At 46.7% G+C, this 57,671-nt stretch carries 43 protein-coding genes, 9 pseudogenes and 1 riboswitch (1 of these 53 running past the window's edge); of the genes and pseudogenes, 43 read left to right on the forward strand and 9 right to left on the reverse strand.

What is annotated here, in order from left to right:
• From tssK to pyrF, 27 genes and pseudogenes are all read left to right on the forward strand, one after another.
• Window positions 1-1,317 (forward strand): type VI secretion system baseplate subunit TssK (tssK, locus tag TZ48_RS02450; RefSeq protein WP_239670675.1); only part of this gene is annotated, 1,317 nt, incomplete at its 5' end.
• Window positions 1,318-1,525: 208 nt separating this feature from the next.
• Window positions 1,526-2,139, forward strand: a pseudogene (gene icmH, locus TZ48_RS24660) (type IVB secretion system protein IcmH/DotU); the annotation flags it as partial.
• The gene (tssL, locus tag TZ48_RS24665) at window positions 2,125-2,625 is read left to right on the forward strand and encodes a type VI secretion system protein TssL, long form (RefSeq protein WP_275426401.1); all 501 of its coding nucleotides are present in this window, start codon (window positions 2,125-2,127) and stop codon (window positions 2,623-2,625) included. The pseudogene icmH and the gene tssL, both read left to right, overlap by 15 nt.
• Window positions 2,626-2,644: 19 nt before the next feature.
• Window positions 2,645-5,490, forward strand: a pseudogene (gene tssM, locus TZ48_RS02460) (type VI secretion system membrane subunit TssM).
• Window positions 5,487-6,170 carry a type VI secretion IcmF C-terminal domain-containing protein gene (locus TZ48_RS24670; protein ID WP_239670676.1) on the forward strand — a complete coding sequence of 228 codons (684 nt, stop codon included), beginning with the start codon at window positions 5,487-5,489 and terminating at the stop codon, window positions 6,168-6,170. The pseudogene tssM and the gene TZ48_RS24670 overlap by 4 nt, the downstream one beginning before the upstream one ends.
• A complete protein-coding gene (tagF, locus tag TZ48_RS02465; RefSeq protein ID WP_112478140.1) occupies window positions 6,152-6,838 on the forward strand; it encodes a type VI secretion system-associated protein TagF in 687 nt (228 codons plus the stop codon). Before TZ48_RS24670 ends, tagF begins: the two co-directional genes overlap by 19 nt.
• Window positions 6,838-7,641, forward strand: coding sequence for a PP2C family protein-serine/threonine phosphatase (locus tag TZ48_RS02470; protein WP_112478141.1), 804 nt, complete (start codon window positions 6,838-6,840; stop codon window positions 7,639-7,641). The genes tagF and TZ48_RS02470 overlap by 1 nt, the downstream gene beginning before the upstream one ends.
• A gap of 11 nt (window positions 7,642-7,652) precedes the next feature.
• Complete coding sequence (gene tssA, locus TZ48_RS02475) at window positions 7,653-8,771, forward strand: type VI secretion system protein TssA (RefSeq protein WP_112478142.1); 1,119 nt, start codon at window positions 7,653-7,655, stop codon at window positions 8,769-8,771.
• Window positions 8,772-8,818: 47 nt separating this feature from the next.
• On the forward strand, window positions 8,819-9,334 hold the full coding sequence (tssB, locus tag TZ48_RS02480) for a type VI secretion system contractile sheath small subunit (RefSeq protein ID WP_112478143.1): 516 nt from the start codon (window positions 8,819-8,821) through the stop codon (window positions 9,332-9,334).
• A pseudogene (gene tssC / locus TZ48_RS02485) lies at window positions 9,331-10,823 on the forward strand (type VI secretion system contractile sheath large subunit). Before tssB ends, tssC (TZ48_RS02485) begins: the two are co-directional and overlap by 4 nt.
• A gap of 31 nt (window positions 10,824-10,854) precedes the next feature.
• Entirely contained in the window at window positions 10,855-12,255 is a 1,401-nt protein-coding gene (gene tssC / locus TZ48_RS02490; protein ID WP_112478144.1) for a type VI secretion system contractile sheath large subunit, read from the forward strand.
• A 3-nt stretch (window positions 12,256-12,258) separates the two neighbouring features.
• The gene (locus TZ48_RS02495) at window positions 12,259-13,068 is read left to right on the forward strand and encodes a type VI secretion system accessory protein TagJ (protein WP_112478145.1); all 810 of its coding nucleotides are present in this window, start codon (window positions 12,259-12,261) and stop codon (window positions 13,066-13,068) included.
• Window positions 13,068-13,520, forward strand: coding sequence for a type VI secretion system baseplate subunit TssE (gene tssE, locus TZ48_RS02500; RefSeq protein WP_112478146.1), 453 nt, complete (start codon window positions 13,068-13,070; stop codon window positions 13,518-13,520). The genes TZ48_RS02495 and tssE overlap by 1 nt, the downstream gene beginning before the upstream one ends.
• 2 nt (window positions 13,521-13,522) lie before the next feature.
• A complete protein-coding gene (tssF, locus tag TZ48_RS02505) occupies window positions 13,523-15,337 on the forward strand; it encodes a type VI secretion system baseplate subunit TssF (protein ID WP_112478147.1) in 1,815 nt (604 codons plus the stop codon).
• Window positions 15,334-16,320: a type VI secretion system baseplate subunit TssG gene (gene tssG, locus TZ48_RS02510; protein WP_162674467.1), complete on the forward strand. Its 987-nt coding sequence runs from the start codon at window positions 15,334-15,336 to the stop codon at window positions 16,318-16,320. The genes tssF and tssG overlap by 4 nt, the downstream gene beginning before the upstream one ends.
• Before the next feature lie 20 nt (window positions 16,321-16,340).
• Window positions 16,341-18,931, forward strand: a pseudogene (gene tssH, locus TZ48_RS02515) (type VI secretion system ATPase TssH).
• 210 nt (window positions 18,932-19,141) lie between these two features.
• Window positions 19,142-19,621, forward strand: a complete 480-nt coding sequence (locus TZ48_RS02520) for an Hcp family type VI secretion system effector (protein WP_112478149.1) — start codon at window positions 19,142-19,144, stop codon at window positions 19,619-19,621.
• 130 nt (window positions 19,622-19,751) lie between these two features.
• Window positions 19,752-20,483: a type VI secretion system Vgr family protein gene (locus TZ48_RS25700; protein ID WP_112478225.1), complete on the forward strand. Its 732-nt coding sequence runs from the start codon at window positions 19,752-19,754 to the stop codon at window positions 20,481-20,483.
• Window positions 20,480-21,559, forward strand: a complete 1,080-nt coding sequence (gene tssI / locus TZ48_RS25705; RefSeq protein ID WP_275426399.1) for a type VI secretion system tip protein TssI/VgrG — start codon at window positions 20,480-20,482, stop codon at window positions 21,557-21,559. Before TZ48_RS25700 ends, tssI begins: the two co-directional genes overlap by 4 nt.
• Window positions 21,560-21,575: 16 nt before the next feature.
• A complete protein-coding gene (locus TZ48_RS24300) occupies window positions 21,576-21,755 on the forward strand; it encodes a hypothetical protein (protein WP_162674469.1) in 180 nt (59 codons plus the stop codon).
• Between the two features lie 62 nt (window positions 21,756-21,817).
• Window positions 21,818-22,438, forward strand: a complete 621-nt coding sequence (locus TZ48_RS02535) for a hypothetical protein (protein ID WP_112478151.1) — start codon at window positions 21,818-21,820, stop codon at window positions 22,436-22,438.
• Between the two features lie 120 nt (window positions 22,439-22,558).
• Window positions 22,559-23,239: a (d)CMP kinase gene (cmk, locus tag TZ48_RS02540; protein WP_112478152.1), complete on the forward strand. Its 681-nt coding sequence runs from the start codon at window positions 22,559-22,561 to the stop codon at window positions 23,237-23,239.
• Between the two features lie 135 nt (window positions 23,240-23,374).
• Entirely contained in the window at window positions 23,375-25,045 is a 1,671-nt protein-coding gene (gene rpsA / locus TZ48_RS02545) for a 30S ribosomal protein S1 (protein ID WP_042499254.1), read from the forward strand.
• A gap of 195 nt (window positions 25,046-25,240) precedes the next feature.
• Window positions 25,241-25,525: an integration host factor subunit beta gene (gene ihfB / locus TZ48_RS02550; protein ID WP_112478153.1), complete on the forward strand. Its 285-nt coding sequence runs from the start codon at window positions 25,241-25,243 to the stop codon at window positions 25,523-25,525.
• 206 nt (window positions 25,526-25,731) lie between these two features.
• A complete protein-coding gene (locus TZ48_RS02555; RefSeq protein WP_112478154.1) occupies window positions 25,732-26,028 on the forward strand; it encodes a LapA family protein in 297 nt (98 codons plus the stop codon).
• 14 nt (window positions 26,029-26,042) lie between these two features.
• Window positions 26,043-27,212 (forward strand): lipopolysaccharide assembly protein LapB, encoded by a 1,170-nt coding sequence (lapB, locus tag TZ48_RS02560; protein WP_112478155.1) that lies wholly within the window; start codon window positions 26,043-26,045, stop codon window positions 27,210-27,212.
• Window positions 27,213-27,281: 69 nt separating this feature from the next.
• Complete coding sequence (pyrF, locus tag TZ48_RS02565; protein ID WP_042499261.1) at window positions 27,282-27,977, forward strand: orotidine-5'-phosphate decarboxylase; 696 nt, start codon at window positions 27,282-27,284, stop codon at window positions 27,975-27,977.
• 70 nt (window positions 27,978-28,047) lie between these two features.
• Here pyrF and miaE read toward each other — a convergent pair whose 3' ends face one another.
• Together miaE and TZ48_RS02575 are read right to left on the reverse strand one after the other, a co-directional pair.
• Window positions 28,048-28,818, reverse strand: coding sequence for a tRNA isopentenyl-2-thiomethyl-A-37 hydroxylase MiaE (miaE, locus tag TZ48_RS02570; protein ID WP_112478226.1), 771 nt, complete (start codon window positions 28,816-28,818; stop codon window positions 28,048-28,050).
• A 56-nt stretch (window positions 28,819-28,874) separates the two neighbouring features.
• On the reverse strand, window positions 28,875-29,636 hold the full coding sequence (locus TZ48_RS02575) for a DNA repair protein (protein ID WP_112478156.1): 762 nt from the start codon (window positions 29,634-29,636) through the stop codon (window positions 28,875-28,877).
• A gap of 264 nt (window positions 29,637-29,900) precedes the next feature.
• Between TZ48_RS02575 and cysB the strand changes: the two genes are divergently transcribed.
• Both cysB and TZ48_RS02585 read left to right on the forward strand, forming a co-directional pair.
• Complete coding sequence (gene cysB / locus TZ48_RS02580) at window positions 29,901-30,875, forward strand: HTH-type transcriptional regulator CysB (RefSeq protein ID WP_112461995.1); 975 nt, start codon at window positions 29,901-29,903, stop codon at window positions 30,873-30,875.
• Between the two features lie 77 nt (window positions 30,876-30,952).
• Window positions 30,953-32,148 (forward strand): annotated as a pseudogene (locus tag TZ48_RS02585) (methyltransferase).
• Window positions 32,149-32,275: 127 nt separating this feature from the next.
• On the opposite strand, the gene ald reads toward TZ48_RS02585, so the two are convergent.
• Complete coding sequence (gene ald, locus TZ48_RS02590) at window positions 32,276-33,400, reverse strand: alanine dehydrogenase (RefSeq protein ID WP_042499269.1); 1,125 nt, start codon at window positions 33,398-33,400, stop codon at window positions 32,276-32,278.
• A gap of 156 nt (window positions 33,401-33,556) precedes the next feature.
• On the opposite strand from ald, the gene lrp reads away from it, so the two are divergent.
• The 5 genes and pseudogenes from lrp to serS all read left to right on the forward strand — a co-directional run bounded on the left by lrp (window position 33,557) and on the right by serS (window position 40,769).
• Window positions 33,557-34,051, forward strand: a complete 495-nt coding sequence (gene lrp, locus TZ48_RS02595) for a leucine-responsive transcriptional regulator Lrp (protein WP_004734558.1) — start codon at window positions 33,557-33,559, stop codon at window positions 34,049-34,051.
• Between the two features lie 160 nt (window positions 34,052-34,211).
• Window positions 34,212-37,325 carry a DNA translocase FtsK gene (locus TZ48_RS02600; RefSeq protein WP_112478157.1) on the forward strand — a complete coding sequence of 1,038 codons (3,114 nt, stop codon included), beginning with the start codon at window positions 34,212-34,214 and terminating at the stop codon, window positions 37,323-37,325.
• A 34-nt stretch (window positions 37,326-37,359) separates the two neighbouring features.
• Window positions 37,360-37,991 (forward strand): annotated as a pseudogene (lolA, locus tag TZ48_RS02605) (outer membrane lipoprotein periplasmic chaperone LolA).
• 17 nt (window positions 37,992-38,008) lie between these two features.
• On the forward strand, window positions 38,009-39,358 hold the full coding sequence (locus TZ48_RS02610) for a replication-associated recombination protein A (RefSeq protein WP_112478158.1): 1,350 nt from the start codon (window positions 38,009-38,011) through the stop codon (window positions 39,356-39,358).
• Window positions 39,359-39,461: 103 nt separating this feature from the next.
• Window positions 39,462-40,769 carry a serine--tRNA ligase gene (gene serS, locus TZ48_RS02615; protein ID WP_042499271.1) on the forward strand — a complete coding sequence of 436 codons (1,308 nt, stop codon included), beginning with the start codon at window positions 39,462-39,464 and terminating at the stop codon, window positions 40,767-40,769.
• 68 nt (window positions 40,770-40,837) lie between these two features.
• On the opposite strand, the gene bioA is transcribed toward serS, so the two are convergent.
• Complete coding sequence (gene bioA, locus TZ48_RS02620) at window positions 40,838-42,121, reverse strand: adenosylmethionine--8-amino-7-oxononanoate transaminase (protein ID WP_112478159.1); 1,284 nt, start codon at window positions 42,119-42,121, stop codon at window positions 40,838-40,840.
• 120 nt (window positions 42,122-42,241) lie between these two features.
• On the opposite strand from bioA, the gene bioB reads away from it, so the two are divergent.
• The 7 genes and pseudogenes from bioB (at window position 42,242) to TZ48_RS02655 (ending at window position 50,079) form a co-directional block, all read left to right on the forward strand.
• On the forward strand, window positions 42,242-43,294 hold the full coding sequence (gene bioB / locus TZ48_RS02625) for a biotin synthase BioB (RefSeq protein ID WP_112461998.1): 1,053 nt from the start codon (window positions 42,242-42,244) through the stop codon (window positions 43,292-43,294).
• A pseudogene (locus TZ48_RS02630) lies at window positions 43,278-44,430 on the forward strand (8-amino-7-oxononanoate synthase). The gene bioB and the pseudogene TZ48_RS02630 overlap by 17 nt, the downstream one beginning before the upstream one ends.
• Window positions 44,431-45,234, forward strand: a complete 804-nt coding sequence (bioC, locus tag TZ48_RS02635) for a malonyl-ACP O-methyltransferase BioC (RefSeq protein WP_112478160.1) — start codon at window positions 44,431-44,433, stop codon at window positions 45,232-45,234.
• Window positions 45,231-45,908: a dethiobiotin synthase gene (gene bioD, locus TZ48_RS02640; RefSeq protein ID WP_112478161.1), complete on the forward strand. Its 678-nt coding sequence runs from the start codon at window positions 45,231-45,233 to the stop codon at window positions 45,906-45,908. Before bioC ends, bioD begins: the two co-directional genes overlap by 4 nt.
• A gap of 562 nt (window positions 45,909-46,470) precedes the next feature.
• On the forward strand, window positions 46,471-47,688 hold the full coding sequence (glgC, locus tag TZ48_RS02645) for a glucose-1-phosphate adenylyltransferase (RefSeq protein ID WP_112478162.1): 1,218 nt from the start codon (window positions 46,471-46,473) through the stop codon (window positions 47,686-47,688).
• Window position 47,689: 1 nt separating this feature from the next.
• Window positions 47,690-49,131: pseudogene (gene glgA, locus TZ48_RS02650) on the forward strand (glycogen synthase GlgA).
• 150 nt (window positions 49,132-49,281) lie between these two features.
• A complete protein-coding gene (locus TZ48_RS02655; RefSeq protein ID WP_112478163.1) occupies window positions 49,282-50,079 on the forward strand; it encodes an alpha/beta fold hydrolase in 798 nt (265 codons plus the stop codon).
• On the opposite strand, the gene TZ48_RS02660 is transcribed toward TZ48_RS02655, so the two are convergent.
• From TZ48_RS02660 to torD, 5 genes and pseudogenes are all read right to left on the reverse strand, one after another.
• Window positions 50,060-50,392 carry a putative signal transducing protein gene (locus TZ48_RS02660; protein WP_112478164.1) on the reverse strand — a complete coding sequence of 111 codons (333 nt, stop codon included), beginning with the start codon at window positions 50,390-50,392 and terminating at the stop codon, window positions 50,060-50,062. The genes TZ48_RS02655 and TZ48_RS02660 overlap by 20 nt on opposite strands.
• The gene (locus TZ48_RS02665) at window positions 50,393-51,076 is read right to left on the reverse strand and encodes a TVP38/TMEM64 family protein (protein WP_112478165.1); all 684 of its coding nucleotides are present in this window, start codon (window positions 51,074-51,076) and stop codon (window positions 50,393-50,395) included.
• A gap of 120 nt (window positions 51,077-51,196) precedes the next feature.
• Window positions 51,197-51,787 (reverse strand): TfoX/Sxy family DNA transformation protein, encoded by a 591-nt coding sequence (locus TZ48_RS02670; RefSeq protein WP_112478166.1) that lies wholly within the window; start codon window positions 51,785-51,787, stop codon window positions 51,197-51,199.
• A 115-nt stretch (window positions 51,788-51,902) separates the two neighbouring features.
• Window positions 51,903-51,990, reverse strand: a riboswitch (cyclic di-GMP riboswitch).
• 180 nt (window positions 51,991-52,170) lie between these two features.
• Window positions 52,171-53,174: pseudogene (gene purR / locus TZ48_RS02675) on the reverse strand (HTH-type transcriptional repressor PurR).
• A gap of 362 nt (window positions 53,175-53,536) precedes the next feature.
• Complete coding sequence (torD, locus tag TZ48_RS02680) at window positions 53,537-54,190, reverse strand: molecular chaperone TorD (protein ID WP_112478167.1); 654 nt, start codon at window positions 54,188-54,190, stop codon at window positions 53,537-53,539.
• A 280-nt stretch (window positions 54,191-54,470) separates the two neighbouring features.
• Between torD and torR the strand changes: the two genes are divergently transcribed.
• Window positions 54,471-55,181 (forward strand): two-component system response regulator TorR, encoded by a 711-nt coding sequence (gene torR / locus TZ48_RS02685; RefSeq protein WP_112462006.1) that lies wholly within the window; start codon window positions 54,471-54,473, stop codon window positions 55,179-55,181.
• A gap of 290 nt (window positions 55,182-55,471) precedes the next feature.
• A protein-coding gene (locus TZ48_RS02690; protein ID WP_112478168.1) for an Ig-like domain-containing protein crosses the window boundary here: on the forward strand, window positions 55,472-57,671 show its 5' portion. Its footprint extends 398 nt past the window's final position; 2,200 of the gene's 2,598 nt are visible here — the first part of the coding sequence; its start codon is at window positions 55,472-55,474; its stop codon lies off the right edge, out of view.

Raw genomic sequence — 57,671 nt, forward strand, 5'->3', positions numbered from 1 at the left:
TTTTGCCGCGTCGCATGGAACGAGGGTATGTTTCTGCGTCCTCAACATTTTCAGCAACAAGAGAGAAGCATTTATTCTCGCCTTTATCAAAGTCTGGCGGTTGTGAACCCTTACTTTTGGGGGATCTATGACTTGGATATCGACTATTCATTGTTGTCCAATGGCCAGTTTGCTTTGACTCGCTTTCAAGGTTATCTACCAACGGGTGCAGGCGTCCTGTCGCCAGAGCGAGACTCATTGCCAAAACCTAAGTGTCTAACAAGTGAAGTACGCGATGAAGTTATCTATTTAGCGGTGCCGTCTGCCACTGCATCAGGGCAGAACTTAGCAGAACGCGAAACAGCACAATGTCGATATTATGTTGATGAGGTGAGCATTAACGATACTAGTTTGAATGATGATACGAATGAAATCATTCAGATAGCAAGATTGAATACAGAACTTAAGTTAGAGTCTGAGCCGTTGGCAGGCTTTGATACTGTTGCCATTGCGCGAATACACTCTGTCACGGAAGAAGGGGCAGTCGTACTCGATAAACGTTACATCCCACCGTTGCTCAACTGTGCAGCTCATCAAGAAGTTATGCGCTCGCTAAAAGACTTACATGGAACATTAAAGCAGCGAGCTGACTCCCTGGCTGGTCGAATTGGTTCGAGTCAAAGTAGTGCCAGTTCTATCGTTGATTTTCTCATGTTACAGGTGCTTAACCGCTTTGATGGTGTACTGTCACACGTGCTTTCGACCAAACAGATTCATCCAGAATCTTTGTATTCTCAGTGCGCTGCGCTAGCGGGTGAGTTAGCGACTTTTTCCAATCAAAGCAAGCGTATGCCGACACTTCCACCTTATCAGCACGACAATCTTAGCCAAACTCTTGGAGAGCTCTTTACGGCGTTGAGCCAAAGCATGGGCACTGTCCTTGAACAAACCGCACATCAATTACCACTTGAGAGTTCGCACTATGGCATCAGATTCAGTCGACTAGAAGATAAGCTGTTGCTTGAGCAAGCTGAGTTCGTTATTGCGGTGAGAGCAGACGTCACTACCGACGAGCTTCGCGCTCGATTCCCAAATCAAGTCAAAGTGGGACCGGTTGAGCATATTCGTGATCTGATTAATAACCAGCTTTCTGGTGTGCCCGTGGCTTCATTGCCAGCCGCGCCAAGGCAAGTTCCTTATCATGCTGGCTTTCATTACTTCAAGTTAGACAAGACGAGCCAGTACTGGGCACGACTCAAAACAAGTGGCGGTATTGCTATTCATCTTTCAGGTTTGTATCCGGAGCTGGACATGCAGCTTTGGGCCATTCGTCAATAGTGTGAGCAGGATAACTAGTATGACAGACGCAACCATTATCAAACCGCGCCCTGGCTTGAGAACAGGTAACAACAAGGCCGCTCCCAGGCCACAAGTATCCTCTGATGCAACGGTGGTCGCGACACCGACAACCAATAAAACGACGCTGATGCCGCTTCCAATGTTGGGTACTAACCCATTACTTGAGAGCGCCAGTACCATTTTATCGATGGTGAATCAGGTTCGTTGTACACCGACTCATGCAGACACCAAGGTTCTCAAGCAAGCGTTCAATGATCGTTTGAACGAGTATGAGTCGAGCCTTAAATATGCACAGATAAACCAAGCAAGTTTGGATGCTGCAATGTTTTGCTTGTGCTGTTTGATTGACGAAACCGTGCTGAATACTCAGTGGGGGGAGAATCTGAGTGGGGACAAGAGAGTTTGCTGTCTATGTTGCATTCACAAACATCAGGTGGTGAGTACTTTTTTACGCTGCTCGATGATCATCTGTGTGCGCCTTTCCAACATGCCCAATTGCTTGAGCTTCAATATGTGTGTTTGAGCTTGGGGTTTGTCGGTAAGTATAAGTTTGAGCAAGTCGGGCAGCAAAAATTGGAGGAGTACCGACAGCATGTTTTTTCGTCTCTAGAGCAGGTAAATGGTGAAGTCGAAGAAAGTTTGTCTATCCAAACTTATCCGGTTGTTGAAATCAAAAATGAGAGTGAGATTGGCATACCCACATGGTTAGTTGTGAGTGTATTTGGGGCTTTGCTTCTGTCGTTATTTCTATTCAGTCGTTACACCATCAATCAACACTCTGATCCCGTGTTTAATCAAATCCAATCTTTAGCTCAATGGGCGCCAGCGCAGGAGACAGAGAGTCTTATTGATGAAGCAGAATTGCGATTACTGCAGCAGCGTCTTAACACGGAAGTGGAAAGAGGGCTTATTCGGATCGAGCCGATGAGAGACAGAGTGCGTTTCACTATTGCTTCACATGAACTTTTTGCCCCGGGAAGTGCGGATATTAAAGCGTCCTTTATCCCGATACTGCAGAAGTTATCCCGCGCGCTGGAGTCGACAGATGGACGGATTCTCATTACCGGTCATACCGATAGTCAGCCGATCATCACCAGTCGTTTTCCTTCAAACTGGCACCTTTCACTTGCAAGAGCAACCTCGGTCGCTGACACCATGTCGGTTGGGACATTATTGAGAGGGCGTCTGTGGCCGGAAGGCAGAGGCGAATCAGAGCCGGTTCAGGGTAATTCGACGCAGTCTGAGCGTGCTCAGAATCGTCGTGTTGAAGTTGATTTGTTGAACTAGGTAAGGGCGGACGTTGTTGATGGGATTGGTATTCAAAAAAATCGCGCTAGTGCTTCGTTCGAAGTGGACGCTTTTGTTAGTTGGCTTTCTTGCGTTTGCTTTCATCATTTGGTTTGGAGGCCCACTTGTCGCTATTGCTGGCAAAACGCCACTTGCAGATGCCGTAATGCGTTTGTTTGTTATTGCTGTATTTGCAGTACTGGTTGTTGGCTATCAATGGGGGCGCCATGCTGTAGAGAAAAAGCATCAACAAGCTGCGGTACAAACCTTACTCGAAGGGGAAGATGGAGAGACCACGGATGAAGCCAGCATCCATGAGGTAGATACGTTACGTGAGCGTATTCAAGCTGCGATAGAGGTTTTGAAAAAGTCGAAGCTGACTGGTGGGCTCGGCATATATCAACTTCCTTGGTACGTGATGATTGGCCCACCGGGCACCGGAAAAACCACGGCTCTGCAAAACTCGGGATTGGAATTTCCACTCAAAGATAAATTGGGTACTGACCCGCTATCGGGTGTTGGCGGGACTCGTTTTTGTGATTGGTGGTTTACCAACAGAGCCGTGCTCATTGATACAGCCGGTCGCTATACCACCCAAGATAGTCACAGTGTCAGAGATTCTAGAGCCTGGCTTGGATTTTTGGGGCTCCTTAAAAAATATCGAACTCGTCGACCGATTAATGGCGCGATTGTCACTATCAGTCTCGTTGACCTAATCCAGCAGACTCGCACTGAACGAAACCTCCATGCTCGGACGATAAAACAGCGCATATTAGAGCTCAAAAACCAACTAGGGCTGCAGTTTCCGGTCTATGTCATGTTAACCAAAGCGGATTTGGTTGCTGGATTTAGCGAGTACTTTGATGACCTAAGCGCAAGGGAGCGTGAGCAGTTTTGGGGGTGACATTCCCAATGGAGGCAAACAATCCAGAGGCGGGTGTGGTCGGCGAGTTTAATCGTGAATTTAGAAAGCTACTTGAGCAAATTCAGGCGCGTTTAAACCAGCGGTTACAGCAAGAGCGCGTGGTTGATAAACGCAGCCTTATTTTTGAATTTCCCAAGCAGCTTCAGTTGCTACAGCCTGTGATTGACGACTTTTTAAAAGAGATTTTCCTTCCAAATGCGTTTGAAGAGGCGCCAATGCTTCGTGGGGTGTTTTTAGTCAGTGCCGCTCAACAAGGTAAGCCGATAGATCAGGTCGCAGAAGGTACATCTAACCACCTAGGACTAGGGCAGATTGTGACGCCCCAACAAGCTACGGCTACCAAGGCCTTTTTTCTGAAGGATGCGTTTGAAAACATCATTTTTAAAGAGCAGTTTGTCGGAACGGTAAACCGCAAGCACCAGAAATTTACCTTGTTGGCGCAGCGAACGGTCATTGCTGTATGCAGCGCGCTTTTAATCATCTGCGGTGCGCTTTGGTATAACAGTTACCAATGGAACAAACGATTGGTTGATAGCTCTGCGTCAGCTATTGCCAAGTATCAACATTTGGTTGAGCCTGAACTGACGCTTCAAAGTGATATTTTTACGCTTGTTCAAGCATTGAATACGCTTCGTGATTTGCCTGCGGGATATTCTAATAAAATGCCCGAAGAGAGCGTGGTTAATATGGGGCTATACCAAGGTGACAAAATCGGTTTGCCTTCAAAGCTTGCCTACGAGCGCGCTTTATCGGTGTTCTTCTCTAAATATCTGACCGATGTGCTGGTCACAGAGATGCGACACAATGAGTCTTATCTTGAGTATCTCTACGAAACACTCAAAACCTACCTAATGCTGGTGGATACCACTCATCGCAACGAAGACGACATCATGAGTTGGTTCGAAGTGTATTTTGAAAGAGCCTACACCGGCGAAGTCAATCAAGTGTTGCGCAGCGAACTGCTTCTACACGTGCGTAGCTTGCTCGCATTGCCAACCAACACTGTGATTCGTGATGACGACGCTGTTACTCAAGCACGCAGTTTACTCACCGCCATGTCCTTATCTGAGCGTGCTTATCAACGCTTGAAGTTAGAATTCTTATCAAGTCATCTCCCTGATTTTAACTTACGAGATGTAGTAGGACGCCGTGGACGTCAAGTATTGTCACTTGATAACGATGTGCCTGAAACTATTCCTGGTTTCTACACCTATAACGGTTACCACGGAATATTTCGTCTAGAAAATAGTCGAGTGGTCAAACGCTTGATGGAGGACAGTTGGGTATATGGCGATCAATTAACGATAGATGAATCTACCCGTGAGGCAGTGATTGACTCGGTTAATGAACGTTATTTCAAAGACTATATTCATCATTGGCAACAGCTGTTAAGCGGTGTTCGCTTGGCCTCTTTTTCCAGTGTGCCGCAAGGCCTTGAAGTCACTCAAGCCCTTACTAGTTCGGAGCAACCAATCCAAAGCGTCATTACTGCGGCGCAACAAGAACTTCGCCTGACTCAAGTTTCGGTGGATGAAAACATTGAAGCGGCTGCAGAAGTCGCAGGCAATGTGGCAGATGTGGCGCTTCGAAACCAAAAGGCCCGTCTCAATCGCTTTATGCCTAGCGATACCGCCAAATTGAGATTGGCGTTACCCGGGCAAGAAGTTGAGGATGCGTTTATCGACTTGCTAAGCGTAACGGATGACGATCTCGCGTTGCTGTCTAAGTCGATTGTGTCCGTGGACAATTACTTAGAGGGTCTATCCGAATCTAGGCAGAAGGGCGCATTTGCGAGCTTGGCCGAAGGCGGCAGTATTTCTCGAGTGATGAGCGATATGCGAGGTGTCCAGCGCACCTTACCTAAGCCGTTTTCACAGTGGACAGCGCAGTTGGCGGCTCAAACGTCGGCATTGGCTAGCGAGGTGCTCAGGTACATGTGAACAAGCTTTGGCATCAGAGCATCTACCAAGAATATCAGAGTGCACTTTACGGCAAGTATCCCTTCAATCCAAAAGCAAAACAAGAAGCGAATATCAAAGACTTCGCTCGTTTCTTTGGCTATGGCGGCAAGTTTGATCAGTTCTTTGAACAGTACTTACAAGCTTCTGTCGACACCACAGGTAAGCGTTGGGTGCTGGAAAAAAACGTCGGAATTGACCAAGCATCACTCACTTTGTTTCAGCAGGCACGTCGAATTAGAAACATGTTTTTTGAGCCAGGAACCCAAAAGCTGCGTCTCGAATTTGGCCTTAAACCTCTCTACTTAGATGGGCACATCAATAATTTACGTGTCGAGCTTGGTGAGCAAGCGTTGATTTACCGACATGGTCCCCAGCGCGTCTCTCAATTTGTTTGGCCAGCACCCTCAAAATCGGATACTCGATTGTCGTTTGTTCCTCCTAAGTCAGGCCATGCAGTCTCAGAAACTTATCGTGGAGATTGGGGCTTGTTTAGGATGCTTGACCAACTTGCAGCGCAGCGTCCGGAGTCTCGCTCAGACAATGTGCTGGATATCGTTATTAAAGGTAATCGCGCCAAGCTAGTACTGATTCCAGCGACGACGCAACACCCTTTTTGGTCGTCAGATTTAACGAGGTTTGTATGTCCCAGCAAGCTTTAAAAGGCTTTGGTTATTTTGGAAAAGTGCCTACTCGTGGTGACTTTATTCAAAGTCAGCTACCGGAAGAGTTTGTCTCTGCTTGGCGAGAATGGTTGCAAGCGGTGACAGCTGTGAGTCGTGAACAATTGGCAGACAATTGGCTTGAGCTCTATTTAATCAGCCCTATCTGGCACTTTTCGCTCGCACCACAAGTGTGTGGAGAACCTGCAGTGATAGGCACCTTGATGCCAAGTGTTGATCAGGTTGGCCGCCATTTTTATATGACGATTGCCAAGCCAGTACAGGGAGATCATTTGGCGTATTGGGAAGACAGGCAGTGGAGCGAAAGCGCGGAAAGCAAAATCTTGCATCTTTTAGAAGATGATATCGATGTGGTTCGGTGGGCTGATGGACTAAAAGTGGTCGACTGGGTCGAGAGCATAGAAGAGAGCGGCTCAGTACAAGACTTTTCTTCTGCCTCAGAGCAAATGATATTGGTGGCCAATCAATCGGTAACAGTGTCCCAGCTAAATCGTCAACTGCTTAAGTCACGGTTTCAGCGTCCTTGTGTCTGGTGGACTCAAGGCTCAGAGCACATTCCGGCGTGCACGATAGTGTCTGAGAGTTTGCCTATGGTGAGCCAGTTTTCAGCCATGTTGGATGGCAATTGGTCACAGTGGGGGTGGTAGTGGGGAATCAACATCAAGGCTTCGTGTTTTCCAGTTTTGTTAAGTCGCACCCGGGTAAGGTTCGTCCACACAATGAAGACCGCGCTAGCGGATGGGATGAATCTGGTGTTTGGGTGGTCGCTGATGGTATGGGAGGCCACGAAGCGGGTGATATTGCAAGTCAAATGGTGATTGACGGGATAAAGGAATATTTAGATTTCACACCAAGTTCATTCGTTGATAGTGACGGACTGATAGCAGCGTTAGAGCGCATCAATCTTTCAATACTTGAATACTCGCAGCGATGTCACCTGGGAAAAACTGTGGGCACAACGGTGGTTGTACTGCTGATTAAAGAGGGACTGTTTCATTGTTTGTGGCTGGGTGACAGCAGAATGTATTTGATGAGGCACGGCCACTTTGCACGAAAAACGCGAGATCACAGCCAGGTCATGGAGATGGTAGATCAAGGGCTGATACAAGAGCGAGACGCAGAAAACCATCCTCTGTCAAATGTGATTACTCGTGCGCTCGGCGTATCAAGCGATTTGGTGGTGTCACAAGTGTCAGGTCAACTGCTTGTTGGCGACGTTTTTTTGCTTTGCTCAGATGGATTAACCAAAGAGCTTTCGGATAACGAAATAGCTAAGTGCTTATCGGCAAATGATATTAACGAGTCTGGGTTGGCAATGATGCACTCTGCATTGGTAAAAGGAGCCAGTGACAATGTGTCTTGTGTTGTCACTAAAGTCGAGTTTGAGCCACAGCAAAGTACAAGGAACCGCGATGACGACACGGTACCCGTGTTTGCTCACCGTAGCTAGAGGAAGACAGGATGTTTATTGAACCGCCAAGTATCGACCTTGAGCAGTTAAAAGCGCCAATTTCTAACGACTTACCGTGTGGAAGTGACCCTAGAACGGATTTATCGCCGCTGTCGGTTTATTTCTCATTGAAAGATGTGCGTAGCCAGGCTCGCAGCGCGGAGAGAGCGGCGCTGGTGGATAACGAGCCGTTACTGAGCCTCGCTCACTTATGGGATCCGATCATGGAGTCGGTACCTAATGCTCTAGTCGAGGATTGTCGAGATCTTGAACTGGCAGCTTGGTTGATTGAAGCCAGTATTCGCCGTTCAAGTTTTAAAGGCTTGGCGCTTGGATGTGACGTTGCCAGTGTCTTGATTGAAAACCATTGGCACGAGCTCTATCCAGAGCAAGACGAAGATGGACCGGTAAGTAAAGTGCTGCCGTTATTGGGGCTTAATGGTATGGACGGAGAGGGGACGCTATTGATGCCAATTGCATCGCTGCCTCTCACGGAACTTATCGAAGATCGACAGTATTCACTGTGGGAGTTTGAACAAGCCTCTGACATCGAACGTTTAGACAAAGATAAACGAGAGCAAAAACACAGTGCGGGCGCGGTCAGTCTTGAGGAAATCAAGACCAATGTTAAGGCGAGCTCTGCCCACTATTTTTCTTCGTTGCTGGAAGATATTGAGCAAGCACAGCGTGCCTATCAGCGCTTGACTATGGCCATAGATGGCGCGGTAGGCACGCCCCAACCAAGCTCTCACATCACCCGGCGGTTAACCGCTTGTAAGGATGCGGTGTTGTTCCTTGCTGAAGATAAGTTGGCGGAACACACCAAGCAAAATGATACCAGTGAGATTTCTGGTGAAGGCGCGATTGAGCCAATTCCAGACAACCAGAGTGGACAGGTTTCGGTTAATGCAGCGATCCAAAACCGCATGGACGCGATTGCGCAGCTCGAGAAAATTGCTTCGTTTTTTAAGCAAACAGAGCCTCACTCCCCCATGGCTTATGGCATCGAACAAGTCGTTCGCTGGAGTGAGATGACGCTGCCCGATCTGCTTCAAGAGTTGATTTCTGATAAGGACGCTCGCACAGGATACTTCCGATTAACGGGAATTCGTGCAGAGCAACAAGAATAGCGTGGCGCTGATAGTAAGGCGTGAAAGTGAAGATAAAGGAGAACGTAATGGATAGTATCCACGGCAAACTATCTCGGGTGCGCAAGCCGAGAGTTCATATTACTTATGATGTAGAAACCGAAGGAACAGCGGTAAAAAAGGAATTGCCCTTCGTGGTTGGCGTGATGGGAGACTTTGCTGGTGACAATCAAGCCGCTTTGAAGCCCTTAAAAGAGCGTCGCTTCATTCAAATTGATCGCGATAACTTCGATGATGTGCTCAAACGTATGAACCCAAAATTGAAATTCGCGGTGGACAATAAGCTTGCCAATGATGGTACTGAGCTTGAAGTTGATTTGGAATTTAGCGCAATGCACGATTTTGACCCTGCTGCGGTCGTTAACCAAGTCGAGCCCCTTCGTAAACTGATGGACACCCGCAATAAACTTAGAGATCTGATGACCAAAGTGGATCGTTCAGAAGATCTGGAAAATATCCTCGAACAAGTACTGAACAACACCGAATCGCTTAACGATCTTGCTAGTCAGCTAGACACTCAACCAGAGAAGGAGCCGAGCGAATGAGTACAGAAGCACAAGCCACTCTCGAACCGACAGTTGAAGCAACCAGCACCACGATATTGCAGCAGGCCATTGTAGCGACTAAGCAAACCGATACCTCTCGCTCTGAAGAGCTACTTCGCACTCTGACCGAAGAAGCGCTCAATGGCACTGTTACTTGGAACAAGAACTTAACCGTCACATTCCGTGAAGCGATTGCAGGGATTGATGAGCAGATCTCCAAACAGCTAGCAGAAGTTATGCACCACAACAGTTTTCAAAAGTTAGAAGGCTCTTGGCGTGGGTTGCAGTACTTGACGGTCAATTCGGACACCAGTCAAACACTCAAAATTCGTGTGCTAAGCATGAACAAATCTGAGCTCTATAAAGATCTTAGTAAGGCTGTTGAGTTTGACCAAAGCCAAATATTCAAAAAGGTGTACGAATCTGAGTTTGGAACGCCTGGGGGCGAGCCATATGGCGCCTTAGTCGGCGATTATGAATTTACCAATCACCCTAAAGATATTGAGTCGCTAAGCTTGATGTCCAACGTTGCCGCTGCTGGATTCACACCATTTTTGTCAGCAGCGTCGCCTGCGCTATTTGGGTTTGATAATTGGACTGAACTGTCCAAACCGCGCGACTTGGAAAAAGTGTTCGAGTCATTGGAATACACCAAGTGGCGCTCATTCAGAGAAAGCCCAGATTCACGCTTTGTTACTCTTGCCATGCCTCGCGTGCTAGCGCGTCTGCCATATGGCGAATCGACCACGCCTATCGAAGAGTTTCGATATGAAGAGTTCGATCTTGATGACAAATCGGGTATGGCGAAGAACACCGAACATGACAAATATTGCTGGATGAACGCTTCTTATGTGCTAGGTGCGCGAATGACAGAAGCATTCTCTACTTATGGATTCTGTACCGCAATTCGCGGCGCAGAGGGAGGCGGTAAGGTCAGCAATCTTCCTTCTCACGTATTTGTGTCAGATGACGGAGATCCGGATCTGAAATGTCCAACGGAAATCGGTATCACAGACAGACGAGAGGCAGAGCTGAGTAAGCTTGGTTTCTTACCACTGTGTCACTATAAAAATACCGATTACGCCGTGTTCTTTGGTGCGCAAACCTGTCAAAAACCTCAGAAATATAACAACCCTGATGTAACGGCAAACGCGGCCATTTCGGCACGACTTCCATACATCATGGCCACGTCTCGATTTGCGCATTATTTGAAAGTCATGGCTCGCGACAAGATCGGCAGCTATATGGAAGCAGAAGACGTCGAAAACTGGCTCAATCGCTGGATTTTGAGTTATGTGAATGCCTCTGAAGGCGGCGGCCAAGAGATCAGGCTAAATACCCGTTAGCTGATGCCAAAGTTCAAGTTCGAGAAATACCTGGAGCCCCGGGCTCGTACAATGCGGTCGCATGGCTTCGCCCATGGTTGCAAATGGAAGAGCTGACTACGTCGCTAAGACTGGTCGCTAAAATTCCGGAAATTGGCGGCTAAGGAGTAGGCGAACTCTAAAGAGTTCGCCGTGATGACTATGCATAAACATCGAAGCGCTAACGACTCCAACGCAGCAAAGCCTAATGTCGCCAAGGCCTTGCTGCTGCGAGCCATTGCCGATATAGATGAAGCGATCAACGAGCAAGTTAACGCAATTTTGCATCATGAGCGCTTTCAACAAATGGAAGCAAGTTGGCGCGGGTTACGTTATTTGTGTGATCAAGCTGGGACGCAAGACAATCACTCTACTTGCAAAGTTAAGCTACTCAATGTGAGCTGGCGTGATTTGTGCCGAGATTCTGCACGGGCGATAGACTTTGATCAAAGTGATCTCTTTCGTCACCTTTACACCGCTGAATTTAGTACGCCAGGTGGCGAGCCGTTTGGGCTAGTCATTGGTGATTATCAAATAACGCACCGTCCCAGAAAAGGTTATCCAGCGGGTGATTTACAAGTTTTAAGAACGATAAGTCATGTCTGCGCGGCGGCATTTGCCCCGTTTATTACCTCAGCTCAGGCGTCACTTTTTGGAGTGAATCATTTCAGTGAGCTAGCTTCTGTACAAGATATCGGAGCACAGTTCTCGCAGCCTGAATACGGTCAGTGGCAAGCGCTTCGAGCGATGGAAGATTCAAGGTTTCTTGCCATCGCTGCGCCAAATATATTGATGCGAGAGCCACACAAGCAAAGTGGCTTTGGTTTAGCCGCTTCTCAGTTTCGAGAAACCATTGTCTGCTCCGAGCGAGATTATCTTTGGGGAAATGCAGCTTATGGGGTGGCAGGCGTTGCAGTGCGAGCATTTCGAGAATCAGGGTGGTTTAGCCAAATACGAGGCATGCAACCTAGTAAGCTGAAGCATGGCTTAATGGTTGAAATCCCGAGGAGCGGCTTTGAGCACTCGAGAAGCTCACATTCGGCAAGGCCGAGTGTCAATTTACAAGTTGGCGATCGACTGGAAGCAGAACTCTCCGACAATGGCTTTATCGCCATTTCGACGTTACCCCATACGCCTCACTTGGTGCTGTACAGCAACACCACAGTTAACTTACCCGTCTCTTTCGATAAGCAAAGCGCTTCGGTCAATGCCCGCCTTTCTTCCATGTTGCAATACATGCTTTGTGTGGCGCGTTTTGCTCATTACCTCAAGGTTATGGGGCGCGACAAAGTTGGGGGTTACAACACGGCGCAGCATATCGAGAATGAAATGCAGCGCTGGCTACATCAGTACACAGCGGCATCGGATGAAGCATCGGACGAGATTCGAGCCAAGTATCCCTTAAATGAGGCCAAAATTCAGGTCAAAGAGCAGCAAGCAAAGCCCGGTCATTACTACTCTGTTATCCATCTTCGCCCCCATTTTCAGTTGGAACATATGGTCTCCAACATCCGGTTGATTACGGAGTTATCACCCATTTTTACCCAAGTAGGATAAAGGATGCAAAATACCATTAATCGGCTCATTCAAGATGGGCAGTTGAACCAAGCGCTATCAGTGGTTACGGAGCAGCTTAAACAAGAGCCCGGTAATCATGAGTTACGCAGCAGTTTTATCGAGTTGCTGTGCATTGATGGCCAACTAGAGCGCGCTGACCAGCAGCTGGATCTGATTGTCAAACAAGCTCCAGAGATGTTGCCGGGTGTGGTAAACCTCCGGCAAATTGTGCGAGCCGCGCAAGCAAGACTCGATTTTGCCAAAGGTGGAGATACAGCTGCGACTATCGGCAAGCCCGGTGAAAGCTTTTCCGCGTTATTGAAGCTTAGAGTAGCACTGCGAGAGAACAACGCTGATGAGGTGCAAAGCTGCGCTCAACGGATGGAACAAACCCGTGACAATGTTTCGCTAAAGGTGAATGGCTTGCACCGGTCTTTGATTCGGGATGTGGATGATACGTTAGCCGGTTTTGTCGAGATGTTTGGTACCAACGGCAAATATTACCTTATCCCTATTTCGCAAGTGTCGAACCTGGAGATGTTGCCCGCGAAGTCGCTTTTTGAGCTCATTTGGCGCAGAGCGAAGGTTGAGGTAAGTAGCGGCGATTGCGGAGAGGTCTTTGTTCCGTTGACTTACGTTGCGAGTGACAGTGAGGCAGAGAAGTTAGCTAGAGAGACGGACTGGCAGAAAGTACTAGATACCGATGTTTATCAGGGTAGAGGGAGAAAGCTGTGGCTGGTCGATGATGGCGCAATGGAGCTCTTTGAACTGAAATCGATGTTGAGAGCAGAAACCCTTGAGGCGATGGAATAATGGCGAGTCTGTTGAGTTCACCGTTATTTGACCGACTGGAACAAAGTCACTCCGAGAGGAGTAAACAGTCTCATCGCCAGCGACTGCGCAATGCGATTCGACGCGACCTTGAAGGGTTATTGAATGCCAAGGTGAGTTGGTTAACTTGGCCTGAATGGTATCACCAACTGGATCAATCATTACTGAACTATGGGCTGCCCGATTTCTCCTCGATGCCATTGAGTAGTCAGGATGGCCGTGAACGTCTGTGTGCCACAATCGAAGAAACGATAGCCAAGTTTGAGCCTCGCCTGACGGAGGTTTCAGTTGAAGCTGTGGATGATGAAGCATCGCTAGAGCGGGTACTAAAAATAAAAATTCATGCTCTATGTGTTGGGGAGTATGAAGCGGAACCCATTGTGTTCGACTCCCAAGTGGAGCCAGTTTGCCTTGGCATATCGGTGTCGGAGTAGTCATGAGTGATGAGCTATTGAAGTACTACAATCGAGAACTCGCCTTTCTAAGAAATATGGGAAGTGAGTTTGCCGAACGACATCCTAAGATTGCTGGCAATCTAAAGATGAGCGGTGAGCATATTGAGGATCCCCATGTATCTCGATTGCTCGAAGGTGTCGCTCTACTGACGGCTCAGATAAGGCAAAAATTGGACGACAGTTTTCCTGAGTTAACGGAGGCTTTAGTCGGAAAACTCTTTCCTGACTATCACGCACCCATTCCGTCTAGCTCGATTATTAAGCTGACGACTGAGAATATGACCGATAACGGCCTAACGATTCCATCGGATACAAAGGTCGAGTCTATAGCCGATGGCTATAAAAACTGCCTATTTAAGACTTGTTACGACACTAAGCTTTGGCCGGCTGAAATCTCGTTGGCAAAGTTCAGTGGCGCGCCTTTTGAGGCGCCTAAACCTGCGTTTGATGCTGCGGCTTTATCCGTACTCAAGCTGCGACTAAGCAGCAATTATTCCGATATTAAACTCAAAGATATTGGTATAGATAGGCTGAGGCTTTACTTAAATGGGCAGCCTCAGCTTAGCTATGAGCTCTATCAGCTGCTTAATCAATCATTGGTCGGCATCGCTTTGTCGCCAGTCAGCAGCTTAAAACCCATTACGTATCTTTCTCCGAAACATATCGCTCCAGTTGGGTTTGAAAGCAACCAGAAAGTGGTGCCTTATGGTGATAAGTCGTTTGATGGCTATCGTTTATTGGTTGAATATTTTGTTTGTCCTGAAAAGTTCTTATTTGTCGATGTAAACGAGTTGCAACCGGATTGGTTTGGCGATGAAAGTGATGTCGATATTTATCTGTATTTTGATCGCGATTCAGAATTACTAGTCAAACAGCTTACCGCTCAAAATGTGCTACTCGGCTGCGTACCCATAGTGAACACCTTCGATACTGAGCTCGAACCTATTCGGCTAAATCCGGCTTACTTCGAGCACAAGTTGGTGGCACGCAATCAAGATACCGACAGTTCGGAAATTATTTCTATAAGACATGTGGAGGCCTATGATCAACATGATAGCCAAGTTGATGTATCGCCTTTCTACGGCTCGGCTTGTCATGATGAAGCTTCAGCTTTGTATTGGACGTTGCGTCGAGAGGTAACAAATGGCAGTGAGCAGGGCACTGATTCGTTTCTTTCGATGGTGACTAGCACGGCTAAGCCTATAGAACTGGATAGACAAGAGCGTTGGTTGGTGAATGTGAGCGCAACGTGCAGCAACCGCAATCTGCCTAGCCAATTGCCGACCCGTAAAGAGCAGCTCACGCTCTTGGTTCCAAGTTACCAAGACCTTTTGAAAACCAATACACGTTGTTTGAAGTCCTTCAGTAAACCGGTGAGACCGAAGATGTTTGAGTCGTCGCGCTGGCAATTGGTCAGTCAACTATCCCTCAATCACTTTGCTAATGATCCGGATGGGAAGATGCTGAAAACAGTGCTGCAGCTTTATGATTTCACACACGCGCCGCAAACCAAAGTTCTGCTTGAATCTATTCGCAAGGTTGAGTTGCGAAGTTCTACAGCGCGAGTAAGGCAATCTGGAAGAGCTGGCATATGCCAAGGAAGCGAGATGATGATTGAGTTCTCAGGTCGTGATGTGTCTGGGAGTCAGTTGTTTTTCTTCGGGCAAGTACTGGCGCACTTTTTAGCTCAGTATGTGGTGGTAAACAGTTTTTGTCGGTTAACGATTAGATTGACCGGAGTTCATGAGCCAGTGCACTGCTGGCCAGCAATGTCGGGTACGCAGGAGTTGCTGTGAGTGCGCTTAATGGTCAAGGACTGGAAACGATTGAGCAGTTTCACCACTATGTCGCCGCACTTGAAAATGCGCTAGCGGGTAAAGAGGGACGAGTGGGTTCAGATGCATTGCCAAGCTCTGAGTTGCTGCGTTTTCGATCTTGTACCCATTTGGGTTTCCCAGGCAAAGCGGTTGAAAAAATAGTCGAACCGAATGACGAGCGAAGCCAATATACGCTCTTCGTCGGCTTCTTAGGTCTGATCGGTCCAAGTGGCGCAATGCCAAGGCACTTTAGTGAGAGAGCGTTGCGGGAAACGAAAAAGAGAGAGGCGGCCACCGCAGATTTTCTCGACATTTTTCATCACCGCTTGATCGCTTTGTATCACCGTGCCTGGGAAAAACATCACCATCCAACGCTATATCAGCATTATCTACAAACTGGCGTGCCAGATGCGATTACTCGAATGTTATTTGTTATTTCGGGGGCTCAAAGTGATCTTGAAGCACGTTATGCAGGGCTTTTGGCCCATCCTAACCGAAACACTAAAAGCCTCAAACAAATCCTTGAGCAGATGTCGGGGTGTGATGTTGATGTAGAGGAGCGAGTGGGGCGATGGTTGCACGTAGAGCCCGATCAGCAAAGTCGGCTCGCAAGTCGAGTTGAAGAACGTGGGCAGTTTGCATGTTTAGGAGAAGGAGTCTTGGTGGGGAAGCGCGTATGGGATGTGAACTCAACCATTGCCATTACATTACGTACCCATAGTCGCACTCAAGCTGAGCGTTTTATGCCTAAGTCTCCTGCCCTGAAGATTCTTAAGGGTATAACCAAAGCCTACTTGCCAACCCACATTCACTCTGTTTGGCAACTGGCGGTGAAAACGGGTGATTTGCCAGTGTCGACCGTTGGAGCGACAGACGTTGGTTTAGGGCACGGCACTTTGCTGGCTTACCCAGCAAAACGTGGACATCAAATCATTAATATTTCAATTGGAACTGGGCAGTAAAAGGAAAACAGGACGTAATTATGTCAACAATGAGCCTAACAACGTTAGTGGAAAAATTGTCACCCACCGCAACGGTGAGTCTTGAAGCGGCGGCGTCGCTTTGTAATAGTCGAAGTCATAGCTGCGTTGAAATACAGCACTGGCTTTTGGCTATGTGCCAACAACCAAGTAGTGACTTGTTGGTTGTATGTGAGCAGTATGAAGTGAATGTCGATAGACTCGTTTTCGCCCTTAATCAGGATCTTGAATCGTTAAAGTCGGGTCATGATAGCGCGCCTAGCTTGTCCAAGCAGTTGGTCTCACTGATTGAGTCCGCTTGGGTGAGCTCGACGTTGGCATTTGGCGAGATTGCCATTGAGCCTATTCACGTGATTCATGCTTTGCTTAGCGATGAAAGCTTGATTCCGTTTACCCCAGGCTACTTACAGAAACTGTCTGCGATTGATCCCGCAGGGCTGGTTAAAAACTGGCAAGGCAGTGATACAGGCTCCGATTTATCACAAAAAGATACTTCGCCGATGAGCGCGACTTCATCGTCTCCAAACCTTGAACAGTTTACTGTTGATTTGACACAGATAGCGAAACAGGGTGGCCTTGATCCGATACTTGGTCGTGATGACGAGATACGGCAAATCATCGATGTGTTAATGCGTCGACGTCAAAATAACCCTATTCTCACTGGTGAAGCTGGTGTAGGCAAAACAGCGGTTGTAGAAGGTTTGGCGCAGCGTATTGCTAAAGGTGATGTCCCAGAGAGTCTGCGTGATGTCAGAGTCTTGTCGCTGGATTTAGCTCTGCTTCAGGCCGGTGCAGGTGTGAAAGGCGAGTTTGAAAATAGGCTTAAAAACGTCATCAAAGAAGTGAAAGCGTCGGTTACGCCAATCGTCATTTTTATTGACGAAGCACACTCGTTAATTGGTAGTGGAGGTGGCGCAGGTCAAAATGATGCGGCAAATATTCTTAAGCCGGCATTGGCTCGAGGTGAGCTTCGAACCATTGCAGCAACGACCTGGGCGGAATACAAAAAATACTTTGAAAAAGACGCGGCATTGACTCGTCGTTTCCAAGTCGTAAAAGTGGAAGAGCCGAGTGAAGAGTTAGCGATTACTATGCTCAGGGGACTGCTTCCTGTTATGGAAACGCATCATAACGTCACGATTACAGACAAAGCGTTGCAAGCAGCGGTCAAACTGTCGAGTCGATATATTAACGGTCGCCAGCTTCCCGATAAAGCTGTGGCCTTGCTCGATACAGCATGCGCCAGAGTCGCGATCAGTCAAGTGGCTACCCCTGCCAGTGTTGAGTCTCTCGATAGACAGTATGATGCTCTGATTGCGCAGCGAAACTTGCTGGAGCAAGAGCAAGCCACCGGTACAAACCATCGTGGGAAGCTTGCGGAGTTAACCGAGCAACTCGATGAGGTAAGCAAGCAACGCGAGGCCGCGAATGCAAGTTGGCAGTGGCAACGAGAGCAGTTGGAGTCGGCAATTGCCCTAAAGCACCAAATTCTATCGGCTGCAGATACAGACGTAACCGATGTTTGTCAGCAACTGACAGAAGCGAAAGCATCATTGAATGAGTCCGAGCAAAGCATGGTGCATTTGGAGGTCGATGAAAACTTAGTTGCGCAAGTGATTTCAGACTGGACTGGAATACCACTTGGGCGAATGAGAGTCGATCAGTTGGCAGCACTACAAGCACTGACGCCGCGCCTTCAACAGCGCATCATAGGTCAAGATCATGCCCTGGAGCGAATTAGTCAGGTGGTGAAAACTGCCCGTATGAAACTGAGCGACGAAAATAAACCTGACGGAGTATTTTTGCTAACAGGGCCAAGTGGAACGGGTAAGACAGAAACTGCTTTAGCACTCGCTCAGCAAATTTACGGCAGTGATGATAGTATCACAGTTATTAACATGTCTGAGTTTAAAGAAGAACACAAAGTTTCTTTATTGCTTGGCTCCCCTCCAGGATATGTTGGATATGGAGAAGGAGGAGTATTAACCGAAGCGGTTAGACGTAAGCCTTATAGTGTGATACTTCTCGATGAAATGGAAAAAGCGCATCCTAGTGTACAAGATGTTTTTTACCAGATCTTCGATAAAGGTATAATAAAGGACGGCGAAGGGACGGATATAGATTTTAAAAACTGCATTATTATCATTACTTCGAATGTTGGTTCTGATACAACAGAGAATTTATTTGAAGATAGAGAAACAGCACCGGGAGCAGAAGGACTCACTGAAGCGTTGCAGAACGATCTTCTGGAAGCATTCAAACCTGCTTTTTTGGGAAGGCTGAACATTATCCTTATGTGCCTTTGAGCCAAAGTGACATAGAAGCCATTACTAAGTTGCAACTTGACAGAGTGGCGAATCGATATCGACAGCACTACCAGGCTGAGCTTACTTTTGATGAGAGTGTCATATCACATATCAATAAAACTACAAATAATGTGGGAGTTGGCGCTAGGGCGATTCAACTGCATATACAGAATGTACTATTACCATTTTTATCGGAACTATTAATGGAAAGATTAGTAGAAGAGAAAGATATGTCTGCAATTCAATTGTCAATTGAGGGTGATACTTACGTTTCTGTAAATAGCTAATTGTTAATATTGTCGAATGCTGTTCTTGAAATAGCGTAAACCTAATTTAGGTTTTGTAAATATATAAGTCGATACTAAAGATTATGTTCTAGGTCGAATGCTGATGCTATTAGTTGAAGACGTAGGGCAGCGATTAAACACGTCTGTGTTTTATGATGATATATCCATAATGGATAGTTAATTTAAATATAGCAGCTAAAGGAGATTAGCATGCAAGCTAATACTTATTTGAAGTACGGTGACATTAAAGGCGAAGCAACGGCTGAGCAATATAAAGATCTTATCACTTTGTTGTCAGTGGATTGGGCCGTAAATCGTGAAATTACGTCGTACACAGGTACAGCGCAAGATCGCGAAGCCAGCGCAACACGTTTGGGTGACATTACCATTACTAAACTACAGGACAAAGCGTCACCAGACCTGTTTAAAGAAGCAACGATTGGTAAAGGCAAGCCTGCGGTTTTTCATATCACCAAGCAGGGTGAAAAAGTAGAAGAAATCATGAAGATCGAGCTAACAGATGCAATGATTTCTAACTATTCAGTATCGATTCAAGATGATCGTCCAACAGAGAGCATCACTATTTCTTATACCGAGATGATGATGACGGTGACGCCAACAGACGATCAGAACAATGTTCAAGCGCCATTGGTTTACGGCTACAGCGGTATAAAAGGCCAGCAAATGTAAGCCATAACTGCGAGATGCTTCGATATCGTTGTTGTCTCTAAAAGTCCTCAAACTGCAGGGTGTGACTAAGCATTCTGCATTTTGAGGCGTTCTACAAAACTTTGGTTGTTTATCAGTAATAGGCTCGGCAATGCTACTTACCCAAGATGCTAATACTATCCAAATTGAAACGTCGTTAGGAAAGGATAGGCTTTACTTATCAAAGTTTGACCTTGTCGAACAAATGTCAGCACCTTTCTCAATAACGGTTTCATGCTTCACTACTGGCGCAGAGATTAACCAACGAGACATTATCGGGAAAAGCGCTCATATCACGCTCAAGTATCAGCAAGGTCATCTACCAACGGAGCGATATTTCCACGGAGTGATTCATAAAGTGCGAGGCTTAGGGCGACGCACGCCAAGTGGATCGGGAGGCGTTGAGTTTCGGGATTATGAGTTTGTTATTCAGCCTCAGATTACGTTTCTAAGACAGAGAAAAAACTGCCGTATCTACCAGAAACAATCCGTGATTGATATCGTATCCAAGCTTTTGTCTGAACATGATGTTAAATTTGCCCTAGATACCAAAGCGACGTACCCAAAGTTCGAGTACAAAGTACAGTACAATGAATCGGATTTCGATTTTGTTCAGCGTCTGCTGAGAGACGCGGGCTTATTCTATTTCTTTGAGCACAAGAAAACAGACCATATATTGGTCTTGGCTGATTCTGTTACAGCGTATCGGCAGGCAGAAGAAAGTTGCGTTGCGTATACCACAGGGACACTTGCAGAGAACCATGTCCATAGTTGGTCCGATTGCTTAACTATCCCCCGGGAAAAAACACCCACCAGGCCTACGATTTTTTTAATCCGGATGTGAAGCCAAGTGGCGATGCCAACAACGCTTCCTTGGCCTCGCAACAAACTTCGACAGAAGTGTTTAGCTATGTTGCTGAGTCTGAAAAAAAGGCTGACTTGAATCATGCCTCGGATATTGAGTTGGCAGGGTTGCGACTGGAGCATGAAATTTATGAGGGTAAGAGCAGTTGCAGTTCATTTGCGGTGGGACACCACTTTGCCTTTTCGGAGCACGAAGACCGAAGTTTGGTTGGTCGCAGCTATCTGATTACAAGCCTTAACCTGCGTGTAGAAATTGCCAATCAAGTTGGCGCTAACAAGCAAAGTAAGCAGGTGATAGAGAATCACTTTCGATGCATACCCGCAGATACTTTGTACCGCTCGACTCCAACGGGCTCTAAGCCCACGATTATGGGCGTACAAACAGCCTTAGTAACCGGAGAAGAAGGCGAAGAGGTGTGTGTCGATGAGTATGGCCGCATCAAAGTGCTGTTTCATTGGGATAGGGAAGGAAAAGCCAACAATCAGAGCTCTTGTTGGGTGCGTGTGGTTCAATCATGGGCAGGCAATGGTTATGGGAGTAGCTTCTGGCCCAGAGTGGGTCACGAAGTATTAGTGAGCTTTTTAGAAGGGGATCCTGACCAACCTGTGATCACCGGTACTTTGCATAACGGTAATCAGCATCCTCCGTACTCGCTGCCAAGCCAAAAGTTTACATCAGGGATAAAAACTCGATCGGCTGAGGGCTCTGCGAGCAATTTCAATGAACTCCGATTTGTTGATAAAAAAGGGGAGGAATTGCTTTACCTTCAGGCTGAAAAAACGATGCAAACTCAAGTAAAAGAGAGTTGTATTGAACAGATAGAGAAGGATCTTCAATCTACGGTTGGCGGCAATTGGACGTTGAACGTGGGTGATAGCTCGAAAGTAGAGACGGGATCATCAGTAGAACTGTTGGCGGGAGAGTCGATTACAATCAAGACTGGCAGTGCTTCAATTACGTTATCGAGTGGGGGCGAGATAGACATTAAAGGCTCTTCAATCAAGATTAATGGTAGTGACATCGCGTTGAGCGCAGGCTCGATTGCCTTGAATTAGCGTGTGGTGAGCTGAAATGATTTTCTCAGTTGAACCCAGCATAGTCATGCTAGGTCAGTACGGTCTGGCGCAAGGAACGCTGTCGAGTATAAAAGACTGGCCTTTACGACCTCATTCCGCCAATCATGATAAGCGAAGTTATCGTGAATACGGTTTCGATGGGGGCATGCTGAGCAGCTCAGGCATCTTCAGTTAGATGTCGATAGTATTTTCATTTTACTTCCAGAGTGCGATGAAGAGCCAAGTCTTTGTGCTGAAGTGCAATATTTACAAGATCTTGCCCCTCAAATATTTGAGCACTCTAATGTGCTTTTGTTTCCGTTTGGCAGTGCGTCGATAGCGATGGCACTGCGACACGCCAAACAACAGTTCGAGAAAGGGGTGAGTCGTATTGCTTTTGTGAGCATTCATCTCAAAGAGCAACTCGAGATAAAAAACAATGTTGAAGGTATCATTAGTGATTCTCTTATCGTCGCCACATTGAAAAAACGCGATCATGGATTGCAAGTCTATTGGAATGGTTATGAAGTACATACGAAAGACAAAACGTTAAGTGTGCCGATCGCGTCGCTATTAAATCGAGCAAACCAAAGCGGTATCGATGGCCTTGCACATTGCTACTTACCCATCGCTTTTGATGATGCGCTAAAACAAAGCATCTTGAGCAATATTGACCAGCTCTCGTCTATCATCACCTCAAAAACGGAATTTGTGTTTCTCGATATATTGCTGGGCAATCTGGGTGCTTGTGCGGGACTCTATAGTTTGTGTCATATGTCGGAGCAGTACAAAAAAGGTGACTTCAGCGGATACACTTTGCAGCTTGACGTGGCTGAGCGGCGCTACCGAAGTGTTTTGCTTATTGGTTGGTCGCAGTAATCAATGGATTGCATGAGAACATACAGCCAAACGAGTAAAGACATAGCAACTTAAGGCCATAAGGTATATAATTCTGCGCCGTAAAATTAACAACAATAATGTGACAACGTGGAGTAGAACATGTCCTTAAACACACCAGTGATTACTGTGGATGGACCAAGTGGTGCTGGTAAAGGCACGCTGTGTATGCTGTTGGCTGAAAAATTAGGCTATCACTTACTGGACTCTGGGGCGATTTACCGCGTTTTAGCATTAGCGGCGATTCACCACGGAGTAGATCTAGAGTCAGAAGATGCGTTGGTACCGCTAGCAATGCATTTAGATGTACAGTTTGTTGCTGAAGGCGAACTGGTCAAAGTGATTCTGGAAGGGGAAGATGTGTCTGGTGAGCTTCGTAAAGAAGAGACCGGTAATGCAGCTTCTAAAATAGCGGCACTGCCACGCGTACGTGAAGCATTATTACGTCGTCAACGTGCATTTAACATTGAACCTGGATTGGTTGCTGATGGCCGTGATATGGGTACGGTCGTTTTTCCTGAAGCGCCAGTCAAAATCTTCTTAGACGCAAGCGCGCAGGAAAGAGCGCAAAGGCGTTTTAAGCAGTTGCAACTAAAGGGTTTAGATGTTAGATTTGACGACCTTTTGAGCGAGATCGAAGAACGAGACTACCGAGATCGCAACCGAGCGGTTGCCCCTCTTCGTCCGGCTGATGACGCTCTAGTGCTAGATTCAACCTCGCTAAACATCGAGCAAGTGTTGGAAAAAGCGCTACAATATATCGAATCTAAACTCACTAAGTAGCCTCTAACAGGCACTGCTTTTAGTAGAAAGAGCTTGGTGAGCTTTGAGCCGTTGGTCGCAAGGATGATGACCGACTAAATTATCAACCCCATGCGGTAGGATGCCCATGGACGTTTACTTATTGAAGATTAAATAATGACTGAATCTTTTGCTCAACTCTTTGAAGAGTTTCTAAACGAAACAGAATTCCAACAAGGCAGCATCGTTAAAGGTACTGTAGTAGCTATCGAGAACGGTTTCGTTCTTGTTGACGCTGGTCTTAAGTCTGAGTCTGCTATCCCTGCTGAACAGTTCAAGAACGCTGCTGGCGAACTTGAAGTTGAAGTTGGCGCTGAAGTTGACGTAGCTCTAGACGCTGTTGAAGACGGTTTCGGTGAAACTCAACTTTCTCGTGAGAAAGCGAAGCGTCACGAAGCTTGGATCGTTCTTGAGAAAGCTTACGAAGAAGCTGAAACTGTTGTTGGTATCATCAACGGTAAAGTTAAAGGCGGTTTCACTGTTGAACTAAACGGTATCCGTGCTTTCCTTCCTGGTTCTCTTGTTGACGTACGTCCAATCCGTGACACTGCTCACCTAGAAAACAAAGAGCTAGAGTTCAAAGTTATCAAGCTAGACCAGAAGCGTAACAACGTTGTTGTTTCTCGTCGTGCTGTTATCGAATCTGAAAACAGTGTTGAGCGTGACGAACTTCTTGAAACTCTACAAGAAGGTACTGAAGTTAAAGGTATCGTTAAGAACCTTACTGACTACGGTGCATTCGTTGACCTTGGCGGTGTTGATGGTCTTCTACACATCACTGACATGGCGTGGAAGCGCGTTAAGCACCCATCTGAGATCGTTAACGTTGGTGACGAGATCCTAGTTAAAGTTCTTAAGTTCGACCGTGAGCGTACTCGCGTATCACTAGGTCTTAAGCAGCTAGGTGAAGATCCATGGGTAGCAATCGCTAAGCGTTACCCAGAAGGTCACAAGCTAACTGGTCGCGTAACTAACCTAACTGACTACGGCTGCTTCGTTGAAATCGAAGAAGGCGTTGAAGGTCTAGTACACGTTTCTGAAATGGATTGGACTAACAAGAACATCCACCCATCTAAAGTTGTTAATGTTGGCGACGAAGTTGAGGTTATGGTTCTTGATATCGACGAAGAACGTCGTCGTATCTCTCTAGGTCTGAAACAGTGTAAAGCTAACCCATGGCAGTCATTCGCAGAAATGCAAGCTAAGGGCGACAAAGTTACTGGTAAGATCAAGTCTATCACTGACTTTGGTATCTTCATCGGTCTAGAAGGCGGCATCGACGGTCTAGTTCACCTATCTGACATTTCTTGGAATGTTGCTGGTGAAGAAGCAGTTCGTGAGTACAAGAAAGGTGACGAGATCTCTGCAGTTGTTCTAGCTGTAGACGCTGAGCGTGAGCGTATCTCTCTAGGCGTTAAGCAAATGGAAAATGACCCATTCAATGCTTACGTTGCAGACACTAAGAAAGGTGCTCTAGTTAACGGTACTGTTACTGCAGTTGACGCTAAAGGTGCTACTATCGAACTAGAAGAAGGTGTAGAAGGTTACATCCGTGCTTCTGAAGTATCACGTGACCGCGTTGAAGATGCGTCTCTAATCCTAAGCGTTGGCGACAGCGTTGAAGCGAAGTTCACAGGTGTTGACCGTAAGAACCGCGTAATCAACCTATCTGTTAAAGCTAAGGATGAAGCTGAAGAGCAAGAAGCAATGGCTTCACTGAACAAGCAAGAAGAAGGCGCGTTCGGTAATGCTATGGCTGACGCATTCAAAGCTGCTAAAGGCGAATAATTTACGCCATTAGAGAAAAAGGAGCCGCAAGGCTCCTTTTTTTTGTTTTTATCTTTGCGAAATTTAGACTATTATCAATTTATACAGGCAGTTAGTGCATTGTTGATGTAGAATGTATGTAGACCGCTGTCCGCTGTAGTATGAGACATCGAAGATAGAGACACTGAAGATTAAGAGTAACGAGGGTAACTACCTATGACTAAGTCTGAACTGATAGAAAGACTCTGCGCGGAGCAAACTCACTTATCCGCAAAGGAAATTGAAGATGCGGTAAAAGATATTTTGGAACATATGGCCTCTACCCTGGAAAGTGGAGACCGTATCGAAATCCGCGGTTTTGGTAGTTTCTCGCTTCACTACCGCGAGCCACGAGTTGGGCGTAACCCTAAAACGGGTGATAAAGTGGAGTTAGATGGCAAGTACGTTCCACACTTTAAGCCAGGTAAAGAGCTTCGTGAGCGTGTGAACGACAGTCTATAGGGCTTCTATCTTGATGAAACGGCATACTTTTTTAGTGTGCGTTTTACGTTTAGGCGAGTGGCAATGATGAGGTTCACCTGCTTGGATAAAGAATAGGCTAGTTGCTCTAAATATCAGTTAGATTATCAAGATAATTGCCTAAGACCATGGTGCGCCGAGGCAAATTCCTGCATAATCGAGCTATCCAATAACTGTGGCACGAGCATATGAAGATTCTAAAAATAATTGTACTCATCGCATTGTTCCTGGTAACCCTAGCGCTGGGTTCTCAAAACCAGGCAGTGGTAACCTTCAACTACTTGTTAGCGCAAGGTGACTTCCACCTCTCGACGCTGCTAGGCAGTGTATTCGTGGTTGGCTTTGTGGTTGCTTGGTTAATTTTTGGTAGCTTACACCTGAAGTCTCAAATGACGGTGCGTAAGCTAAAGAAGCAGCTGGCTAAACAGACGCTTCTGAATCAAAAGAAGTCGCGACGACCAGCAATTAATGAGATAAAGGGTTAAGGTCGATTTAATTAATGCTTGAGCTATTATTCTTGCTTTTGCCTATCGCGGCGGCCTACGGTTGGTACATGGGTCAGCGCAGCGCTAGGCATGATCGCCAAGAGCAATCGCATCAGATCTCTCGTCAATATATGACGGGCCTTAACCTATTGTTGTCAGATCAGTCAGACAAAGCGGTCGATCACTTCATCGAACTTCTTCAGGTCGACAACGAAACCATTGATACCCACCTTGCTCTCGGCAACCTATTCCGCTCCCGCGGTGAAGTTGACCGTGCTATCCGTATTCACCAAAATCTCATCTCTCGATCTGGACTTACCATTGATCAGAAAAACCTCGCCTTGCAGCAGCTTGCAAAGGACTACATGGTGTCCGGCTTTCTTGACCGAGCTGAGAAAATCTTTGTTCAACTGGTTGATGAGCCTGATCATCGCGAAGCAGCATTAACTCAGTTGCTTGCCATCTATCAGCAAACGAGCGAGTGGCACAAGGCGATTGAGGTTGCGAATGCGCTGCTAAAAATGGGCAAAAAACGCATCAGAAGCAGTATCGCCCATTTTTGGTGTGAGCTTGCCATGATTGAGAAGGCCGATGGCAACACCAACAAGGCCGTTCAGAACTTTAAGAAAGCGCTGGCCGTGGATCCTCGTTGTGCTCGAGCAAGTATTTCATTGGGAAAACTCTATCTTGAAGACGAAGATTATCCGAAAACCATTTCCTACATGGAGTCGGTGCTCGAACAAGATAAAGACTTTATTAGTGAAGTCTTGCCGACTTTAGCGGAGTGTTATCACCACCTTGGCCAAGAACAAGGCTTGGTAGAGTTTCTAAGAGCTAGCATCGATAAAGGGGCAGGGGTTTCTGCAGAATTGATGCTCGCTCAGCTTGTTGCCCAGCATGACGGCACAGAAGCCGCACAAGCGCTATTAACGAGGCAGTTGGTGCGAAGCCCTACAATGAAGGGTTTCTATCGTTTGATGGATTATCATCTGGCCAATGCCGAAGAAGGTAAAGCGAAAGAGAGTTTGACGACGTTGCAATCGCTGGTAGGCGAGCAGCTAAAGACAAAACCGCATTATCGATGTCGCAAATGTGGTTTCTCAACCCATTCACTATATTGGCATTGTCCTTCATGTAAGGGATGGGGTACGATCAAGCCCATTCGAGGGTTGGATGGCGAGTAGCCTAAATCCAAACAGATTTGTAATGCAGCACTTAGGTGCTGCTTTTTTTGAGTAAAACGAGGAGCGAAAATGATTGACCAAAAAGTGATTGTTGCACTGGACTATGATAACCAAGCCGATGCATTAGCTTTTGTCGATAGAATTGACCCAAGCTCTTGCCGACTGAAGGTGGGCAAAGAGATGTTCACACTATTTGGTCCTGAGTTCGTAAAAGAGCTGCACAAGCGTGGCTTCTCAGTATTTCTAGATCTTAAGTTTCATGACATTCCTAACACTTGTTCTAAAGCCGTTCGCGCTGCAGCTGAAATGGGTGTTTGGATGGTAAATGTTCACGCTGGTGGCGGTGAGCGTATGATGACGGCATCTCGCGAGATCTTAGAGCCTTACGGTAAAGATCGTCCGCTACTCATTGGTGTAACGGTACTGACTAGCATGGAGCAGTCTGATCTAGCAGGTATCGGCATTGATGTAGCGCCTCAAGAACAAGTACTTCGTTTGGCGAATCTAACCAAGAATGCTGGCCTAGACGGCGTAGTTTGTTCGGCGCAAGAAGCAAGCATGCTTAAAACAGAGCTAGGTAAAGAGTTCAAATTGGTGACACCAGGTATTCGCCCTGCAGGCGCTGCAGTAGGCGACCAGAAGCGTATCATGACACCAGATATGGCAATTCAAGCGGGTTCAGATTATCTCGTGATTGGCCGCCCAATCACTCAAGCTGAGGATCCTGCCAAGGTACTTGCAGAGATCAATGCTTCTCTAAGCTAATCGTCTCGCTGCGTTAGTCGATAAGGTAAAACTAAAAATGCCAGAGCTAAATAGCTCTGGCATTTTTGTATCAAGCAGGGATACCACTGTGAAACTTAAAGTCAGTATCTGGCGAGGAAATCAGTTCAGCCTCCACTTTGCCGAAGTACGCTACTCTTTCACTGATGTCTTTGCCTGCCACTTGCTCTGCCAAAGCTAAGTAGTCTTGATAGTGACGAGCTTCAGAGCGCAGCAGGGAGACATAAAACTTCGCGATATCGTCATCCATAAACGGTGCAAGTTTGGCAAAACGTTCACAAGAGCGCGCTTCGATATACGCCCCAATGATCAGTTTGTCGATAAGTGTGTTGGGTTCATGCGTTATCATGTGGCTAAGCAGTCCCTTGGCATAGCGACTCGCTGGTATTGATTCGTAGGGAATGCCTTTTTTCTCCATGATTTCTAACACTTGGTAGAAATGATGTAATTCTTCTTTGATCAGTAGAACCATTTTGTCGATCAAATCTTGGCTGTAAGGCGAGTCTGATTTAGCAATGATCGATTTAGAAATATTACTTTTGCCTTTCAAAGACGCCATGTCACCAATGTTGCGATACGCAAAGTCCTCATAAGGCTTGAACCAGTCAAACAGTGCAGAGCTGCTTTGTTTATCAACGGCATACTTACGAATTAAATACATCGCAGATTGGCCGGCTTTAAGCTCGCACAATAGGTGATCAATCAAGATCACGGGTAGGTTTTCTGGGCGTTTGGCTTCTTCTACCCAGGCATTGGGCGTTGAGCATTGCAGAAACTGATTGATGGGTTCTAATATGGCGTCGATTTGAGAAGGACTGATCATGGCTCTTTTCGTTGTTGTTGAATTAAAAAAGGCCGCGTTTGCGACCTTGGTTAACTCTACCACTTTTTCTTCTCACCAAACAGCGCATTGATGTCGTCATCTCGCTCACTGTTGGCTTGTTGCTGCTTCTCTTCAGCCTTGGCTTGGCGAGAGTTTTGCAGCTTGTCGAGCATCTCGGTGAGCTTCTCTTTCGCTTGAATGGAGTAGTTGTCGTTCTTCGAGCTGAGTGCATCAATGCCTTTTTTCAGCAGCTGTGCGGCCGTACCAGGCTGCCCTTTTGCCATAGAGTCATGAGCACGTTTGACGACGTTCTCAATGTTGATGCGGATTTGGATCGTTTCAAGGCGCGCATTTTCAACCATATAAGACTGCGTATCCATACGTCCTTTGTTGTGCTCAGTGCGTACAGTATCGCGCAGGCGTTTGACCAGTTTCAACATAATGATCGCTTGCTTGTCGCTGGTTGGCACTTTGAACGATGTCGCTTCACTGCCTTCGTAGTTTTCTTGCAGTTGCTGAATCTGTGTCTTTGCCGCCTCGACGCGTTGCGCCAAGTGTTTGTTCTTAGGATCCAACTCATGCATGTTCGTAACGGCATCTAAAATGCGGTTGTGAAGACATAGCATTAGCTCCTTACTGTATGGCAAGTAGCTCGCACCACTGATCAATTCTTCAGTGGCATCAATCAAAGCAACATATCTGGCCGATTCTTGCCTTCTAGTGGCTTCGGCTTTTAGTTTGTATTGCAGCATGATGTTGTAGCCCAGTACTAAAACCAGCAAAAGGGCGACGAGCGCAATAATTAAACCAATATTCATAACGTTTTGTATCTACAATGAGTTTCCCTACAGTCTAATGAGACAGGATACACCAAAGGCTAACTGACCAACACTGCAAAGTTGTTGAATTGGTCATAATCCGAGGAAAACGTGGGAACTTTCTGAACGGGTTTGAGAGGTAGAACAATTCCTATCCAAAAAAACTGTTAATCTGTTTAGTAATTCGTTATAACTAATGATTATATGCTAAGGCTGGCGGTGGTGAGCTGAGCCGAAAATTTTGACAAGGATGAAGACGAGCAGATGAAGTTACAGCAGTTAAAGTACATTGTCGAGGTGGTGAACCATAATCTAAATGTGTCCGCGACCGCAGAAAGTCTCTATACCTCTCAGCCTGGTATCAGTAAACAAGTTCGCTTGTTGGAAGACGAATTAGGGATCCAAATCTTTGAGCGTAGCGGTAAGCATTTAACTCAGGTGACCAACGCCGGTGAAGACATCGTTCGAATCTCTCAAGAAATTCTGTCTCGAGTGGAAAGTATCAAAGCCGTAGCAGGGGAGCATACCCATCCTGAAATGGGCACATTGAACATTTCAACTACGCACACACAGGCTCGCTACGCGCTTCCTGAAGTGATTAAAGGATTCACCGCTCGTTACCCGAAAGTGTCGCTGCACATGCATCAGGGCACGCCATCGCAAATGTCAGAAGCAATTGCGAAAGGTACGGCAAACTTTGCGATCGCCACAGAAGCGCTCCATCTTTACCAAGATGCGATCATGCTACCTTGTTATCACTGGAACCGCTCTATTGTGGTGCCAAAAGACCACCCTCTTGCGCAAAAAGACCACGTAACGATTGAAGATCTTGCCGCCTATTCTTTGGTGACTTACGTATTTGGCTTTACTGGACGCTCAGAGCTCGATACTGCATTTAACAAAGTAGGACTGACACCAAAAGTTGTCTTTACAGCAACGGATGCGGATGTAATCAAGACTTACGTACGTATGGGTATCGGTGTGGGTGTGATTGCCAGTATGGCGATGGATGATTCTCAAGATACTGACCTTGTAGCTATTGACGCTAGCCATATCTTTGGAGCGAGCACCACAAGCATTGGGTTTAGAAAAGGTACCTTCTTGCGCTCTTACATGTACGATTTCATGGAGCGATTTGCTCCTCATTTAACTCGTCCAGTGGTTGAGCAGGCGATTTCACTTAAGTCGAACACCGAAATTGAAGAGATGTTCAGAGATATCGAATTGCCGATTCGATAACACAAAGTGCTTTTGTTAGTACTCACTTCCCCCTACAATCCATGCAGTTTCGCATTGCCTGAAGAATAGGGGGAAATGTGCGCCAGCAATTTGACCAACTTACCGCCATACTCAAAGCCTACCAAGATTATTGGCGGCATGATCCCTTTATTCAAATAGTCAGTGATCAGCTTGCTTGGCAATCACAGCACCCAGCCTTGGCTGATTGGCTTTCTCAATGTTCTTCCGAACACATCCAACTCTTAAAACAGTCTCCGTCGCAGTGCGCAAAGGCGCTTAGCCTTTCATACCTGAGTTACATGCGCTTCAGAAGGCGGCTGTGATTGATTCGATAGGAAAGGCTTCTCCTCTAACTCTTCCTCGTGGCATCGATTCTGGCGTACCAGGACGCAAGCTGGAACAAATTCGTCAAATGGGTTCTGCATGCATTCACAACCATCATGGAAGCGAGTGGTTAGAGTGGTGCTCTGGTAAAGGGTTTCTTGGGCGTATTCTTTCCTCTCAAACCGAGCAAAAGGTGACGAGCTTTGAATATCAGCAAGCCCTTTGTGACGCAGGGCAGCACGAAGCGGATAAACGCGGTTTAGCTATGCAGTTCGTCCAAGGCGATGCATTTGATGTGAGTTCACAACAGGTATTCAATGCCAATCAACATGCGGTGGCATTGCATGCGTGTGGTGATCTGCATGTTACGCTGATTCAGCGTGTGGTCGAGGCTAATCTTCCAGCCGTGACCTTATCACCGTGTTGCTATCACTTAATTCAAAACGAACAATACCAACCTTTATCTGAGCTAGGTAGGCAAGCCGAACTTTCATTAACGAAGCAAGAGCTACGCATTCCCCTTCAGGAAACCGTCACAGGTGGTGAACGCGTGAAACGTCACAGAGAACAAGAGATGGTGTTTAGACTTGGCTTTGATGCACTCTGCCAGCAGAATCAGGTAACCGAGGGATATGAGCCGGTACCGAGTATTAAAAAGTCGCAGCTTTCCGATGGATTTGAGCATTTCTGTCATTGGGCTGCGGCGCAGAAGTCACTCACTTTACCTCAGGTTGATTTCGAGCACTATGAGCAGGTGGGGCAGGCGCGCTTTTGGAAAATGGAAGCTCTGAGCTTGGTGCAAAGTGTGTTTCGCCGTCCACTTGAGGTGTGGCTCGCACTGGACAAAGCCTTGTATTTAGAGTCTCACGGCTATCAGGTGAGCTTGTCGACCTTTTGCGATACGGCCACGACTCCGCGCAACCTATTGCTGCACGCATTCAAGCCATAGCCTCAGCTAAGTTACGCGTAAAACTATGTTAAGCGCAAAACTATGTTAAGCGTAAAACGCTGGCACAAAAAAACGGGCAATAAGCCCGTTTCTCAATTTGGATGTCGCTCTTATGGTTAAAGACCGATTAATTGAACATCGCAATCGCTGTTGCTGGCTCAACGTATTCAAGGTCAAAGCTTTCAGCCACTTCTTTACAGGTGACTTTACCGTGAATCACGTTTAGACCATCTAGGAAGCCTTTGTCTTCAGTCAGTGCTTGCTGGTAACCTTTGTTCGCGAGCTTGATGATATAAGGTAGCGTCGCATTGTTCAGTGCAAACGTAGAAGTACGGGCAACTGCACCTGGCATGTTAGCTACACAGTAGTGAACCACATCATCAACGATGTACGTTGGTTCTGCGTGTGTTGTCGCGTGAGAGGTTTCGAAGCAACCACCTTGGTCGATAGCAACGTCTACCACTGCCGCACCTGGTTTCATCTTAGCGATGTGTTCTTTGGTGACCAGCTTCGGCGCAGCAGCTCCTGGGACTAAAACAGCACCGATGACGAGATCTGCTTCTAGAACATGCTTCTCAAGTGCGTCTTCCGTAGAATAAACAACTTTTGCGCGACCCTGGAATTCTTCATCCAAAACGCGTAATGTATCAATATTGCGGTCGAGGATTGTGACGTCTGCACGCATACCAACAGCCATGCGAGCAGCGTTAGAGCCCACTACACCGCCACCAACGACGACGACTTTCGCCGGTTCAACACCTGGTACACCACCAAGTAGTAGACCGCGTCCACCATTGGACTTTTCGAGTGTTTGTGCACCAGCCTGTATAGACATTCGCCCAGCGACCTCAGACATTGGTGCTAGTAGTGGCAAACGACCCATATTATCTGTTACAGTCTCATAGGCAATGCAGACAGCTTTGCTTTTGATTAGCTCTTCAGTTTGTGGAAAATCTGGTGCTAGATGGAGATACGTGAATAAAATTTGTCCTTCACGTAGCATAGCACGCTCGACAGCTTGGGGTTCTTTGACCTTTACAATCATCTCTGCTTTCGCGAAGACGTCTGCAGCGGTAGGAAGAATGGATGCGCCTACAGCGATGTAATCATCGTCTGAAAAACCAATACCAGAGCCTGCGTTAGTTTCAACGTAAACCTCATGGCCGTGTGAGATTAGCTCTCTAACGCTCGCTGGGACCATACCAACACGGTATTCGTGGTTTTTGATTTCCTTAGGTACGCCAATTATCATCCTGACTCCTCATTATATTGTGGTTGTATTAACTGTTCGTAGGGTGTTATTGTCGAATTAATATCTAGTATAGAAGCTAATGAACAAAATTTGATACTGTATATTACAGAGTTGTAGTATATTTTTTTGCAAGGAAGTAACAAGGTGGAATAAAAAATGGCAGACAACTATAAGAAGCCGTCCAAGGAACTAGACCGAATTGATCGCAACATTCTTAATGAGTTGCAAAAAGATGGTCGCATTTCAAACGTAGAACTGTCTAAGCGCGTAGGTCTATCACCTACACCGTGTTTAGAACGTGTACGTCGCCTAGAGAGACAGGGTTATATCACTGGCTATACCGCGCTCCTCAATCCGCAGTACTTAGATGCTTCACTACTCGTGTTCGTAGAGATCACGTTAAACCGTGGTGCACCTGATGTGTTTGAGCAGTTCAATACAGCGGTACAAAAACTGGACGATATTCAAGAGTGTCATCTTGTGTCTGGTGATTTCGACTATCTTTTGAAAACAAGGGTGTCGGATATGGGTGCATATCGTAAACTCTTAGGGGATACTTTGCTTCGCCTTCCTGGTGTGAATGACACCCGTACCTATGTGGTTATGGAAGAAGTGAAACAAACTAACCAGCTTGTGATTAAAACGCGCTAGAGACGGCGCTTCCAAGTCTGACAAGAAGTTGACTAAAGTTATGATAAAGCATGCTTTATTCTCGAGTCAGATTGGGTTTTAATCCTCATTGTGGTTAAATCAATGAATACACCGAGCGGCTTTTGCCGCTCGGACTGTTTTCAATAATTAGATGTTGGTTATGTTCAAACAGGACAAAAAAAGAGTCGAAACGATTATCAAGACGAGTGAAGAGCCTCAGGCGACTCGTCTAAACGGATTTCAGCGGTTAAGAGAATGCTGTTTCATCTTAGCTGTGCTTACCTCTATTCTACTCGCCGTCGCCTTATTTACCTTCAGTCCGGCGGATCCGTCATGGTCACAGACTGCATGGGGCGGTGATATTCAAAACGCTGGTGGCTTTGTTGGCGCGTGGCTGGCGGATACTCTATTTTTTGTTTTTGGCTCTTTGGCATACCCAATTCCTTTCATCATAGCGTTTAGTGCTTGGGTCTTTTTCCGCAGTCGTGACGAAGATGAACCGATTGATCTGATGATCTGGGGTACGCGCTTACTTGGACTCACTGTTCTCATCCTGACGAGCTGTGGCCTTGCTGATATCAACTTTGATGATATCTGGTACTTCTCCTCAGGTGGCGTCATTGGTGATGTTCTAACCAGCTTATCTCTACCCACGTTAAATGTGCTTGGCACGACTTTGGTTTTGCTATTCCTTTGGGGCGCGGGCTTTACTTTGCTGACGGGCATTTCTTGGCTAAGAATCGTCGAGTGGATTGGGGATAGCGTGCTATCAATGAGCGCGGCAGTGGTTAATAAGATTCGTGGTACCAAAGAAGAAGTGTATGAGCCTGTCTTGGAAGACCAAGACTCAGAAGACCAAGAGTCCGACTACACAGAGGAACTGCCACGCTTTAGCGCAGACAGTGTAGTGCAAGAGGCACAGGCTACCAGTAAGAAGCAATACAATATTCATGTTCCAGAGTCGATGCCTTCGGCTTCAGCAGAGCCTGAACCAGCCTGTGATCCGCTGTTTGCAAAACCAGAAGACGACATGGTTTCGCAAGGAGCCAGTGCTTTACAAAAAACAGTCGCTTCACAAGAGGCTATCGTTTCGCAAGAACCACAAGTACCGCAAGCTGTGTCTGCTCCATCAGAAGTGAACATCGCTGAAACGGCACAACCTATCGAAGAACCAGTTCAAGCGAAAGCCGTCGTTTCTGAAACAGCCCAACCTCAGCAGCCTCAAGTTGAACGGACTCGTCAGCTTGGTGCCACTATTGAAGAGTTGGAAAATGCTGCTCGCTCTAGTGATGATTATGCGAATCAGGGAGAAGAGTCAGAGTGGCCAGCATCAAGTGTTGCTGTATCAGCGGCAATGGCAAATGCAGAGCCAGCCGTAGCTTCAACAATTGAAGAGCCAGTTAGTCATGAGGCCATGTTTGCTACTGACCCTCAATCTGAGTCCCAGTTTACTGAAGAGCCTGTCAACCAACAGGTAGAATCATCATCCTATGCTGAAAATGAAGCCACGGAGCAGGCTCAGCCTGCGGTATTTGAAAGCGTCGAAGAAGTAGAGGACATTACGCCTCCATGGGCTGATACTGCTGATATAGATGTTGAGCCTTCAACGTCTCATATTGAACCGACAGTAGATTTCGATGCTTTAGATGCAGAAGCTGAAAACGAACCTGTCGATCAGGACGTCGAAGCATTCCAAAACTTGGTGGCCGATGCACAAAAAGCGCAAGTAGCGAAAATGAACCCATTCTTGGTTCAGCAGGAGCAGAATCTACCTAAACCCGCAGAGCCAATGCCAACGCTGGAACTTCTCTACCATCCAGAGAAGCGAGAGAACTTTATCGATCGAGAGGCGTTGGAAAACATTGCTCGCTTGGTTGAATCTAAGCTGGCCGATTACAAAATTAAAGCGGAAGTGGTGGACATTTTCCCAGGTCCAGTGATTACTCGTTTCGAACTTGATCTTGCGCCGGGTGTGAAGGTAAGCCGAATTTCTGGTCTTTCAATGGACTTAGCACGCTCGCTGTCTGCTATGGCGGTTCGTGTAGTGGAAGTGATTCCGGGCAAGCCGTATGTGGGTCTTGAGTTGCCTAACATGACACGCCAAACCGTTTTCTTCTCTGACGTGGTGGGTAGCCAAGCGTTCATCGATTCAAAATCACCAACCACGGTCGTTCTTGGCCAAGACATTGCAGGTGAAGCTGTGGTGGCGGATCTATCGAAAATGCCACACGTGCTTGTTGCGGGTACCACCGGTTCTGGTAAGTCTGTGGGTGTTAACGTCATGATCTTGAGTATGCTTTATAAGGCAACGCCTGAAGACGTACGCTTTATCATGATTGACCCGAAAATGTTGGAGCTTTCCATCTACGAAGGTATTCCTCATCTTCTTTCTGAGGTCGTTACGGACATGAAAGATGCCTCGAATGCACTTCGTTGGTGTGTGGGTGAGATGGAGCGCCGTTACAAGTTGATGTCAGCGCTTGGCGTTCGTAACATTAAGGGCTTCAATGACAAGCTGAAAATGGCAGCCGATGCAGGTCATCCTATTCATGATCCGTTGTGGCAAGAAGGCGACAGCATGGATCCAGAGCCGCCATTGCTTGAGAAACTGCCATACATCGTTGTTGTAGTCGATGAGTTTGCCGACCTGATGATGGTCGTGGGTAAGAAAGTAGAAGAGCTCATTGCGCGTTTGGCACAAAAAGCACGTGCTGCGGGTATTCACTTGATACTTGCCACTCAGCGACCGTCGGTAGATGTCATTACCGGTTTGATCAAAGCCAATATTCCGACTCGTGTGGCGTTCACGGTTTCGACCAAGACAGATTCGCGTACCATCCTCGACCAAGGCGGCGCTGAATCCCTGCTTGGTATGGGTGATATGTTGTATCTACCTCCGGGCTCTAGCCACACAATCCGTGTACACGGTGCATTTGCATCTGATGACGATGTGCATGCCGTAGTGAACAACTGGAAAGCGCGCGGAAAACCGAACTATATTGAAGAAATTACTAATGGCGAGCAGTCCCCAGAGACCTTGCTGCCGGGTGAGAAGATGGAAGGCGATGAAGACATGGATCCATTGTTCGATCAAGTTGTCGAACATGTGGTTCAGTCACGTCGAGGCTCGGTGTCTGGCGTTCAGCGCCGATTCAAGATTGGTTATAACCGCGCTGCGCGTATTGTCGAGCAGCTCGAGGCTCAAGGTATCGTAAGTGCACCGGGTCATAATGGTAACCGCGAAGTACTGGCACCCGCGCCACCAAAAGAATAATTTCGATTCGCCTTAAGAGGTAAGAGGAAATCAAATGAAGAAATGGTTTAATGCAGCGATGTTAACTGTATCAGCAGTGGGCTTTTCAGCTCTCGCTTTTTCAAACATGGCTTTTGCAACGCCGCAAAAGGAGCTTAGTGAAAGGCTTCAATTGAATGATGGTTTTAGTGCTACCTTCACTCAGGAAGTGACCAGCCAGATGGGGATGTGGTGATGGAAGGAGAAGGCAATGTTGAGATCTCACGCCCAAGCATGTTTCGCTGGGTCACGACACTGCCTGATGAAAACGTTCTAGTATCCGATGGACAAAATCTCTGGTACTACAGCCCGTTTATCGAGCAGGTCAGTATTTATAATCAAGAGCAAGCAACTGAGCAGACGCCATTTGTGCTTTTGACACGTAATCGCGCTAGCGACTGGGACAACTACAGCGTCAACCAAAAAGGTGATGTATTTACTTTAGTCCCAACGGCAGTCGATTCTACGCAAGGCCAATTTCAAATCAATATCGATAGCAAAGGCATTGTTCATGGCTTTAATGTGATTGAACAAGATGGTCAAAAGGGCAGCTTTGTTTTCGATAATATAAAAGTCGGCAAACCTGCTTCAGACCGATTTACCTTTGTTGTTCCGGATGGTGTCGAAATTGATGACCAACGGAACTAGGTAGCTAGGACGTTATCGTGAGTAATTTCAGTTTTGATTTTTCAGGGGACGAAGATTTTCGTCCCCTTGCTGCTAGAATGCGCCCAGAAACCGTTGAGCAATATATTGGACAACAGCATATTCTGGGTGTGGGGAAACCGCTAAGGCGAGCGCTTGAGGCGGGGCAACTGCACTCAATGATTTTGTGGGGACCACCAGGCACCGGTAAAACGACGCTGGCGGAAGTCGCGGCCAACTACGCCAATGCGGAAGTAGAACGTGTCTCTGCGGTGACGTCTGGGGTCAAAGAGATCCGCGCAGCCATCGAACGTGCTCGAGAAAATAAACTTGCCGGCAAGCGCACCATCTTGTTTGTCGACGAGGTGCATCGCTTTAACAAGAGTCAGCAAGATGCGTTCTTGCCGCACATCGAGGACGGCACGGTCACCTTTATTGGCGCCACCACTGAAAACCCGTCATTTGAACTCAACAACGCACTGCTTTCACGAGCAAGGGTGTATAAGCTCACCTCGCTTGATACTGCCGACATTCTTCTGGTACTCGAGCAAGCTAGAAATGATGAACAGCGTGGTCTAGGAGCCATTGCTGCAAGCTTTCATGACAATGTTCTAGAACGTCTTGCTGAGCTAGTCAACGGCGATGCGAGAATGTCGCTCAATTATCTTGAGCTGCTCTATGACATGGCAGAAGACAACGCACAAGGCGAGAAAGAGATAACACTGCCTCTGCTCGCGGAGGTTGCTGGCGAGAAGGTTAATCGTTTCGACAATAAAGGCGACATTTGGTACGACCTTATTTCGGCGGTTCATAAGTCGATTCGTGGCTCTAATCCCGATGCGGCACTTTATTGGTCCGCGAGAATGATTGCCGCAGGGTGCGACCCGCTTTATATCGCTAGACGTTTACTCGCCATCGCGTCGGAAGATATTGGTAACGCAGACCCAAGAGCAATGCAGGTCGCGCTATCTGCGTGGGACTGCTTTACTCGAGTCGGTCCTGCCGAAGGAGAGCGCGCTATCGCCCAGGCGATTGTGTATCTGGCTTGCGCACCTAAAAGTAATGCTGTTTACACAGCCTGGAAGCAAGCGCTGCGAGATGCGCATAACCTCCCTGAGTATGAAGTTCCTCACCACCTAAGAAACGCACCTACGTCTTTGATGAAAGACATGGGCTACGGCGCGGAATATCGTTATGCCCACGATGAACCGGGTGCATACGCGGCTGGTGAGCGTTACTTACCGCCTGAAATGGCAGGTACGCGTTACTACGAGCCGACAAATCGCGGGCTTGAAACCAAAATTGGCGAAAAGTTAGATTATCTGGCGGATTTAGACGCAAAAAGCCCACAAAAGCGCTATGAAAAGTAGTGGCTTTTCGTTATCTTTACTCGGTTAACAAATCAATATCTGTCCTTGGTTAGGAAATGACCAAAGGCAGAGTTCTTCACAACTATAAAGCATAGGATTGGCAATGCTGGATTCTAAATTACTTCGTACAGAGCTGGATGAAACAGCTGAAAAATTAGCACGTCGTGGCTTCAAGCTAGACGTAGAAACTATCGGTAAACTTGAAGAGCAACGTAAGTCGATTCAAGTAGAAGTTGAGAATTTACAATCCACGCGTAACTCCATTTCTAAGCAGATCGGCCAGAAGATGGCTGCCGGCGACAAAGAAGGCGCTGAAGAGATCAAAAAGCAGATCGGTACGCTAGGTAGCGATCTTGAAGCGAAGAAAGAAGAGCTAGCAGCGGTAATGGCTCAGCTTGAAGACATCACGCTTTCTGTGCCTAACTTACCAGCGGACGACGTACCACAAGGTAAAGATGAAAACGACAACGTAGAAATTTCTCGTTGGGGTGAGCCTAAGACTTACGACTTTGAAGTAAAAGACCACGTTGACCTAGGTGAAATGGGTGGCGGTCTAGATTTCGCTAGCGCAACTAAGATCACTGGCGCTCGCTTTATCGTAATGAAAGGCCAGTTCGCTCGCCTACACCGTGCTATCGCACAGTTCATGCTTGATCTTCATACTGAAGAGCACGGTTACACAGAGATGTATGTACCGTACCTAGTGAACTCTGACAGCCTATTTGGTACAGGTCAGCTACCTAAGTTTGGTAAAGATCTGTTCCACACTGAGCCTCTGACTGAAAAAGCAAGCGATGAAGAGCCACGTAAACTGTCTCTGATCCCAACGGCAGAAGTACCTGTGACTAACCTAGTGCGCGATACCATCTCTGAAGAGGCAGACCTGCCACTTAAGATGACGGCTCACACACCATGTTTCCGTTCAGAAGCAGGTTCTTACGGTCGTGACACTCGTGGTCTTATCCGTATGCACCAATTCGACAAAGTTGAACTGGTTCAAATCACTAAGCCAGAAGATTCAATGAATGCGCTTGAGGAGCTAACCGGTCACGCAGAGAAAGTTCTACAACTGTTAGAACTTCCATACCGTAAAGTGGTTCTATGTACTGGTGACATGGGCTTCGGTGCTCGTAAGACTTACGACCTAGAAGTCTGGGTTCCAGCGCAAGAGACATACCGTGAGATCTCTTCTTGCTCAAACATGTGGGATTTCCAAGCGCGTCGTATGCAAGCACGTTTCCGTCGTAAAGGTGAGAAGAAGCCTGAGCTTGTACACACGCTAAACGGTTCTGGTCTAGCAGTGGGTCGTACTATGGTTGCCATTCTTGAGAACAACCAAGAAGCGGACGGCCGTATTGCCATTCCAACTGCGCTACAAAAGTACATGGGCGGCGCTACGCACATCGGTTAATACTTCAGTATTAATGACAGTGACACATTAGGACTCAGGTCCTAGGTCCAAGGGCCTAGGACCTTTTTTTACCCCTCAATAAAGCAATCAGGCTTGTCGAGTGCGCCGGAAATTGCTGTAACTAACTGTTCAATGTGCTCTGGTTGGCTAATGTAGGGAGGCATCATGTAAATGAGCCTACCAAACGGGCGAATCCAAACCCCTTGCTCAACGAAGTGCTTTTGAATCACTTCCATGTTAACCGCCTTATGCGTTTCGACCACGCCGATTGCCCCCAACCAACGTACATCTTTCACGTTCGAGAAGCTTGTAAGTTTAGGCAACAGTTCCGCAAATAGGGACTCAATACTGCTCACTTGAGACTGCCATTCGTTATTGGCAACGATATCTAAACTCGCGCTTGCTACGGCGCAAGCCAGCGGGTTTCCCATAAAGGTTGGGCCGTGCATAAAGCAGCCTGCTTCGCCGCCGCAGACCGTATCTGCGACGAGCTTGCTGGTTAATGTGGCTGATAGTGTCATGTAACCACCAGTGAGCGCCTTGCCGACGCACATGATGTCTGGCTGGATGTTGGCGTGTTCGCTCGCGAAAAGTTTCCCAGTGCGGCCAAAGCCAGTCGCAATCTCATCGAGAATAAGTAAGACACCATATTGATCGCAAAGCTCTCTTACACGCTTTAGGAAAGTAGGGTGGTACAAACGCATACCGCCAGCACCTTGCACAATAGGTTCAAGGATCACCGCAGCAATTTCAGTGTGATGAGCTTCCATTTTGCATTTGAAATCACGAATGTCCGCTTCATTCCATTCGTCCCAAAACCCAACCTCTGGAGAATCTGCAAAGATATGCTCAGGCAAAAATCCTTTGTACAAGCTATGCATGGAATTATTGGGATCGGTCACTGACATGGCAGCAAACGTGTCGCCATGGTAGCCGTGGGAGAGAGTCAGGAACTTTGGCCTGTGTTCGCCGCGAGCGTGCCAATATTGCAGCGCCATCTTCAGTGACACCTCAACCGCAACAGAACCAGAATCAGCTAGGAAAATGTGCTGCATATTGTCAGGTGCAAGCTCAAGCAGTTTCTTGCTGACGTCAATGGCAGGCTGGTGGGTGATACCACCAAACATCACATGGGACATCTTCTCACTTTGAGACTGCAGCGCTGCATTGAGCTTTGGGTGGTTATAGCCATGGATGGTCGACCACCAAGACGACATCCCATCGACGAGCTCTGTACCATCTTCCAAAGTGAGATGAACACCTTTAGCAGATACTACGGGATAACAGCTAAGGGGATTGAGTGTGGAAGTGTAGGGATGCCAAATGTGTTTTTTGTCGAAATCTAAATCCATGAAATGCAGTCGCTCAATTTTTAATCAAGTGTAAACTTGTGTCTGTGGTCGGTGTTGACAGTGTATCGCTTGTCGGTACACTAGCCAAGACTAAAAACAATGAGAGCAAAGGATTTAACTGTGGAAGTACGACACGATTGGACGCATGCCGAAGTGCAAGAGCTGATGAACAAGCCATTTATGGATCTGTTGTTCGAAGCGCAAACTGTGCACCGTCAACATCAGCAAACCAACCATGTTCAAGTTAGCACCCTGTTATCGATTAAAACCGGTGCTTGCCCTGAAGATTGTAAGTACTGCCCACAAAGCGCACGCTACAAAACTGATGTTGAAGCAGAGCGTCTGATGGAAGTCGAACGTGTACTTGATGCGGCGCAGAAAGCTAAAAATGCAGGTTCGACACGTTTCTGTATGGGTGCGGCGTGGAAGAATCCCAAAGAGCGCGATATGCCTTTGCTGACCGACATGATTAAGGGTGTCAAAGAGATGGGACTGGAGACCTGTATGACGCTGGGCATGTTGACGCCGGATCAGGCTACTCACCTTGCTGATGCGGGTTTGGATTACTACAACCACAACCTTGACACCTCTCCTGAGTTTTACGGCAATATCATTACAACCCGAACCTACCAAGACCGTTTGGATACGCTTAGCCACGTACGTGATGCCGGTATGAAAATCTGCTCAGGTGGAATTATTGGTATGGGTGAGAGTGCCAATGACCGTGCGGGCTTGCTTATGGAGCTTGCCAACCTTCCTGTCCAGCCAGAAAGTGTTCCGATCAACATGTTGGTTAAAGTTAAGGGAACACCACTTGAAGAAGTGGATGATGTCGAGCCTTTTGACTTTATTCGTCTTATCGCGATTGCACGAATCATGATGCCGAACTCAGCAGTACGCCTGTCTGCAGGGCGTGAGGACATGAATGAGCAAATGCAGGCTCTGTGCTTTATGGCGGGTGCTAACTCGGTGTTCTATGGTTGTAAGCTACTCACCACACCAAACCCAGATGAAGATAAAGATCTTCAGCTGTTTAAAAAGCTCGGTATTAACCGTGAAGAAACCTCACAAAAACCGGATGAGGTGCAAGAAAATGACCTTCTTGACCAAGTAGTAAGCCGAGTTGCTGCACGTCCTACCAAAGACGACCTATTTTATGACGCTAGCGTTTAATCAGCGCATTCAAAAGGCGTTGGAAGAGAGAAAGCAGAGCGACTTGTTGCGCTCTGTCATCCCCTTAGAAAGGGGCAACCAAGCGGTTTTTCAAAACAATGGTCAGTTGTTTGATAATTTCTCTTCGAATGATTACCTCGGCTTAGCGGCGAGTGATGAGCTCAAGTTTTGTTATCAGCAAGCCGTGAGTGACTATGGCGTTGGCGGCGCAGCATCACCGCTGGTGACGGGTTATTCAAATCAACATCAAAACCTTGAGTCTGCTTTAACGGAATGGCTAGGGTATGAGAGTGCACTGTTCTTTTCTTCTGGCTTTGCCGCCAATCAAGCCGCTGTTTTCGCATTGCTGAAAAAGGGCGATTTGTTGCTTCAAGACAAGCTAAATCACGCTTCATTGATGGAAGCTGGCATGCTGTGTGACGCCGATATGAAACGCTATCGCCACTGCAACCAAGAGCACCTTGCTCAATTGCTCTGCGCCGACAAGCTATAATGGCGGTGACAGAAAGTGTGTTTAGTATGGATGGCGATATTGCCGATCTCGATGGTTTTGTCTCTTTGTGCGAGCAAGCGGGCGCATTGTCCATGATTGATGACGCCCACGGTATTGGCGTGATTGGTGAGCAGGGCAATGGCGCAGTCGGAATGGCAAGTCAACGGCAGATATTTTGGTCGTGACATTTGGTAAGGCGTTTGGCCTAAATGGTGCCGCCATCTTGTGCTCACGAGAAATGAAAGACTACCTAACTCAATTTGCGCGTCACTACGTTTACTCAACCGCGTTTTCAGCTGCTCATGCTGTGGCGATCACCAAAGCAGTCGAGATGATTCAAACTCAGCAATGGCGCCGAGAAAAACTGATTGAACTCGGCGCTATCTACGATGAAACGCTAAGTGGAACTGCGGGTTTTGTTGCTACCAAAACACCAATTAAACCTTGGTTGGTGGGTGAGGAAAGTGATGTTTTAGCACTGTGCGCTGCATTAAAACGTGAGCAGAGTTGGACGACAGCCATTCGGCCGCCAACAGTCCCTAGGGGCTCGGCGCGGCTTAGAATCACACTGTCAGCAGCCCACGAAGCGACAGCCGTCCAAAAACTCGCTATCAGTTTAAAACGACATTCGGAGGGATGCTAAATGTCAGAGGTATTAGCAAATCTTGCGGATTATCAGACTAACAAAGCGGCGATATCAGAGTCGTTTGGCCGCGCTGCAAAACACTATGATCAGCACGCCGAACTTCAGCGCCTCGTTGCAGATCGTTTATTGGCCACGCTACCAGCCGATTTGACAGGATATCGTATCCTCGATTTAGGTTGTGGTACTGGATATTGTTCTTTGGCTCTACTGGAGCGGGGAGCGAATGTTGTATGTGCTGACTTGTCGAGTGAGATGCTTACTGTTGCCAAGCAGCGTTGCGGCACCAAGCGAGTTACCTATCAAGTGGCGGATGCAGAAGCGCTGCCATTTGAAGAGAAGTGTTTTGATGTGGTGATATCAAGCCTAGCTTTGCAGTGGTGCAGTGATTTATCTGTGCCGCTTACTGAGATGAAGCGAGTAACAAAACTCGGTGGAAGCTTGCATTTTTCAACGCTTCTCGATGGCTCGTTACTGGAGCTAAAGCGCTCGTGGGGCAAAATTGATGCATATCAACATGTCAACGACTTTACCTCTCTCAATCAGGTAAACATTGCGTTAGCGCAATCTGGGTGTATCCACCATCAACTAGACTTGCCGACAATAGTTATGTGGTATGAGACCGCTTTTGGTTTGATGAAAGACCTTAAAGGAATTGGCGCGACGCATGTTGAAGGTCGCTCCAAAGGGTTTACCAGTCGGCGTGCATTGAAGAGGCTCGAACTGGAATACAAGCAGTATGCGAATCAAAACGGCCTATTACCTGCGAGTTATCAAATTTGTTTAGGATCAGTGGCATTATGATGAAAGCACTATTTATTGCCGGTACGGATACTGAAGTTGGCAAAACCGTTGTATCAAAAGCGATATTAAGTGCTGTTGGTGCACAAGGAAAAACGACCATAGGGTATAAGCCGGTCGCGGCAGGGTGTGAGAAGACTGAGCAAGGTTTACGTAACTCGGATGCGTTGCATCTGCAACAGGCAGCGAATCTGGATGTTGATTACGATCTTGTTAACCCATATGCGTTGTCTTTGCCAGCATCCCCTCATATCGCGGCGATTGCTGATGACGTTGAAATAGATTACCAAGTGCTCTCCAACGTGTTAGAACAACATAAACAAAACAGTGATTTTGTGTTGGTAGAAGGCGCAGGTGGTTGGCGCGTTCCTGTGTCAAAAGACGATTGCCTATCGACTTGGGTTAAGCAAGAGAAGTTACCCGTCGTGCTGGTTGTGGGGATTAAACTGGGTTGCTTGAGTCATGCGATGTTGACGGCTGAAGCCATCAAAGCGGATGGACTTGAACTGGTCGGTTGGGTCGCGAATCGTGTTAACCCTGGCGTTGAGCATTATGCTGAGATCATTGAGATGCTGGAAGGCTCGATGGGTGCGCCGAAATTGGGAGAAATTCCTTATGTACCTGGCTGCAAGAAACGAGATTTAGGCAAGTACATTAATCTTGAAGTCATTCGTTAATCAACGAGTAACAAATTAAGCACTTTGCTCTCTAAAAAGCCCTTTGCGTATTCATTAACGCTTGGGGCTTTTTTGTATTCATTTCATACATAATTTACCCACTCCAGTCTGCTTTTTAATCAAATGCAACACTTTTCAGACTATTTAACGGGTCGTATCACTTTAGCCTCCTGATTTTTCGTAAGTTTTATCAATTCATCCAGTTTAGTAAAACCAATGTTAACTCTATGTGTTGAATGGGTGATCTCAGTATGGCATTCTGTGACGAAGCACAAGAGTTTCAATGCAATTAGGTTCAATGCTTAATATTGAGCGATAGTGCATTGTAATCTTGCGATAAAACGATAATTTAGTGAAATAAACCATACGAAAGTTATGGAGCTAATAAGGCCAAAAAACAAGCAAAATAAGGCCTCTCAAACGAATTGTATACAAGATTCAACGTTTGAATGATCGGTGTAGTAATCGACATTGTCATCCGTTAAAAACGACGCTAGATACCCCCAATATATAACCTAAGTATCTAGCAACATGGAAAGCTGAAATAAAAACGGAGAAATCAATGGCTGGTGTTTTAGGAATGATCCTTGCTGGTGGCGAGGGCTCTCGCCTTCGTCCTCTTACTGAATCCCGCAGTAAGCCTGCTGTGCCTTTTGGAGGCAGTTACCGTCTTATCGACTTTGCGCTTAATAACTTCATTAACGCGGACTTGATGAGAATTTACGTTCTTACCCAATTTAAATCTCAATCTCTCTATCAACACATGCGTAAAGGTTGGAATCTGACGGGGATTACCGACAGATTTATTGACCCAATCCCAGCGCAAATGCGTGATGGAAAGCGCTGGTACGAAGGGACTGCCGATGCTATCTATCAAAACATTCGATTCATCGAGCTGGCTAACCCAGAGCATGTATGCATCTTCGGCTCTGACCATATCTATAAAATGGATATTCGTCAGATGTTAGACTTCCACAAACGCACCGAAGCTAAGCTGACGGTTTCAGCGCTGCGCATGCCATTAGCAGAGGCCTCTGAGTTTGGCGTTATCGAAGTGGACGAAAATGGCAAAATGATCGGTTTTGAAGAGAAGCCTGCAAACCCTAAATCGATTCCAGGTCACCCAGATATGGCGCTTGTGTCTATGGGTAACTACATTTTCGAAGCAGAGAGTTTGTGTAATGAGCTTCGCATCGATGCGGAGAATGACAACTCCAGCCATGACTTTGGTAAAGACATCATTCCAAAGATGTTCCCTGAAGGTGAGGTCTATGTATATGACTTCTCGACCAATAAAATCAGCGGTGAGAAAGCAACAACCTATTGGCGCGATGTAGGTACCATTGATTCATACTGGGCGGCGCATATGGATCTGCTCCACGAAGACCCTGAATTCTCGCTCTATAACCGTAAGTGGCCTCTACATACTTATTACCCGCCTTTGCCACCTGCGACGTTTGTCGATGCTGAGCACCAAAAAATCAAAGTGACGGACAGTTTGATCGCTGGTGGTAGCTACGTACGTGGCTCTTCTATCTACAAATCGGTACTGGGTTTTAGAAGTAATATTGCTGCTGGTTCTATGGTAAGCGAATCTGTTATTCTAGGTGACGTTAAGATTGGCGCGGGTTGTACCATCAAGCGCGCAATCATCGACAAAAATGTTGAAATTGCCCCTGGAACTGTGATCGGTGAGGATCTCGAGCTAGACGCGCAGCGTTTCCATGTCTCTCCAGGTGGCATTGTTGTCATCAAAAAAGGGACAAAAGTTGGATTCTAGAATGAGAAACATAGACGTATGGTTTCCAGTTTCAGAAGTTCAAGGGCTGATTAAAAGTGGAGGCTTGGCGGACGTCGCCAAGGCTCTGCCGAAAGCGCTCCAAGAACTTGGCAAGGAGGTAGCGATCACGCTACCAGGCTATCAGAAATTACCTAACAAGGATCAGTATGAGTTTGTGCTTGCCACTGAGCTGGAGCATTGGCCTCATACGCCTTATCAAGTCAAAAAGACCTATCTTGATGGGGTAGAAGTGTACGTGATCGAGTGCGATCGCTACTTCGACCGCCCAGAGCTTTACGCGGAGCATAACCGTGCCTACGCAGATAATGGTGAGCGTTTTGGCTTTTTTGCTGCTGCGAGCTTAGACGTGCTACCAAAGCTTGGCATCAAACCAGCAGTTGTGCACGCTAACGACTGGCATACCGGTCTCATCCCATTTCTGCTCAAAACGCGTTATGCGGAAGATACGCGTTTTGATGGTACGAAGTCGGTGCTGACGGTGCACAATGCCATCTTCAAAGGCATCTTTTCTTACAGCCAGCTGGAAATCATTCCTGAGCTACATCTCTCTGGAATGGAGTTTCTGCAATATGGTGAAGGTTGGGTGAGTACGTTGCGAGCGGGTATTGCCTTTGCGGACAAAATCAACGCGGTTAGCCCAAACTATGCCGCTGAGCTAGTGACGCCGCTGGGCTCTCATGGCCTTGTTGACGACTTTGTGCATCGCTCGAAAGATCTGCATGGCATCGTCAATGGTTGTGACTACTCCGAGTGGAACCCTAGACATGATGAGTTTTTACCTGCCAACTACAGTGATGAGCTAGAAAGCATGTTGTCAGGGAAGCTCGCTTCCAAGACAGCACTTCAGCAAGAGTTGGGACTGCCTGAGCGCAACGTTCCGATGGTGGGTATGGTGTGCCGATTGACGCATCAGAAAGGTTTCCATTATATCCTGCCCATTTTGGACAAGTTCCTTAAGAATGATGTTCAGGTAGTGATTATCGGTACTGGTGAGCCGCAAATTGCGTCTCATTTGAATGATCTCGCGGAAGAGTTTTCAGACAAGCTGAAGTTTGTTGAGGCCTACAGCAACCGTTTTGCTCACTTAGTTGAGGCAGGCTCGGATTTCTTCTTGATGCCTTCGGAGTTTGAAGCGTGTGGCCTGAATCAGATCTACAGTATGGCTTATGGCACCTTGCCTATCGTACGCAAAGTGGGCGGGCTTAAAGATACTGTGATTGACTTTGATGACGATCCGGTGAATGCAACTGGTTTTGGTTTTGATGAGCCGTGCATGATGCATTGCTGATTGTTCTGCAACGAGCACTGTTATTCTACTTGCAGCATCCTGAGCAAATGCATGAAATGCAGCTACGTTCCATGCGTAAGGACTTTAGCTGGCAGGAGTCAGCAAAGGAATACATTAAGATGTATGATCTGTAGTAGGCTCAAACCAAAAAGCGGCTCTTGCCGCTTTTTGTCATTTTTAGCTACACTTATTTATCGTTTTTACCAAATTTGCCATTAGTTTTTGCCTGTCGTTAAGCGAATTGTGGTAACTTACCCCCAATTGCATCAAGAATATTGAGTACTATGTCAGAAAGTTTGCTATTTCATAAAACGTATCAACACCCAACCAGTAACGAATGGGTGGTTTTTGTGCATGGCGCAGGCGGTAGTTCAAATATCTGGTTCAAACAAATCCGTGCTTATCGTGAACACTTCAATTTGTTGTTTATCGACCTTCGTGGTCATGGTAAGTCGAATCAGTTTCTTAAAGACATCATGTCTAACAAGTACACCTTCAAAGAAGTGACGATGGACATTGTGCGCGTGCTGGATCATTTGAAAATTCAGTCGGCACATTTCGTTGGCATGTCTTTAGGCACCATCATCGTTCGTAATATTGCGGAGATAGCCCATTCAAGAGTGCGCTCGATGGTGCTAGGAGGCGCTGTAACGCGTTTTAACACCCGCTCACAGATTTTGGTGAAGATAGGTAACTGGAGTAAGCATTTGATTCCTTACATGTGGTTGTACAGCCTATTTGCTTACATTGTGATGCCACAGCCAGGTCAAAAAGAATCTCGTCACTTATTCGTCCGTGAAGCGAAGAAGTTGTGTCAGAAAGAGTTTAAGCGCTGGTATCAACTGACAACAGAAGTCAATCCGCTTAACCGCTACTTCAAAGATCGTGAATTGCCAATTCCGACGTTGTATCTGATGGGTGATAAAGATTACATGTTCATTAAGCCGGTCAAAGAGATGGTGGCTGAACATAAATCCAGCCGACTGTTAGAGATTAAAGATTGTGGCCACGTGTGCAATGTTGAAAGGCCAGATGAATTCAATAAGCACTCGATAGATTTCATCAAGTCAGTGGCATCTTAATCTGCTTTGGAGTTTGACAGTTCCAGCAAACCTCAAACTGCCCTTCATTGAGTTCATCACATGCAAAGCATTGCCAATCTGCTTGATTGGTATCGCGGATATTTGATTGCCACTGGGTGATGATCGCTTTTGCCATCATGGATTGTTCGCTATCGAACAGCCAAACATAGGGCAGTGAACTTTCGTCAAAAGGCACTTCACCTCTTAGCCCAAATACCCCTTCACCGCGCACTTCACAATGGATACCCTCTGAAGCCAGTTGTTGCTGTACGATGTGAGTCTCTGGTGGGTTATTGCCGATAAAAATCTTCATCTATTCTTGTACCTGCGGTGAGCGAGAAAGTCGAGCCATGATCCATTTAGCAATGAGCGGGAACAAACCAAGAAGCGCAAAGGAAGCCAATACGGTCGGCGATACGATGCCTGATAGACTATCAATGTTGGCAAGTTGCGTACCTGCGTTTAGATACACTGCTGTGCCAGGTAGCATGCCAAGTTGACTCACCAGGTAGTACTTTGACGCGCGGATGGGGGTTAGACCCATTAATAGGTTGATCAAAAAGAACGGAAATACTGGGATGAGCCTAAGCGAGAATAGGTAAAAGGCTCCGTCTTTTTCGACACCTTTATTGATAGTATCGAGCTTAGAACCAAACTTACTTTGCACCCAGTCACGAAGCAGGAATCGGCTGCTTAAAAACGCTAATGTCGCACCAATTGTACTCGCGAAAGAGACCAGCACTAAACTTGTCCAAAACCCGAACAAGGCTGCACCTAGTAAGGTGACCACAGCAGCCCCAGGAATCGAAAACGCAGTAATTGCTATGTAGGCAAAAAAGTAGGTAAGTGCCGCGGTAACAAAATTGGCATCGATATACTCGGCAAGTGCGGCTTGCTGCGCTTTGGCGTTGTCGAGAGTAAGATGTTGACCAAAATTAACGCCTAAAAATACGATGATGGCAACCAGTACTACCCCAAGTATTAGCTTCTTGCTCATGACGATATCCTTTGTAATGTCTTAGTATTAGTGTAGTAGAAAGGGCAGGCGACTTTTTCCTTTCATCTAATACGAAAAAAATCAGCCATAAGGCTGATTTTTTATAGGCAAAACCGGGGGTTAGTTGATTAAGCTAGCAAGCTCTTCTCGTTTGGTTTGTGGTATCACAGACCAGTGAGTCCCGTTGATGGCGCCTTCTAGAGCCCACAGTAACTCGAGTCCAACTGAACTTGAATGGGTTCTTTGAATCGCTTTGAATGCCTCAACAGAGCCGTGCTGCTGCAGATCGACCACAGATTCGATACCGGCTTTTTTGAGCATACGCTCAGTCGCCAGTCGCAAATTAGGAAGATCTTTTAATCGGTTTGGCTTCGCCTCAGACTGCTGCTCTTTTTCAGTTTTTGCAAACGCGAGCGCTTGTTTCGCATGTGCCAAGATAGCGTCTTGGTCTTGCCAACAATCGTCAGGGAGTGCGAAGTACTTGGTTACCACAGGAAATCCACGCTTTTTATAAACGTACGGTTTATAACCCAGTTTTTTGAAGGTAGAAATGGTCTGACGGTCAGTTCTGATATGTAATTTGTTGTTTACTGCCAATGCAAACATCGTATCGTCTACGAAGATGCCAAATCCGCCGAACATGGAGCGAGACTTTACTCTTCCAAGCTGAGCGAATAATTGCATTGAATTTTTTAATATAGGATTATCCATGCTTATTCTTTTCTCGGTGTTATTGATTGTGTCACCAAAATCAGGTCCGAGAGTGTAGCAAACGGGTGTCAGAGCGCTGTTAAGCCACTGCTATAACTGACTCTTTCCCCTTGCCATCGGCAACCCCGCTACCTATCAATAAAAATTGGTTTAGGCCGGAGGCTTTGCGTCCCACCCTTTCAGATGGTTTGCCCTGTGCGTGACACATATAGCATATAGGAAAATTACGTAAGTTATTGATATTTGATTTTTGAAAATGTGATCTTGGTTCAAATAATGTTTGGTTATTTGTGCCTCAAGGTGAATAAAAAATTAACAGAAGCAGGGGGAAACTTTGAATAGAGATCAAAAAAAAAGTGCCGAAATCGGCACTTTTGTCAGCGTTAGGTTAGGGCTTTGACAGAGTCACGTTCTACAATTTCTGGATGCATTTCGAAAATGCGTTTTTCGTGACCTTTATCTTTGATTCGTTCTAGTAGAATCTCAAAGGCATTTTTACCGACACGTCGCTTCGGTTGGTGAACCGTTGTCAGCGGTGGCGAAAAGTATTCAGCCAGTTCGATATTGTCATAGCCGATAACAGAGATATCTTCAGGTACGCGTACACCTAGTTGTTGCAGTCGACTCATCAATCCAAATGCCATAGTGTCGTTAAAACAGAATATGGCCGTTGGTCGCTCTTCCATTGCAGCGATGCGATTAGCCGCGATAACCGCCGTATCACATTCAAAGTTACCTTCTAGAATGCGATCTTCTTTCATTTCGATGCCGGCTTCCGCTAGCGCACGTTTGTAGCCGATGATGCGCTCTTGGCATACTGCTTTTTCTAGGTGACCACTCAGGCAAGCAATGTCAGTATGACCTTTCTCAATCAGGTACTTAGTCGCTAGATAGCCCCCTTCCTCTGAGTTATCGATGATCTTATCGGCTTGAGAGCTCTCTGGACCCCAATCCATGATCACTTTTGGAATGTCGGCGTGACGGTCGAGCATCTCGAGAAGCTCTTCAGTCAAGTCAGAACACATCACCAAAATGCCATCTACGCGTTTTTCCGCTAGCATTCGGATGTAGTCACGTTGCTTCTCGTAAACCCCCCGGTGTTACACAAAATGAGCGTATAACCTTGGCGATAGCAATAACTTTCAACGCCATCGATAACCTCTGAGAAGAATAAGTTAGTCGATTGGGTGACCAACATACCGATGGTTTTCGTTGAGTTACACTTCAAGCTACGAGCAACAGCACTAGGCGCGTAGTTAAGTTCATCGACCGCCGCCATCACTTTTTCTTGCGTTGCTTCTGCAACAAAACGAGTTTTATTAATTACATGGGATACTGTGGTCGTGGAAACGCCAGCAAGTCGGGCGACATCTTTAATGGTTGCCATAGTGATATCCTATTAGTCGCGGCTTATTGAATGAGTGAGTAAACGTTTGTGCCGCTTTAATTTTAGTGGTTCCAGCGCTTTTGTGAATAAACGAATGCAAAAGCGGAAACCGGCAAGTGTATGCAAGCCTAGGCAGAATCAACACATTGAGCTCAAGGCTCGATAGTGACACCTAAGTGGAGGTGATTTTCTGTAATACCAATGGGCGATTGCATTTAAACGGCGAATTGTAGACGCAGCTTAGTGAGCTGGCAATCATTTATCCCACAAATTTATAACTAAGGCGCAAAATTGACTCAGATGACTGAAAACCACGTTTGCACCTTTTAAGTGTGTGTCGCGCCTATTCGTTGAAATCTGAACTAGTCGTTATCATCCGCGAGGTAGGTGAGATCTAACTGACAGAAGGCGTGTAAGAGGCTAGCTGCAGCAGCGTAGAAGCCAAATTCATCAAACTGTTGGCACTTTTTAACAAACTGAGGCAACCAACTCATGAGGTGAGTATTGATGAAGTCCGCTTGTTCGTGCAGTGCATCATTCATATGTGCGTCGTTTTCCAACTCGTTAGAACGGATGATGAGGTTACCTAGAAAATCGAGTTCGATGGCTAGGTGATCCGCAGGTTCATTGAGATCTTTATTTACCGCAATACCGTGCTTGGCGAGTAGATCGGCCATATCTTGTGCAGGTTGGTCGTTGAGTAGGCCAGAGGTGCCAATGTACATCGAAGCATAAGGCAGTGCGCCATGTTTGTCGGTCTTTAAAAACAGATCGCAAAAATCGGCAGAGAGCTCCAATTGAGCATCTTCACGCACTTGTAATTTGTTGAGCGAATCAGTGAAGGTTTTGATTGGCTCCGACAGCGATGGGTTTTCACCTAGGCCGGTTAGAAACGAACGTATTTCAGGGCTGTGGTATTTGCTGAGCTCGTCGTCGGTTAGCTCAGAAGCAAACAAGCTTGATAACCACCAATAGATTTCCGCACGTTGCTCATTAAATGCTTTGATTTCTTGCATTTGTATTGTCTCCAAAAATGATACCACTATTTTAGCCAATAAAGATGAATAGCAATAACGTGTTACATGAATAAATGCGTTAATTTATTAAAAAATATGAAAAATAGTGCTTTGTCAGATGTTTGAGTCATTTGGTTTTTGTTGCATATGTCATTCGATGGTTTTGGTTGTCTTGAATCAAAAAAAAGTAGGTTTGTGCTGTTCTATGCGGTTGTAGACTAGAATTGTGAATGGTTATGAATAGAATGACGCGGTCATTACAGATTGAGATAATACAGATATGAAATATCACGTTTTGGTTGTAGAAGATGACGTAGTCACTCGCAGTAAGCTCGCTGGCTATTTCGAAAATGAGGGCTATTTGGTCAGTGAAGCCCAAGATGGCAATGAAATGCGCCAGGTTCTGCAAGAGTCGAGTATCGACTTGGTGATGCTTGATATCAATCTTCCTAAAGAAGATGGCTTGATGCTGACTAGAGAACTGAGAAGCCAGTCTGATATTGGTATTATTTTAGTGACCGGTCGCACCGACAGTATTGATAGAATCGTGGGCCTTGAAATGGGCGCGGATGATTACGTCACCAAACCGTTTGAATTACGTGAGCTGCTGGTGCGAGTGAAGAACCTGCTGTGGCGTATTTCGCTAGCACGTAAGCAGCCGGTGTTGGAGTCATCAACTCAAAGTGAGCATGTTATCCACTTTGGTGAGTGGACATTTGATAAGCAGCGTCGCTCACTCAGCAACAACGGTGATCCGGTTAAATTGACTAAGGCGGAATACGAGCTTCTGGTCGCATTATCGACCTATCCGAATCAGGTACTAAGCCGTGAACGGATTTTAAATATGATCAGCCACCGAGTCGATGCGCCAAACGATAGAACGATAGATGTGTTAATTCGTCGCATGAGAGCGAAAATGGAAATGGATCCTAAAAATCCACAGATTTTCATTACTGTTCATGGTGAAGGTTACATGTTCGCTGGCGATTAACATTAATAGACAGTTAACACCTTGTATTAGCTCCAGTTACCAGAAAGGCAACTGGAGCTTTTTTATGGGAGCAGGTTTGCTTTCTATTGCGAAATGTTGCTCCGTTACCAATTTTTTTTGTTAGATGACTCGCGTAGTGTTTTTCTTCCTTTTTCGCTACCCGAGTTAGTAGGTTTGTTGAACTAATTTGAACAGGGTTGTTTTGATAATGTCGTGCTGGTTTACGGTTGGTGCGCCTTATCGAACTTAACTCAACTTCATCAATACTTGGTTCAATAAAAGGATGTTCTATGACCAATGTGATTTTTCAATCCAAACTTACTGCTGCGCGCAAGCCAACGGTGAGATTTAGGCTTGCAGCACTACCCGCAGCGGCATTGTTGGCTGCAAGTTCACTGTACACAGCCCAAGCAATGGCTTTTCAATGCAGCGCGTTGGCGGTTTGGGATCCCTCAGCGACGTACAATGGCGGCAACGAGGTTCAATGGCAGTCTGCCGCCTATAAGGCCAATTGGTGGAATGTGAACGTCGATCCCGCACAAAACTCAGCGCCTTACCAGGAGTGGTCGAAGCTTGGAGATTGCTCTAGCGGCGGCGCGAATATCGCACCGTCTGTTTCTATTACTTCACCAGAAAATAATGCACAGCTTGCGGCCTCTAATGTCGTGACCTTCTCTGCTACGGTAGGGGATACCGATGGCACAGTCACCGAGGTCGCGTTTGCTTTAGATGGGGTTACTTTGGCAACACTATCCAGTGCCCCTTACACCACAGACTGGTTGACAGAATTGGGTAATTACCAGTTAACAGTGACCGCAACCGATGACAAAGGGGCGACGACAGTCGTTTCCCAGTCATTTAGTGTCGTAGATGCCACTAACCAGCCACCAAGCGTAACGCTTCAAACCTCTAACTCTCTGGTTAATGTTGGCGATCAAGTGATTTTGACCGCTTCGCCTTCGGATAGTGATGGCACCGTTACTCAGGTCGACTTTGTGGTCAGTGGAGCCGTTGTTGATTCCGTCACCGCACCACCTTGGCAAACGGTTTGGAGTGCAGCCTCTGCTGGGGACTATGTTATCGAGGCTATCGCCACAGACAATGCTGGCGCCCGCTCTCAGTCATCGTCCGTCACCGTATCAGCAATTGCCCTTGCGGGTGGTAAATGTGCTGATGCCGCAGCCTATATTGCTGGCACGAGTTATCAGAGTGGGCAGAATGTCACTAATGACGGCAGCTTGTATCAATGTTCGGTAGCTGGATGGTGTTCGTCAGACTCGGCATGGGCATATGAGCCTGGAACGGGTCTTTACTGGCAAGATGCGTGGAACAGCCTTGGGGCTTGTGCAACCGCTCCAGAAATTACGCTTGTCTCGCCAAGTGAAGGTCAAACGGTATTGCTAGGTGCAGATGTAAACATTCAAGCCAGCATAAATGATGCCGATGGTACGGTTGTCAGTGCCGAAGCGAGCGTAAATGGCGCTTCATTGGGTCTCATTTCCACAGCGCCTTATCGATGGACGTGGAATGCCATCGGATCTGGAGAAACAACGGTTACGGTTGCGGCGACAGATAATGAAGGTAATACCAATCAAGTTAACCGTGTTGTGTCGATAACTGACCAGCCTTTGGTTACCGAGATCACTTCACCGGCTTCAGGCGACGTTGTCGCAGTAGGCAAAGCGGTCACGGTGACTGCCGATGTCAGCGCGCTACAAAGTGAAGTCACCAGCGCTGAGCTCTTCGTCAATGGCTTGTTAGTTGCGACGGATAACACGGCGCCTTATCAATTTAGCTGGACACCAGCCGCAATAGGCTCTTATCAGCTCAGTGTGACTGGTAAAGATACACAGGGTAACTCAGCATCTTCAACCAGTGTAACGGTATCTGCGAAATCCGTGGTGCAGCCTAGGCACAAACTGATTGGCTACTGGCATAACTTTGTTAATGGCGCAGGCTGTCCGATCCCACTGAATCAAATGTCGAAAGATTGGGACATTATTGATATCGCGTTTGCTGACAATGATCGTAACAGTACCGGTAGAGTCCATTTCAACCTCTACAATGGCGATATTCGCTCGACTTGTGCGCCAATCGATCCTGTTCAGTTCAAGCAAGACATCAAAGCGTTACAAGCAGAGGGTAAGATCTTTGTTCTATCACTTGGCGGGGCAGAGGGCACGATTACCTTAAATACTGACTCTGATGAGGCAGCGTTTGTCGAGAGTCTAACGGCGATTATCAAAGAGTGGGGCTTTGACGGACTAGATGTCGATTATGAAAGTGGCTCGAACCTTGTCCATGGTAGCCAGATCCAAACTCGCTTACCGCGTGCATTAAAAGCGATTGAGGCGAACATTGGCGGTGATATGTATCTGACAATGGCGCCAGAGCATCCTTATGTGCAAGGTGGAATGGTTGCTTACTCAGGGATTTGGGGCGCGTATATTCCTCTTATCAATGAAGTGCGTGACACGCTCGACCTACTGC

It is taken from the genome of Vibrio variabilis (assembly GCF_003263785.1).
In the GTDB taxonomy this organism is placed as follows: Bacteria; Pseudomonadota; Gammaproteobacteria; order Enterobacterales; family Vibrionaceae; genus Vibrio; species Vibrio variabilis.

Bases quoted from the DNA above. Each gene is read 5' to 3' on its own strand.
- tssB (WP_112478143.1), top strand. From the start codon at position 8,819: ATGGATAGTATCCACGGCAAACTATCTCGGGTGCGCAAGCCGAGAGTT.
- TZ48_RS02660 (WP_112478164.1), bottom strand. From the start codon at position 50,392: ATGAAGATTTTTATCGGCAATAACCCACCAGAGACTCACATCGTACAG.
- glgC (WP_112478162.1), top strand. From the start codon at position 46,471: ATGGCTGGTGTTTTAGGAATGATCCTTGCTGGTGGCGAGGGCTCTCGC.
- lrp (WP_004734558.1), top strand. From the start codon at position 33,557: ATGGCAGACAACTATAAGAAGCCGTCCAAGGAACTAGACCGAATTGAT.
- pyrF (WP_042499261.1), top strand. From the start codon at position 27,282: ATGATTGACCAAAAAGTGATTGTTGCACTGGACTATGATAACCAAGCC.
- TZ48_RS02655 (WP_112478163.1), top strand. From the start codon at position 49,282: ATGTCAGAAAGTTTGCTATTTCATAAAACGTATCAACACCCAACCAGT.
- TZ48_RS02670 (WP_112478166.1), bottom strand. From the start codon at position 51,787: ATGGATAATCCTATATTAAAAAATTCAATGCAATTATTCGCTCAGCTT.
- cysB (WP_112461995.1), top strand. From the start codon at position 29,901: ATGAAGTTACAGCAGTTAAAGTACATTGTCGAGGTGGTGAACCATAAT.
- tssE (WP_112478146.1), top strand. From the start codon at position 13,068: ATGGCGAGTCTGTTGAGTTCACCGTTATTTGACCGACTGGAACAAAGT.
- torD (WP_112478167.1), bottom strand. From the start codon at position 54,190: ATGCAAGAAATCAAAGCATTTAATGAGCAACGTGCGGAAATCTATTGG.
- ald (WP_042499269.1), bottom strand. From the start codon at position 33,400: ATGATAATTGGCGTACCTAAGGAAATCAAAAACCACGAATACCGTGTT.
- miaE (WP_112478226.1), bottom strand. From the start codon at position 28,818: ATGATCAGTCCTTCTCAAATCGACGCCATATTAGAACCCATCAATCAG.
- TZ48_RS02495 (WP_112478145.1), top strand. From the start codon at position 12,259: ATGCAAAATACCATTAATCGGCTCATTCAAGATGGGCAGTTGAACCAA.
- bioA (WP_112478159.1), bottom strand. From the start codon at position 42,121: ATGGATTTAGATTTCGACAAAAAACACATTTGGCATCCCTACACTTCC.
- bioC (WP_112478160.1), top strand. From the start codon at position 44,431: ATGTCAGAGGTATTAGCAAATCTTGCGGATTATCAGACTAACAAAGCG.
- TZ48_RS02665 (WP_112478165.1), bottom strand. From the start codon at position 51,076: ATGAGCAAGAAGCTAATACTTGGGGTAGTACTGGTTGCCATCATCGTA.
- TZ48_RS24300 (WP_162674469.1), top strand. From the start codon at position 21,576: ATGATTTTCTCAGTTGAACCCAGCATAGTCATGCTAGGTCAGTACGGT.
- tssC (WP_112478144.1), top strand. From the start codon at position 10,855: ATGACTATGCATAAACATCGAAGCGCTAACGACTCCAACGCAGCAAAG.
- TZ48_RS02600 (WP_112478157.1), top strand. From the start codon at position 34,212: ATGTTCAAACAGGACAAAAAAAGAGTCGAAACGATTATCAAGACGAGT.
- lapB (WP_112478155.1), top strand. From the start codon at position 26,043: ATGCTTGAGCTATTATTCTTGCTTTTGCCTATCGCGGCGGCCTACGGT.
- cmk (WP_112478152.1), top strand. From the start codon at position 22,559: ATGTCCTTAAACACACCAGTGATTACTGTGGATGGACCAAGTGGTGCT.
- serS (WP_042499271.1), top strand. From the start codon at position 39,462: ATGCTGGATTCTAAATTACTTCGTACAGAGCTGGATGAAACAGCTGAA.
- bioD (WP_112478161.1), top strand. From the start codon at position 45,231: ATGATGAAAGCACTATTTATTGCCGGTACGGATACTGAAGTTGGCAAA.
- TZ48_RS02520 (WP_112478149.1), top strand. From the start codon at position 19,142: ATGCAAGCTAATACTTATTTGAAGTACGGTGACATTAAAGGCGAAGCA.
- tagF (WP_112478140.1), top strand. From the start codon at position 6,152: ATGTCCCAGCAAGCTTTAAAAGGCTTTGGTTATTTTGGAAAAGTGCCT.
- tssA (WP_112478142.1), top strand. From the start codon at position 7,653: ATGTTTATTGAACCGCCAAGTATCGACCTTGAGCAGTTAAAAGCGCCA.
- tssF (WP_112478147.1), top strand. From the start codon at position 13,523: ATGAGTGATGAGCTATTGAAGTACTACAATCGAGAACTCGCCTTTCTA.
- ihfB (WP_112478153.1), top strand. From the start codon at position 25,241: ATGACTAAGTCTGAACTGATAGAAAGACTCTGCGCGGAGCAAACTCAC.
- torR (WP_112462006.1), top strand. From the start codon at position 54,471: ATGAAATATCACGTTTTGGTTGTAGAAGATGACGTAGTCACTCGCAGT.
- TZ48_RS02555 (WP_112478154.1), top strand. From the start codon at position 25,732: ATGAAGATTCTAAAAATAATTGTACTCATCGCATTGTTCCTGGTAACC.
- TZ48_RS02575 (WP_112478156.1), bottom strand. From the start codon at position 29,636: ATGAATATTGGTTTAATTATTGCGCTCGTCGCCCTTTTGCTGGTTTTA.
- TZ48_RS25700 (WP_112478225.1), top strand. From the start codon at position 19,752: ATGCTACTTACCCAAGATGCTAATACTATCCAAATTGAAACGTCGTTA.
- rpsA (WP_042499254.1), top strand. From the start codon at position 23,375: ATGACTGAATCTTTTGCTCAACTCTTTGAAGAGTTTCTAAACGAAACA.